This is a genomic window from Microcoleus sp. w1-18aA5 (assembly GCF_036701705.1).
Taxonomy (GTDB): domain Bacteria; phylum Cyanobacteriota; class Cyanobacteriia; order Cyanobacteriales; family Microcoleaceae; genus Microcoleus.
Genome location: NZ_JAUPTE010000001.1, coordinates 115343 through 173013, shown reverse-complemented (window position 1 = coordinate 173013; position 57671 = coordinate 115343). Strand labels below are relative to the sequence as shown.

Genomic DNA, 57671 nt, shown 5'->3' with positions numbered 1-57671 from the left:
ATTCATGACTCAACGCGCCGAACAACTGTTGAACCAGTATTTTTTATCCCGCGCCCCGCACTCATTGCCAGAACTATTACAACATTGGTTCAACCAACAGATATCGCGACTTACATTCAACGGCGATATTCCATCTAGCTGTTTACCATTGTACATTCAGCAAGCCGGAAAACAGTTGAGCGTCCGTCTGGTTCCCGATCCCATTGGAGAGCAATATCTCTTGTTGTTAGAGGAACAAGAACTGCAAGGATTATCTATTTGTGGTCTGACATTGTTAGGACTTACCCAACGGGAGGCAGAGGTTCTCTTCTGGATTGCCAAAGATAAAAGTAATGCCCAAATTGCTAAAATTCTTGGTTGCCGTGAAGGAACAGTCCGAAAACATCTGGAGCATCTTTACGGGAAACTAAGCGTACAAACCCGGACGGCTGCTGTGATGGTTGCTCTGGAAAAATTGGGGTTGTTCAGCGGGGAATTTGTTGCAATATCTTCATAATCCTATACGCGGATCGTCGTATTGTTGCCCAACTTTATGTAGAAGAATATGAGATCAAACGCTACACGGAGCCTGTAACCTGTGCCAAACAAAAATCCACTACGGAGGTAAAAATGGAAACCAATAATGTAGACGCAACGGTCGATTTTGTCGATTTCGGTGTTCAGAAACAGGATGGGGCTGCTCGCGAAGGTCAATCAGATGCTAAACCGGGCATCGAAAATGAAACAGTGCTTCACACGCTACGCGCATCATCAATCTTCTCTGTGGAAAACAAAGAAGTTTTACCTCAAAAAAGCCAAGAAGATGCAACAGTCGATTTTGTTGATGTCGGTGCCCTGAAACAAGATTCGACAGCTCGCGAAGGGCAATCAGATGCTAAACCGGGCATCGAAAACCAAACATTGCTTCACACCCTACGTGCATCATCAATGTTCTCTGTGGAAAACAAAGAAGTTTTACCTGAATTTACCCGTTCCAACACAGGGAAATAGAACCGTATTCATTGGCAATTACTCATTGTAAGAGGTGGAATATGCTCACAATTTGCAACAAATATACATCTGGTGTTTGGGTAGCTATTATGTACTATCGTCCCAACTGCCCAGATGGTGGGGATTGGGCAAAAAAAGGTTGGTGGCGGCTCAATCCTGGCGAATGCAAAGTGGTATATGGGGGTAGTTTGCGTAGTCTGAATCGCTACTACTGCTACTATGCCGAGGCCGATAACGGAGCAAATTGGTCAGGGCCTTACGTAAGGCCTGTCCCTCCACAAGCATTTGACTGGTGTGAGTGGACAAGCAGCACGCAGGCAACTAATGTAGGCTTCCGGTTGCTTGATATTAACAGTTACGACAATTTTACGCTGAATTTGACAGCATAATTCTCAGTGGCGTTGTCAAGTTAAATTTTTATTCTAAATTTAACTTGACCAATCTATCCAAGTAGACCTCTCCAATAATCATTGTGGAACAGGCATCCTACCTGTTCAAGACTGCCTTTTATGGAGAAGTCTAATAGGAATCGTAACAGTTACGTAACTTGTTGCAATATCTTCATAATCATATACGCGGATCGTCGTATTGCTTGCCAAATTAATTTGGATAATTATGAGATAGAAAGCAGTTATTCAGCTTCGGCATATAGTGAGAAACTACTTGCCATTAACGTTAAATAACAAGGAAACAAACTATGTCTTCTAGCACAGAAATTTTTGTATCGAATTCTCAGCTAGAGCTTCCCACAATTCAGGAAAGCCAAGAGGCTAACCTTGAAGAGGTGCGTCAACTGGGCGCGCCTCAAGATGGAGCTTCGCCCGCAATATTGTTTGGTAATGGCTACGCTTATCGCCATGACTGGGGATTCAAGAAAGGACAGCACATCTTGCCTCTTAATTGGGGGTTAATCACACCCAACTCTCTCGTCTTCGTTGCGATCGGCGAAGGTGTTTCTCCAAATACCACGGCTGGAAAGAAGATCGGTGAGGCTCGATATACTCTCCATAACGTTTCCCCACAAAATGGTGTAGTCAAGATTTGGGTCAACATCGAGTGGGAACACAGCCTGATTCGGCTCTATGCTGACTATTTCGTATTCAACCCTTAGAAGCATGGATTAAATACAGGGCTGTTTCTTGACAAGTCACAGCCTGGGAATTCCATAAATCTCTTTGCCAACTCAACGCATTATCTAACACTAAATTAGAGGTATTTTATGTCTGAACAACCTAGTTTTCCCATCCCAGAAACTGCCCAAGCCGATGAAACAACAGGGCGTTACATTATTACTTTCCGCGAAGATGCAGTGATAGAAGGATTAGACCTCCTGAGCGACCAAACTGGCATCAGAGGCCTGGCAAATGCTGCCGATTTCCCCGACTCTGCTCTAGACTTGAGCCAAATTGCAGCAGCAGGGGGAGCGGTGTTTCCTACTCTCGGCGTGGCCGTTGTTTCCTTAGACGAAGGGGCTTTCAGCAGCATTATGACCTCAGCGGGAGAGGATTCGGCTATTCTGGCGATCGAGCCGGAGAGCACCTTCTACGTGATTGGCGATGGGTTGTCGGCAGACTACCTGCGGGGCTATCGCGATGCGGTGGATAACCTGTACGACAAAGCCACTAATACAGAGGTAGCAGACATCCAGAAACAAGAATGTTTTGCTGATGATACCGAGTTTACTTGGGGTCTGAAGGCAACGAAGGCGATGAAGTCTCTGTTGACTGGTAATGGAATCAAAGTTGCGGTGCTGGATACGGGGATGGATCTATTACATCCCGACTTCGCAGGTCGATCGATCGTATCGCAATCTTTCGTACCAGGGGAGGACGTACAAGATGGCAACAGTCATGGTACCCACTGCATCGGGACAGCCTGCGGGTTCAAGGATCTTAACGGCCGCAGGTACGGGATCGCTCACAAATCGACCATTTATGTCGGTAAAGTGTTGAGCAATGCCGGTAGTGGCGCTGGTGCCTGGATTCTGGCTGGGATGGAATGGGCGATCGTTAATGGGTGTCAAGTGATCTCGATGTCTTTAGGAAACACCACTCGAACACCGTCTACTGCTTACGAAACTGTCGGCCGCCGAGCACTGCAAAATGGGTGTCTGATCGTGGCAGCCGCAGGCAATAACGGACGAACCGGAGGAACCGTCGGACAACCAGCCAATAGCCCGTCGATTATGGCTGTTGCAGCGATCGATAACTGCGTCCAAGTGGCTGACTTCTCGGCTACCTCTGAGCTAATTCAAGGAACTAAAGTTGATATCGCCGCTCCAGGAGTGAAAGTATACTCATCAGTGCCTATGAATAAAGGGCGTTATGCTGCTTACAATGGCACTAGCATGGCTACACCTCACGTAGCGGGCATCGCGGCCCTGTATGCCGAATCGACTGGTAAACGAGGTGCTGAACTTTGGCAATTGCTGACTGCCTATGCTATGGCGCTACCGTTGCCAAATACTCGTGTCGGAAGTGGCTTAGTAGAAGCTCCGTAATGAAGAATATCCAAATCTCCGCAGGCTTAAAGTGCTGCGGGGATTTAACAGAAGACAATTTACAATACCGCAATGGATTTGCTCCAAAGGATGCTAAATATGTCTGACGAACAAGTACAGCGCATCATAGTGACTGTTGACGACCAAAACATATCGGTAATTCAATCGGTTGTCACTGCCTTAGAATCGGCGGGAATGAAAGTGGAGCAGGTGCTAACTGTTACTGGCATCATTACTGGAGAAGTTTCTCAATCGAAGCTAGAAGGACTAAAGAGCGTACCGGGCGTGGCTAGTGTCGAAATCGATCGAGAAATGCAGGCAATTTAAACTAATCAATCATTTAGGGGTTAGTAGATCGAGTTTTGCTAACCCCAAATAGCGAATGCCTTCCGGTGTCACATCAAAGCGACAGGGCAAAATCTCTACACCTTCACTAATCGCCTGTCTGAACAATTCTCCGTAAAGGCGATCGGCACTATCCCCCGGAGCAAAATCCGTACAATCCCCGCGATTAATAAAATACAGCATTACAGCCCTCGAACCCTGCCGCACCACTTCTATCAATTCTCTCAAATGCTTTTGTCCCCTCTCCGTCACTGTATCGGGAAATAAAGCTAACTCCTCTTTTACCCAAGTTGTATTTTTCACTTCCAGAAAAATCGGTTTTTCCTCACCAGTTAGCCAAAAATCCACTCTACTTTTTTTATCAGTGCCGTAAACAACCTCCGGTTGAATTAAACTGTAATTGCCCAACTCTGGAAACAATTTCAATTCCAAAGCTAATTTAACTACTCGATTTGGCAGCCCAGTATTAACTCCCACCCAAGTTGGCACAGTGTCGCAAACTTTAATTAATTCCCAAGTATAAGCTAACTTGCGTTTGGGATTGTCGCTGGGAGATACTAGCACTGGATTGCCCGGAATGTAAACACCAGTCATCGGGCCAGTATTCGGACAGTGCGCGGTGATTATTTCTCCCGAATCTAGTTCAATTTCTGCAAAAAATCGCTTGTAACGTTTAATGAGAATTCCGGGTAAAAGAGGAGGATATTTGTAAATTAAGCCAGTCATTCGATTTTAGATTTTAGATTTTAGATTTTAGATTTTAGATTTTAGATTCTCGATTGAAGATTGTAGATTATACCTATAACCGAATACCTGGGTTCGCACTTTTTAAATAAGTCTGGGAGCTAACACAATCGATCATACGTTATCAACTATTATGTTATTTATCTGCTTTTCTCAACTCATTTGTTTCATCATTTTTAGAGAGTAGATTGTATATTGTAGATTTTAGATTGACGCATCATAGCACGAAACGGCGGTTTGTAGTTAGGACGCATAGTCCCGATCGATTATTGAATTGCCGCAAGTCAGTAATATCGATAAAATTGGTATCAGCGCAATTCCCCCTAGAAGTTTTATGAGTTCATGATATGATTCTCCCGATTCGCGATTAAAATAAGTGAATCCTTTTAGCACTAGCGTTTGTAACCATTTGTGTCCCAATTACAGAAGCCCTCTCGTTCCCTCGCAGGGATTGCCGGCATTGTCGCAGTCGCCACTCTAATTAGCAAAGTCTTTGGATTGGTGCGCCAAATTGCGATCGCCGCAGCCTTTGGAGTCGGTGTCGCCGTCGATGCCTACAACTACGCCTACGTCATCCCTGGTTTCTTATTTATTTTGCTGGGAGGGATTAATGGGCCATTTCACAGCGCCATAGTCAGTGTTTTAGCTCGCCGGGATAAAAAAGAAGCAGCACCCTTAGTCGAGACTATCACCACCTTAGTCGGGGGCATATTGCTGTTGGTAACAGTCGCTTTAATTATTTTTGCAGATCCGGCGATCGATTTGGTGGCACCGGGATTAAATAGGACAGCAGAAGGTTTACAAATCAAAGCAATTGCCGTCCAGCAATTTCGGATTATGGCGCCGATGGCGTTACTTTCAGGCTTAATCGGCATTGGTTTCGGCACTCTCAACGCTGCCGATATGTACTGGTTGCCTTCGATTAGTCCTTTATTTTCTAGCGTTGCACTTGTCAGCGGTTTAGGGATTCTCGCACTGCAACTCGGAAACAAAATTATTCAGCCAGAATACGCACTAATTGGCGGCTTAGTGTTAGCTTGGGGAACTTTAGCGGGCGCAGTTTTGCAGTGGTTAGTGCAACTAGCGGCGCAGTGGCGCGCCGGCTTGGGAACATTGCGCTTGCGGTTTAATTTTAAACGACCGGGAGTGCAAGAAGTAATTAAGGTGATGGTTCCTGCGACCTTATCATCAGGAATGCTACAAATTAATGTTTATACTGACCTATTTTTCGCATCCTACATCCCTCAAGCTGCCTCTGCTTTGGGTTACAGTGGCTTGTTAGTTATGACGCCTTTAGGCATTATTTCTAATGTAATTTTAGTGCCATTTCTACCCATATTTTCTCGCCTCACCGATCCGAGAGATTGGCCGGAATTAAAAGATCGAATTCGTCAATCTTTAATTTTGACGGCCCTGACGATGCTGCCCCTGAGCGCTTTAATGGTAACACTTGCCGGGCCGATCGTCCGCGTGGTTTACGAACGCTATGCTTTTGATCGGTCAGCCTCGGAGTTTGTCACGCCGATATTGATGGCTTACAGTATTGGAATGTTTGTGTACTTAGGACGCGACGTTGTGGTACGGGTATTTTACGCTTTGGGAGACGGAGAAACGCCTTTTCGCATCAGTATTATCAATATCTTTTTAAACGCTCTTTTGGATTATTTGTTGGTAGGAGCCTTTGGCGCGCCCGGATTAGTTTTGGCGACGGTGGGAGTGAATCTTATTTCGATGATTATGCTTTTGTACTTTTTAGATAAAAAGCTGGGTGGTCTGCCTTGGGGGCAGTGGAGTTTACCTTTTCTGGGGTTAACTTCTGGCAGTTGTCTAACTGCTTTCGTTACCTTGGCTACTCTGCAAGGCTGTCAAAGAGTTTTGGGTACTGAAGGTTTGGTAATTCAATTAGTGCAGTTGAGTGTGGCAAGTTTTGTAGGGTTAGGGGTTTTTGCCCTGTTTGTCAGTCAAATGAAGTTGCCGGAAGTTGATATGTTTGTCGATCGCATTCGGGGACGTTTTCGCAAATAAAATTGTCGGGGCGGGTTAAGGGCGAAATACCAGACACAACGCCCACAATCTCCTTACAAAACCCGCCCTTTTCTTTACATCTTCCGCTGAAATTCCTCAAGAACATCCATCAATTGAACTTGACACTGCATCGGAATTAAATCTGCCAGTGGCACTTCCCGCTTGCCGCCGCCCAACTTGACTGGAATTCCTTGCAAAACTTGTCCAACTTTGTCAGCATCTAAATCGCCATCTTCCAGCATCGAATAAAGTTGTTGGGCAACAACGGTATGCAGGTGAGCATCATTGAGATACAAATGCCACTTGGCAATATCAATGTAGACATTTTCGCCGATTTCGGCTGCTAAGGATTCGATCGCCTGTGTAGTATTAGCCATATCAAAAAAGCCGAAAGTTATTTGTTATCAATCGAAAGACTTAACAAATCGTCGCCAACTGCCTTCAGCCAGAATCTTTGGTGAGGGGCGAATAATCGGCGATCGCAAAATGGTAAATCGCGTGGGCCAAAACTACTAGAGCCCATCCACCCGTTACCGAAATTGCCCAAGGCCAATCAGCCTTTTGCAAATTGTGAACAAACCACAAACCAGAATTGGTAGCAGAAAAAAGACCGACGTGGATAGCAAAATTCATCCGGTCATCTAAGCGACGGTACTCTGGATCATTGCGATCGGGTTTGCGGGGCCAACGAGGAGGCATAGTTTTTCACTTGATATTAGTAGTTCAGTGCCTATTTTAATCATAAGTGCAGCTTTTTGAATGCTGCATCCCTCTTTCGGCAGGAAACTTATGCCTCTACATTTTCATAGTCTCCAGACTTGCCGCCACTTTTACTCACCAGGCGAATCGACTCAATGGCGATCGACTTTTCCAATCCTTTCGCCATATCATACAAAGTCAGCGCTGCCACCGAAACCGCCGTCAGCGCCTCCATTTCCACCCCAGTTTCCGCCTTAATTTTCACCGTCGCCCGAATTTGATACCCCGGCAACCCAGCATCCGGCATCACCTGCACCTCCACGCTACTCAGCGGCAGAGGGTGACACAGAGGAATCAAATGTGCAGTCTGTTTCGCCGCCATAATTCCAGCCAGCCTTGCAGTACCCAACACATCGCCTTTCGGCGCATTCCCCGCTTCAATCGCCGCAAACGTCTCCGGTAACATCCGCACCCTGGCAGCCGCCACAGCTTGCCGCACAGTCGCCACCTTCGCTGAAACGTCCACCATTTGGGCTTCCCCGCTGTTGTCGAGGTGAGTTAGCTGTGTGCGATCGGGCAATTTAGAAAAAGTTTGCGAAAGGTCTTGCATTATTTTGGTAATGGTGTTAATGTTAGATTCTGTGAGAAAAGAACTTAATCAACTTTAGATTAAATCTTAACTCAACAGGGGCTTGTAGCTTAGTTGGATAGAGTGCATGGCTACGAACCATGAGGTCGGGGGTTCGAATCCCTCCAAGCCCACTACTAAAAGTTATGAATTTTGAGTTTTGAGTTTTGAATTAAGAAATTAATCCAACTCACCACTTAAAACTCATAACTTTTTTAATTTGGTACGTTTACTGATTCAAAGCATAAATATCTTTGCCTCGACCGATCGCAAACTTCATCGAATTAGACAAGCCCTTGCTAGACTGAGTAATAAAAACCAGCAAAGCCAAGCCAGCAAGGCCAGCAGCAAAACCAAACATATTTCTGTAGCCAACTTGTTCAGCAACAAAGCCTAAAGTCGGGCCAGCAATCGCAATTCCTAAATCAAATCCGCCAATACACAACGAAAATAAGCGACCCCTTTCATGAGGTTCGCACCTGTCCGACATCAGCGTTACCATCATCGGTAAAACAGTACCGCCGGCGCAACCTTCAACCAAAGCTGCTATTAAAAAAGCACTGCTGTTGTTAGCAAAATACAACAATAACATCGATACGGCATAACAGATTAAGCCGCCAGAAATAAACAAGCCGCGACCGTATTTGTCCGAAGCCCGTCCCGTGATTAACCGTATACCGAAACTGGCGATAGCCGCGGTAGAATAAAATAATCCAGGATTCAAATTAGCCTTGGTTTCTTGGATAAACAAAGGCATAAAAGTGCTCAAAGTTCCAAATACTAAACCAACTACCAATAACACTAAAGCCGGAATCCGCACTCTCGGATTCCAGAGCATTTTCCAGTATTTTTGGCTATTTTTGTCCTCAGATAGCGAGTCCGATTTTGTTAAATCTGCAAAATTAGGTTCCGCAATTTTGCAGGTAAAAAATACAGCCATTGCAGCGAAAGCCGCGGACATCGCAAACAAAGGAGTATAACCAACCCAAGCTTGCACAAATCCGCCAATAGCCGGCCCAACTGCTAAACCAATAGGATTCACCAAGCTCATGTTACCGATTAATTCGCCCCGCTTTCCTGGCGGCGATAAATCTGTTACCAAAGCGCTATAAGCTGTAGTAAAAGCGGCGATACTAATGCCGTGAAAAACGCGAATAAGTAACAGTAAGGGGATAGATTGAGCTAACAGGTAGCCCAAAGGGGCGATCGCAGCGACTGACGCACCTAGAAGCAAAACTTGTTTTCGCCCCCTGCTGTCGGCTATTTTACCCAACGGTGGCCTCGATAGCAAAAGTCCGATCGCAAATGCACCCATCACAAAGCCAATTTGCTGTTTTGTGCCTCCCACAAATTGAACGTACAGCGGCAAAGTTGGCAGCAGCGAAGCCAAACTTGACCAGAATAGCAGCCCTGCGGTGAATAAAGTCAGCAAGCTGCGTCTGGGTTGGGGATCGATGTCCCTAAAAATATTCAAGATGCTAATTCCCTTTAAATCTTCTGAGTGCGCTCAAGCTGAGGTCGAGTGTATATATATCATTGTGTTACAATTCCTTAATATTTGCAACAAAAAAACTTGATATTCTACTCACCGTCAACAGTCAGCATTCTTACCAATCAACCTCAGCCCTTTCCCCCACCACCCGTTCATAAACCCACTCGGTTTCTATTGCCAACTTCGGCCAACTAAACCGGCGTTCCAAATCCTGATAAGCATTGTCAACCAACCACTGTGCGTAACCCGGATTTTTCAATACCTCCAAAATTCCCCATGCCAAAGAATCCCGATTGTTTGCCTCAGTAACAACGCCAGTTTTAGTGTGCAACACCACCTCTGGAAGTCCGCCCGCATCCGAAACGACCACAGGCACTCTTGCAGCAAAGCTTTCTAACGCTACAATCCCAAAAGGTTCGTAAAGACTGGGAAAAACCGCGCAGTCAGCCACCGTCTGGAATTTGTCCAGATGTTCCTCAAACATGAACCCAGTAAAATAACACTTATTCCAAATTCCTAAATGCCAAGCTAAATGTTTGAGATGGTCTGTATTGCCGCCGCCAACAATTACTATTTTCGCTTTACCCCCCATTTCCCAAATTATTTTAGGTGCAGCATTTAGAAATACACCTATGCCTTTTTCATAGCTAATTCTTCCTACATAATAGACAATTTTCTCATCATCAGCAGCAAACTGGCGACGGAAACCCATCGCGTCAAATTCGTGCCAGCGGGGCTTTTTATCTGGTCTAATTCCGTTGTAAATTACCTCTATTTTATTCCACGGAGTCGATAGTACCCGTTCGGCTTCCCGCCGCATATAATCACTGCAAACAATTACTCGCCAAGCGTTGTAAGCGAGGTCGTTTTCCTTGGTGTGAATGTAGCGCTGCCCTTCATTGTGGATGCCGTTGAAGCGCCCGTATTCGGTGGCGTGGATGGTGGCAATTAGCGGTACTTTAAAGGTATGCTTCAGGGCGATCGCCGCATCTCCCACTAACCAATCGTGAGCGTGGATGATATCAAAGGGGCCTTCCTCAAGCATCAGTTTTCCGCCTTGGTGGCCCATGCTTTGGTTGAGGTTCGCCACCCAGTGAAAAAAGTCCTTGGCGTGCCCCACAACCACCCGATGCACACGTATTCCTTCTACCACTTCGTACATCGGCGCATGGCCGAACTCTACTGTAATTAAGTGAATGTCGTGCCCCAGCTTCACCAATTCTGGATATAGTTCCGATACGTGGCGGGCGATACCGCCTACGATTCTGGGAGGGAACTCCCATGCCAAAACCAAAATTTTCATCTTTCTCCCTCCAAATAATTTATATAACTTAATGTTTAGGATTAACAGATTTATTGTATAATTATCACCCTTAAATTTAAGTTAAGCGTAAGTTGATGCCCAATGCCTGACTTTTGGCAGCAACAAAGACAGAAAATCATGCCTAAATCTGGTTTTTGCATGAAATTGCTCGATCGCCATTACCTGAAAAAAACAGGTTTCCTCAAGATTTGAGCCACTGAGGGAAGCAATGGCGATCGCGTCTACCCGCTTAGCGTTTCTTCAAAATCGGCTCCAATTCGCGCCGAAAACGGGTCCAAGCAGCAGCAGATGCAGAATTAGAAACAGCACCCTGACGCATCAAAATCGCGCCGTCTTCAAAGCCAACAATTCCGTACTCTCCTGATTTGGACATTCGATCGATCGCTGGTACGATCTCCCGCAACTGTCCCCGTTCCCCGCGAAACGCAGCCTGATACTGCTGCAACTGCCACAAATCGGCAATTACATATTGCATCTTCACTGCCTTCCCCGCATCATTGCGGAGTTCAAACATCGGAAACCTGAGAATTTCCCGCCTGCTTGACAAAATCGGCACAATAGTATTCGTCGCTGCCACGCTAGCATCAGCAGGAATTTGAGCCAACAGCGGCCGCACTTGCAAAACGTGCTGCCATTGTCTGACAAGAGGAACCTGCACCCAAGGATCGATCGCATCGGGCAAAATCAAAGAAAAAGTCCGATTTGGGTTAGAAGTGAAGGTAAAAAATAGCGACAAACAGATGCAAAACCCCCAAAAGCGGCGAAAATTTGAAGAAGAAGGCAGAGGAAATAAAGCAGAAGGAAAACGCAAAAACATTCTTTCCTCTTTCACCATTCTATCTTCTTCCTTTTGACGCTGGGCCCACCACAGAATCGCCCCATAAAAAAGCCCTGGAACCACAGTCATCGCATAGCGAATATTAATCGCCAGCACCGACTCTCCTTTCGCTAAAAATAGCTTCAGCAGCGGAAATCCAGCTATCATCCAAGACGCAGGCGCGAAAGCAGGAACCAAAGCTAATGGCAACCACTGGCCAAGCAGGTATCTAATCTTACCAAAAAACGGCGTAAATAACTGAGCCACCAACCGCCAGGGATTGCTCACCATTCCCCAAATAATTTCTAGAGTAGAAGCTTCATCTCCATCGGCATATTGACCGAAGCGCTCCATCATAAACCGCTGGGATATATCAGCAGAAAACAAAGGCATAATCAGATTGGTCAGGACGATCATATAACCAAAACTGAGTATGCAGACTGCTAAACCAGTCCTCGGGTAGCGCCGGCTCAAAATCAGGTAAACTCCGACGCCAAATAAAACAACTCCCCCATCTTCTCGCACGGCCAAAATTAAAGTTGCCAGAATCCCAAACAGCGGCCACCAGCGCTTCTCCATCGCCAGCAGCAAGCCAAAGACATACAGCGGCATTTGACAAATATCGTGAAAATTGCCCAAAGTCGGGCCGATGACGGCGTTAGCGCAGTAATAGCTCACAACAATGGTCGCCGACAGCCTCGGTTCCAGATAGTGTCTGGCGAGAGCATAGAGCACTCCTCCAGCCGCTGTAATTAAAGTCACCTGCAACACCGTCAAAGTGACGGGCGAGGGAAACAGCGAGTAAATTGGCAGCCACAGCATTAGCGCCGGGGTGAAATGCTGCCCCAACCGGTAGTAAGATACTTCCGGGAGCTGATTTTGGTGAACGACATTAGTGGACAAAGCCGAAGAGAGGGAACTCTCAAACAAGTGACCCCGAGTGCCGTTCCAAAAAAGTTGATTGAAAATGCCTTGGTCGTAAGTAGCGTAAAAGCTGTAGTAGCGGTGCAGCGTCAGCAACAGGCACAGCACAAAAAAGGCGGCCGCCACTTGAACCACCACCCGCAGCGACTCATTTTTCTTCCATCTCAAAAATATCATCTGCCCGCCGTAATGAAATTATCGGACAATAGCATAAATCTAAAGTAAGTATTAAATTAAAGTAGAAGTGAAATAACTCGGCTAGGCAATGCTCAATTATTTTCACCCGATCGAAAAGCTCAACAGCGTCCATCCAACACCAGGCACCAGCGGCACTGACTGTTCTCTCGAACAGGCGGCCAATTCCGCACCGCTTTTACAGCTTTTGCTGTTCGTAGACAAGCGTCCCTCTTCCCGGGAACAGACCAGACACATCCGCAAGTCCCTAAAGGATTTGAAGGCAGAGTGCGACTTTGAGCTTCAAATCATCGACGTAGGAGAACAGCCCGATTTAGCCGAACACTTTAAACTTGTAGCCACTCCCTCGCTGCTCAAAATTCATCCTGATCCGCGACAAACTCTCGCCGGCAGCAATTTAATCGCCCAACTCGAACACTGGTGGCCCCGGTGGAAGCGTTCTGTAGAAGAATACGCTGCTCAGCAGCAGTCGGCCGCAACTCTTGCGGAAACTCTGAATAACCCAAAACCCATCTATTCCGTTGCTTGCGCGGCCGAACTTGTGCAGCTTTCCGATGAAGTTTTTCGCCTCAAACAGGAAAAAGAACACCTGCAAGAGCAGTTGCAGTTGAAAGACCGGATTATTGCGATGCTAGCTCACGACTTGCGTAATCCCTTGACGGCAGCATCTTTGGCTTTGGAGACTTTGGAGTCAAGTCAGAAGGTGAAGGAGGGGGAAAAGTCGCGTTTGACGCCGAGTCTGGCGGCTCATTTGATGAAACAAGCCCGCCGCCAAATCCGAATTGTCGATCGTATGATTACAGATATCCTGCAAGCAGCCCGGGGTACAAACGCTCAACTCCACATTGAACCAAAAAGAATCGAACTGGGGGCGATTTGTCAAGATGTAATCTTGCAGTTTCAAGACAAATTTCAGGCGAAAAGTCTGAACTTAGAAACAGACATTCCCGCAGATTTGCCCTTGGTTTATGCCGATCCCGATCGCATCAAACAAGTCATAGTCAACCTGCTTGACAACGCCAGCAAGTACACCCCAGACCAAGGAACTGTTAATCTTTCAATTCTCCACCGCACCGCTTACAAAGTTCAAGTCAGCATTTGCAACAGCGGGCCGGGAATTCCTGAAGAAGATTGCGCCAGCATTTTTGAAGACAGCTTTCGCTTGCAGCGAGATAAATCAACAGACGGTTACGGCATTGGGCTGTCTCTGTGTCAAGGCATCATCCGCGCCCACTACGGTCAAATTTGGGTAGACTCTGTACCCGATAGAGGCAGTTGTTTTCACTTTACTCTGCCCGTCCAAAAATAAAACTTAGCTGTCAGTTGTCAGTTGTCAGTTGTCAGTAGCAACCGAATTTGATATTACAGCAACCGCGCCCGACGGTTAGGACGTTTTTAATTCCTAAAACCCTTGCGGAAGATTGCTTATTGCTTCTTATTTCTGGTATACAGCTCAACTTTTCCGCAGTGCAGCAATAATCTGTTCGTTTGCTTTGGGAAAAGTAAATTGGTCAATTTCATCGAGTGTCACCCAGCGAATTTCCTCGCATTCGATCGTTTGCGGTTCCCCACTGACGTAGCGGCAGTGGTGCACGTAGAGCCTAACTGTAAATTTAGTGTAGTCGTGGTCAATTGTAATCAGGCGATCGCCAACTTCTACGACAATCCCCAACTCCTCCATAATTTCCCGTTCTATGCAAGCTTCGATTGTTTCCCCAGGCTCTATTTTTCCGCCCGGAAACTCCCAGAAACCCCCGTGCAGTCCATGTTGTCGGCGCTTGTCAATCAAAATTTGTTGGCGATCGTTCCAGATTGCAGCAACGCCGATAACTTTGTGGGCAACAGGAGAAACAGACATATTAATTAGGAATGGGGAATGGGGAATTGGGAATTGGGAATGTAAGAATAATATCAATAATTATTCAATTATTTAATCTAAAATCTAAAATCTAAAATCAACCTTCTAAAATCTAAAATCTAAAATCAACCCTCTAAAATCTAAAATCTAAAATCAACCCTCTAAAATCTAAAATCTAAAATCTAAAATATTAAGCCCCCATCTTGCGAGGGGGGGCTTGACACTTGGATCACTTAAATGTTAATAATCTACTAATCGTCCGAGCCATGTCTCTCACTGGCTTGTATGGACTTTTCAAAAGTCATTCGCTGTTCGGCATTTTTGAGAAAATAACCGCTAATCATAGCTGAGGCGAGCAATCTACCCAAATGTTCGCGACTGGTAGTCACTGTCACCCCGAAGTGTTCCGAAGGCAAATTCCCCAATAGTCCAACAATATTTCGCTCCATTACTTGAAACACTTCGTGAGAAGTCGGCTTAGACAACTGAGAAACTGTGTCGGGAGCCATTGACTGCACGTATTGCCATAATAAGTTGGCATTTTCTCCGTCTTCTTCAAAGAATTCTGGGGATTTATTAGATGAGTTGCTCACGAGTACCTCCGTTTCAGATACAGCTTGTTATGTTAGACGCGGGCGGTTAAATTAAATAACCCTTATCTGATCGCTGCTGATCTTTATTACTAAGTAATTACTAATGTAGCAGGACAGTCATAGCAACCAAGTGGGCACAACCGAATTAAAAGCGGCGGTTTTTACGATTTTAGATTGGGGATTGCCAGGGGGGGAACCCGATCGCCAATCCCCAATCTACCTAGCTGGCTAGATAATCGTTGATATCTTGCTTGCGCTTGCGGAGTTTGGTCAAAGCTTCCCGTTCTATTTGCCGCACTCGTTCCCGACTGATGTTGAGACGATCGCCTATTTTGGCCAAAGTTAAGGTTTGCCCGTCTTCTAAACCGAACCGCAAGGCGAGCACTTCTCGCTGTTGCTGAGTCAGTTCCGCCATTAGCTGGTCTAAGTCAGTCCGCAGGGAAGATTGCAGGGCAAAATCTTCTGGCGTAGTACCCGTATCTTCCAACAAATCGCCCAACTCTGTATCTTGATTGTCTCCCACGCGCAAGTCCAGGGAAAGTGGCAGGCGCGCGCGATCGAGATATTCGCGAATCTGTTTGGGAGTCAACTCTAACTCGGATGCCAATTCAGCAGCCGTGGCCGCGCGACCAAGCTGTTGAGCAAGTTGGCGCTGAGCTTTTTTAATTTTGTTGAGCTTTTCGGTGATGTGGATCGGTAAGCGGATGGTGCGGCCTTTTTCGGCGATCGCCCGGGTAATTGCCTGACGAATCCACCAATAAGCATAAGTAGAAAATCTGTAGCCCTTAGTCGGGTCAAATTTTTCTACTCCCCGCTGCATCCCGATCGTGCCTTCCTGAATTAGATCCAGTAAATCTACGTTGCGCTTGATATATTTTTTGGCAACAGACACTACCAGGCGGAGATTCGCTTCCACCATTTGGCGCTTTGCCCTTTCCCCGTTTTCGATCGTCCGCTGCAACTGTGCCTCAGACAGCCCAACTGCCTGTGCCCATTCAGCCGCCGTCGGGTCGCGGCCTAACTCTTCGGCTAAAATATTTTTCTCCTGATGCAGTGCGGTTGAGCGCTGTACCTGTTTCCCATAGAGTATTTCTTGCTCATGGGTCAACAAGGGAACGCGGCCGATTTCCCGCAAGTAAGCGCGAACAGAATCTGTATCTGAGGACTTAAGAGTTTTCATGAGCTTTTCCCGCTGAGGATCTGTGCCTCTAAAGGTTTGCGGTAGTCGCAAACCCCTAGCTTTAGCTGGGAAGGAAAGCGGGCGGGGACTTGCGCTTTCCTTCCATTTAAAGAGGCTTAATTTTATGGTAGCTAGCTACTACTCCCAGTCAGCACCGTCTCAGGTTAGGTTTTGGTTGGGGCGTGCACAATACTACGTTATGTTAAGAATCTTAACATTTGTGAGAGCAATTGGCTACACTTCTTCATATTTATTTCATACCAGGCTGGACTGTTGATACGAGAGTACCCGCTTTCCTGGCTTTACAGTTTGCATCAATATAAACAAAAGCCGCCACATCTCAGGGGGGAGATTGGTAGAGGGGCAGGGCTGTTTCATTATCTTGTAGGGGCAGCCCCCGTGGCTGCCCTGAATATGAAGTTACAGATATTGATGAACCCGCCCCAACAGATAATGACTCATAACTAATGACTAATAACTAATGACCGAAAGCATCCAGGATACCCGCCACGTGATTCATCCGTCCAGAAATAAAAAACCTGTATCCGATAAACTTGCCCCCGAATTTATCCGTGGGATCAATGCTTCAATTCTTTAATCTAAAATCTAAAATCTAAAATCGATTGACTTCTTTGCCGTTGAGCTTCGTACATGATGAGGGCTGCGGCGATCGACACATTTAAAGATTCTACGCCACGACTCAGGGGAATTTGGATTTGTCGATCGGCCAAACTCCTCAATTCTTCCGACAAACCAGAGCCTTCGTTGCCCAAAACTATCAGAGTCGGCACTCGCAAATCTACTTCCCAATAACTTAAACTGGCCCCGGCGACAGTTGCTAAAATTTGCATTCCTCGATTTTTATACGCGGAGACTTCGGCGGTTAAATCTGGACTGACGGCCATTGGCAGCTTAAACCAAGCTCCTGCCGAGGCGCGCAGCACTTTGGGATGGTCTAAATCGGCGCACTCAGGGCTCAGCAGCAAACCGTCGGCATTAGCAGCCGCAGCCGTGCGGACGATCGCCCCCAAGTTGCCGGGATCTTGGATTGTTTCTAGGGCTATTCCTAAAGTTGACAATTTTGCGGGATCTGTTGCAGTGCGGGGTGCGGTGGCGACAATGCCGTCGGGTTGGACTGTAGTGGCGATCGACTCTAACACTTTTGCACTTACTAATTCTGTGCGATCGGCTAAATTACCAACTTGCTCCCAAAGTTTCCCGTGATCCTCCAGCCATTCGGGAGTGCAGCAAACCGTTGCTAGCGGGTATTTTGCCGCGCAAGCTTCTTCGAGCAAGTGCGTCCCTTCGAGTAAAAATAATTGTTGTTCCCTGCGTCCCTTCGAGCTGTGGAGCTTGCGGATTTCTTTAACTAGGGGGTTTTGAATACTTGTCAGCATTGTTTAATTCAGCAGAGCGAATGGGGTTATTGCCTGTATCGGGTTAACCCCAAACTTCCTTCTGCCTTTGGAATGCGGAACCCGGGACTTGAACCCGGAAGGCTTGCACCACATGAACCTGAATCATGCGCGTCTACCAATTCCGCCAGTTCCGCATCGGTCACGAGTTACTACATTGCCATATGTTCCCCAGTTTGTCAAGTGTTTTAAGGAATTTATTTTTTTTCTGGGCTGCGAGTAATATTTTGCACAAATTACTGTTCGGGTTGAGAAATGCTTTAGTTTCGAGGATTTACTGTTAGCCAAACATTGCAAAACGGTGTGTAGTTGAGTACGGTGCATCAGATCGTGTCCGGTTATTAATAATCCACAAGCTTTGATCTGACGCACCCTACAGGATTTGCTGAAAAAATGGGAATCTAATCAGCCAAATCTGCGAAAACCTCGCGCACGGCCAGATGCACCAAGCGGTGATTCTGCACGTTCAATCCCTTCGCCAAACTCGGATTCATTTCCAAAGCTTTAATCCCGTGATTTGCCAACTGCAAAACATAAGGCAAAGTGCTGTTATTCAAAGCTTGAGTCGCAGTCCAAGGCACGGCACCGGGCATATTGGGCACGCCGTAATGCACAACTCCTTCCTCAACATAAGTAGGATTTGTGTGTGAAGTTGCCCGCAAAGTTTCCACGCAGCCGCCTTGGTCAACGGCTACGTCAACAATCACAGAACCGGGGTGCATCTTCGCAACAAATTCGCGAGAAACCAGCACCGGAGCTCTTTTACCTAAGACCAAAACCGCACCGATTAACAAATCGGCATCGGGAACAACTGCTTCAATTTGCAAAGGACTGCTATAGAGGTATTCTACTCTGGAACCGAACAGAGTTTCCAAGTAGGCTAGGCGATCGACATTTACGTCTAAAATCTGCACTCTCGCGCCCATTCCTACAGCAATTCGCGCTGCTTCTGTGCCGACAATGCCGCCGCCCAAAATCACAACTTTACCCGGTCTTACGCCCGGTACGCCACCCAAAAGTACGCCCCGGCCACCTTGCTGTCGTTCCAGAAACCGAGCTCCGAACTGCACGGACAAACGCCCTGCAATAATGCTCATCGGTGTCAGCAGTGGCAATTTTCTGTCGGGGAGTTCGACGGTTTCGTAGGCGATGGCCTGGACTCCGCTGCTGATTAAATGCTCGGTTAATGTGCGATCTGCAGCCAAGTGCAAATATGTAAACAGCAACTGCTCTTTTTGAATCAGCGGATACTCAGCAGGCAGCGGTTCTTTAACTTTAACAATTAGTTCGCGCTTCCAGACATCGGAAGCCTTTAAGACAATCTTAGCCCCTGCTTGAACGTAGTCCTCGTCTGCGAAACCGGCCCCAGCACCAGCATTTGTTTCCACAAAAACTGTGTGGCCTTTGTCCGAACAAGCCCGGACACTTGTGGGGCTAAGCCCGACTCGAAACTCTAAATCCTTGATTTCCTTGGGGACGCCTATTTCCATCTATAACCTCTAATCTCAGGCATACGTAGATCGAATCTAACCTAAAAACCATCCCCAGCGGGACAATACCATTGTAGATTTTAGATTTGGCAATCCGGCAATCCGGCTAGGAGAATATTTGTTGAGTTTTTATTCAGTGCGATCGCAATTTCTTCAATTTAGACTTGAATTACATAATTTTTTGATTGATAGATCGACCGCAGATGTAGGGCTGATTAACACAGAGTAACGCAGATAATTTCAAGAAGAGTCAATATATTTGATCTGTCACTTATAATTTAACAGGCATAACTCGTCCCCCTATCTAAACAAATGCCACGCATACCTACCTTAACATTCGATCGCGGAACGCTGCTGCTACACCCGCCGCCCAAAGGCAGAGACTGGGTGGACTTTGCGACATGGGACGATCGCGTGGAAAAATACCGCATTCGAGCCATTCACTACCGCCCGCTGGTAGAATGCCTCCAAGCCGACTGCATTCACTTCACGGACGAAGCTAGGGCATACGAACTACTCGAACTCGTACCCAGCGTGGAAATGCAGCCTTACCCACATCAAGAACAGGCCCTCGCAGCTTGGCAGGAAGCAGGAAGCCAAGGAGTAGTAGTCCTCCCCACCGCTTCCGGCAAGACTTATCTGGCACAATTAGCCATGCAAGTCACTGGTCGCAGTACATTAATTGTAGTACCAACTCTGGATTTAATGCACCAGTGGTATGCTAATTTAAAGGCAGCTTTTCCCGACATCGAAATCGGGTTGTTGGGCGGAGGTTCGCGGGACAAAACGCCAATTTTAGTGGCAACCTACGACAGTGCAAGTATTCATGCAGAAACCTTGGGCAATAAATACGGTTTGCTGGTTTTTGACGAATGCCATCATTTGCCAACGGACTTTTATCGAGTAATTTCCGAATATGCGATCGCACCTTTTAGACTCGGACTGACAGCCACACCCGATCGCACAGATGGCCGCCACAGTGATTTGCATTTCCTGATCGGCCCGACAGTATTTAGCAAAAGACCCGAAGATTTGGCGGGCGATGCTTTAGCTGACCATAAAATAGTTCAAATTATGGTAAAACTGTCAAAAGAAGAAACCGATCGCTACGCCGAATTAATCAACATTCGCAACGACTTCTTAAAACAGTCTAACATCAAAATATCCAGCCTCGAAGGTTGGAAACAGTTTATCATGGCAAGCGCGCGATCGCCCCTGGGACGGCGCGCCATGCTAGCCCACCGCCAAGCCAAAGAAATCGCCCTTTGTACCGAAGGAAAACTGCGAATTTTAGCCAACATACTAGCAGAACACTCTCCCCAGCGCACCCTAATTTTCACCGGAGACAACGCCACAGTTTACCGAATTTCCCAAGAATTTCTCATCCCCACAATTACCCACCAAACCCCTGTCAAAGAACGCCACGAAATCCTCGATCGCTTTCGCAGCGGCGAATACAAAACCCTCGTCGCCTCCCACGTCCTCAACGAAGGAGTGGACGTTCCCGACGCCAGAATTGCTATCATATTGTCAGGCACCGGCAGCGAACGCGAATACATTCAGCGATTGGGTCGAGTTCTCCGCAAAAGCAGCGATGTAAATAAGTTAGCAATTCTCTACGAAGTCGTCACCGAAGACACCAGCGAAGAAAGAACATCCCAACGCCGCCGAGGAGGAATGCAGCCTCACAAACCCCAACCACAAACACAAATAGAACCGCCAAAGCCAGAATATCAGAAACTAGAAATTGTCAAACCGACACCCATTTACGGAGTCAACCGAGAGACAACCAAAAAAGCAGCAGAATCACCCGCAAAATGGGGAGAAGACAATGATGAAATTCCCTGGTAGCAAGCCTAAACTATTCCTGAACACTCTCTTTCTTTCTCTGTCTTCCCTTCGCGTTCTTCGCGTCTTCGCGGTTCGTTAAAAATATATTAACAAATGCTACCCACTGATTTATTAAGTCACCGCCAAAACGGAGAATCAATTATTCCTCTCCGCCTCAAGATAGATGCTAAAAACTTAGAAGCAGCTAAGGAAATGATCGACTGCTTTCAAGAGTCGATCGGCAAAACCCAAGGCGAACTCGACGGGCGCTTGCTAGAATTAGAAGGCGACAGCCCGGATTATCGGCTGAAACGGGGATTAGCGCACCTGCTGAAAGGCGGTTTCTGCACCTTGGAAGTCATCAGTCCCCTAGAACCCTCAGAGTTGAGACAGCGGGTTTTTGCATTGTCCGCCCGATCGACTCCCAGCCCTCAATCCACCCAATTAACCCTGGAAAAAGTAGCAAGTGAACTCAGCCAAGAGTTAAACAGAGAAGTTTTGCCTCACGAAATCACTACAGGTTTATACGCCGATTTAAACGAAAACAAAATCCTCACTGAGTTTAATGCACCAACACCCGAAAACTTGCTTCACAAATACAATCTTTCTCAAGTTCAAGGCATATTTTACCGAGCAAGTCAAGTCCAATTAACCGCCCACCGCAACGATCCAGGAGAATACAAACTCTTATTTCGCTATCTGAAACTATTTCAATTAATGACTTACATCGAAGGCGATGCAGACCACGGTTTTACACTGACAATAGACGGCCCTACAAGCTTATTTAAACCCAGCACCCGCTACGGCTTAGCCCTGGCGAAAATGCTGCCGGCACTGCTGCACGTCACCAAATGGAGTATGCACTCGACACTGCACACAAAAGATCCTTTTAGTGGCGTTTTGAAAACAGGTAAGTTTACCCTCAATTCCGACTGCGGTTTAGTCAGTCACTATCCCCCTGGCAAGCCTTATGATAGTATGTTAGAAGCCGCATTTGCTGAAAGATGGAATTCCACAAAAACCGAGTGGCAACTAGAGCGAGAAGTTGATTTAATTCCGATTCCAGGTAGTGTGATGATTCCCGACTTTCGGTTAGTGCATCCCGACGGGCGAGTGTTTTTATTAGAAATAGTTGGCTATTGGCGGCCGGAGTATTTGCAAAAGAAATTTGCACAAGTACAGAAGTCTGAATGCGATCACTTGATTTTAGCTATTTCCGAACGGCTGAATTTAGAAAAAGCCGGGGTGAATGTAAATGATGTGCCAGCAAAAGTAGTCTGGTTTAAAGATAAATTGTTGCCCAAATCAGTCCTGGAAGTCCTCGAATAGTAGCCAATCCGCGCATCAGTTGGAAACTTCTTTCTTTCTCTCTCTCTGCGCCCTCTGCGCCCTCTGCGGTTCAAAAAAATCCTCATCAAAAAACATCGCACATTCCCAGCTATACTAAAATGAGAATATCCCCAAATCCTTGCCACCGCTTACTCTCACCCTAAAACCGATCGAAAAATGGCAGACACAAGTATTGTCGAAAGAATCAAAAAGCTTTTAGCCCTCGCCACCTCATCCAATGAAAACGAATCGACTGCAGCAGCCGAAAAAGCTTCCCTTTTACTGGCCCAGTACAATCTCAGCCTCGCCGATTTAGGGCCAAATCACCAAGAAGAGATTGACGAAAACTCCGTTGAAACAACATCCAAATTTGTTACTTGGAAAATGATGCTGCTTTCGGGAATTGCCGACGCTAACGGTTGCAATGCCATGCGAAACACTTATAATGGCAGTATGTTTTTGGTGGGAACTTCTACAAACCTGATTGTTTGCAAACATCTGTACGAGTATTTGAGTTCGGCGATTGAAAAAAGGGCTAAATACCGCAAAGGAAACGGCAGGGGGTTGGCGTATCTGAATGCTTTTCGGGTTGGATGCGCGACAAGGTTGAGACAAAGATTGTTGGAACAAAAACAGGAGATGGAAGAGTCGGGGATTCCGGGTTCGGGGGATGTGGCGGCGACTCCAGCGATTGTAGTGCGATCGATGTTTGAGAAAAATCAACAGGCGATCGCTGATTATCTAGAGGGCCGAGGGGTTAAAATTAGAACGAGAACAGATTCTCAAGTCAGCAGCGCGGCGGGTTTTAATTCGGGGTATGAAGTGGGCGACAAAATTAGTTTGCACAAGCAAGTGCAGCCGCAAGGGGATATGAAACAACTGAATGAATGTCTTTGAGTTCTTGATAGTAATTGATGGATAATCAAAACAGGGATAAAATTAAAGCAAATTACAACTTAGGTCAGTTTGTGCACTGAAAAGTTGAGTAGGATGTACCTTTCTGAGAATTTATCATCGCAATTAAATATTCCTGACTCTGAAGTCAACCCAAATTCTTCCATAGTTTGGGAATCATCTTGAATCTGAGCTTCTGTTGTTTCAGGAATTTGAACTGGGTTACTGTCTTGGGTTTTTAAACATCAACTTTTTGGTAAATATAATCAACAGTCTGTTCAACGGTTGTAATTGTCTCGGCAGCTTCATCGGGAATTTCAATGTCGAATTCCTCCTCGATTGCCATAATTAGCTCTACTGCATCGAGAGAATCGGCTCCTAAATCATTGGCAAAATTAGCGTTTATGGTGACTTCACTTGCATCAACTGCTAGCTGCTTGACAATAACCGCTTTGAGTTTTTCATAGATTTGCTGCTTAAGCTTACCACTTGGGGAAGATTCAGCAAAAACGTTAGGAGTAGTGGTATCAGTGGTAGTTTCATCAGGATCTAATTCTGATTCGTCTTCCGATTCATCCCGGACTCGGAAGTAGTAAAAAAGATTAGCAACAGCCAAATCTGAGGCTTTTTCCAAGTTCGATGATACTAAACTTTTATGACCCGCTATTTCCCCTTGCTTAATAATATAATTTTCATACTCTGGACGCTGCTGCGGATCGAGCATTAATTGCAGTTGAGTGCGAAGCGCATAAAAATGAGACTTCGGCCGCAAATTTTCATAAAACAACTGTTCATCCGGTATCGCTAAAGCTGTTGTGGCTGAATTTTTATCCCCCATAACAGCTAAGTCTGATTTACTCAAATCAGCACTCTGCAACTCCTTTAACTCACTTGGCGACAAATCTTTAATCCATTCAATCTGATGAAGCCAAATGTCTAAGGCAGCTAAATCGTGATTGTGAATTCGGGTGATTTCAGGAAATAGAAAATCAAGCTCTTCGTCAGAGTCACAGCCTTGTAAAATACCGAGGCCATCTTGACGGATTTGTTTTTGAAGCTGAGAAAGCCGATCGCCCGCAGCACCAAATTCATTCTGCACCTGATACGTGCCAATAATACTTTGCTCGATCGCCCAACTGCACTCTAATCGGCGCAACTGTCCCGCCGCACAAGTTTCTTCTAATAAATGCGGATTTTTGTAGTCTGCTAAAGCCTGAAACAACATCCCCCGCGCTGCATCAATTTCAGCATTGCGGCGGTTGATATCTTGCAGTTGCAAAGCCGATCGCATTCGTTGAATTGCTTGCGTAAATAACCCGTAAGCCCGCACTAAAACTAGCCGATGATTCTCAAATGTCATCTTTTCGACAACTTCCGAAATTTGTTGCTTAATTTCCGCGCCTTGGTATTTTAAAAGTTGTTCTAAATTGATGAAACCGTTTTCTACTTTGACTTCCAGCCTTTCTACAGCTTTTTTGAGTTTCAATGTCTGGTGCAAATTGACTGCTGACAAGGCTACCCCAGCCACAGTTCCCACACCAATGACGGCTGTTGTCGCTTGCAGCACGCCCAAACTCGCTTGGACGGCTTGAAAGCCCATGTGCATTTGCTGCATCTGCAAGCCTTGCATCGCAAACTGCAACGGCGACACTAACGGCGATAGCGGGCTGTTGTTGAGGGCCGCGCCCACGGCATGGGCTACGAACTGTCCCGTCGCTTCATCTCTGGCCATGCCGATCGGCACTCCAGCGGATGTAAACACTTGTGCGTACTTGCCAGCCTCGATCGCAGCCTGTACCGCTGCGGGAAATACAAAGTTCATCATTACTTTTTACCCCGGTAGCATACCAAAGAATAACTTATCTCTTATGATAGATTAAATAAAAAAAATTATAAATAGACGCCGAAAATGGACACTTCACTAATTAGTTCACAAACGGTTGAGCTTATTTCCCGACTGACAGGGCAAAACCTCCGAAAAGAGGATATTACTCCGCCTGTGCTTTTCCTGGCGGGGCTGATAACGGTGTTGCTGGGAGTCATTCATGCCGACGGTACGGTAAGTGCTGAGGAAACGCAGCGATTGCGGACAACTTTTACGGAACTTATTCCCGCTAACAACAATTTGCGCCCATTGGTAATGCCGATGGTTAAGAGCGTGCGGGAACAGCAAGTTTACAAGAAATTGACCGCGTTGCTGGCGCTGACAGCGTGTTTTTCTGAGGAGGAAAAACTGCTGCTGATTAGTTTTGGGTATCAAATGTCGGCGGCAGATGGGACAATAGATAAACGCGAAAAAGAGTATTTGACGATTGTCGCCAACAAACTCGGAATCGCTGGGCGATTTTTGACTGTTTTGGAAGCCAGTTTTAGCAGTCAAGCAATAAGCGATACAGCAGCTTTAACAGAACTCCACTCGTTACTAGATCCAGCGCAATTTCAATCTCTCGATTCTATGTTTGTCCGTGCTGCCAGTCACATTATCGGACACTTACCAGCAAAACCGAAATACAAAACAAATCAAAAACTGTCAGTTTCGTCCTATCAGGAGTTGAAAAAATTTCAACTGTACCGACAACAACTGGATGCTGTTTGTGGAAAACTTTATTTAACTCTGCAAGATGGAAGCGAGCGCAATGTGCTATCTCCTACTTTAGCAGAAGAAGTAACGAAAGTATCTCAGAGATTGCAATCTCCATGTTTTCGCGTTGCTGTTGTCGGCGAGTTTAGTAAAGGCAAATCAACTTTACTCAATGCCTTACTCGGCGAGGAAATCCAACCAGTGCGGGATATTCCCTGTAGCGGTAATGTGACTATTTTGAAATATGGTTCGCAGCGCCGGGTTATTTGTCGCTACAAAAATGGACTGGAGGAAGAAATTTCACCTGCACAATATCAAGAGAAAGCTTCGATTTCGGAAGAAGCGGCTTATGGTTCTTATGCCGAGGAAATTGCCAAGTCGGAAATTGCCGAAATTGTTTTTGAGCATCCCGAATTAGAGTTGTGCCGCAATGGGGTAGAAATTATTGATTCTCCTGGGTTGAACGAACAAGCAGAACGCACATTAATCACCCAACAGGTACTCAAAACAACTGATGCCGTTATTTTCTTAACTCATGCTCAAAATGCTTTAACCGAGAAAGAGCGAGAACTGCTTTTGTACTTGAAAAAAGAACTAAATTATGGTAATAAGGAAGGCGCGGGTAATATTTTTATGGTAGTTAATTTTTTCGATTTGCTGCGGCGGGAAGAGAGTCGCCAGCAGGTACGAAAAAGGGTGGAAACAATTGTTAAAAGTCAAAATTTAATTGCTGGTGAAAACCGGATTCATTTTATTTCTGCTCAATCTGCATTGGAGGCGATTTTAGAAGGAAATGAAAATGATGATTATCTAAAATATTTTCAGGGTTTTACTGATTCGATTGAGAAATTTCTGACAGTTGAACGGGGGGCGATCGCACTTCGGCAGTCCGCCGCCGGAATTAAGCAAATTATTGACACTGGTTGTGAGGAATTGAATCAATGGGAGGAAATGTTAGAGGGAAAATTGACAGTTGATCAAGGAGATAAGCAGAAAATATTTGAACAAATGGCGGAAGTAAGCGGTCGCGAGGTTAAAATTAGATTTTTAGCTAATGAATTGATGGAGCAGTCTTTAGAAGAAGCTATTGAATCTTGGCATAAATGGGCGGAAGGATTGGGACAACGTTTGGGATCAAAAAGTCATCGCTGGACTTCCGGACATAACCATATTTGGAGTCAAAACAAATTGATTAAAGATTATTCTAATCAATTTGTCCTAGACATGACCAAAGAAATAGAAGATTGGGCAAGTCAAAAAGTCAAAGCAATTTTACAACAAAATGTGGCTGTTTTAAATAACCAAATCAATGAAGATATTTATGCAATTCGGCTGGAGTTTCAAAATTTCGATAAGCAACTGAGTAGTAACCTTGTCAGTCAATTTAATAATTTGGCGATCGCAGGTGATCTGGGCGGAATTGGGATCGGTGGAAGCGGTATCGCTTCATCGATCTCAGATATTGGAGGTCCTGGAGGTTATCTTGGCGGTTTAGGCCTTGGTGGATTAGTAGCGGCGGGATTGCTGTTTGGAGGAGTTGGTATTATTCCAATTATTTTGGGTGCCTTAGCTGCTGGTGGAGGTGGTGCATTTGGATTGGGAATGCTAGATGTTGATGGAATTCATAACCAGATTAAGGAAAAAGTTTGTGAATTAGGCTTTGAGAAATTTGGTGAATCGGCAGAGTCTATTTTTGAGAAGGTACAAGAAAGAGTTATTGCAGTATTTAACGATCGCGCTGATGCGAATAGCGATGCGATGTCAAAAGCTATCTCGCTGTGGGAGAATTTGTTAGAACAGCAGGAAAAGCGCGATCACCAAAATCAAGCAGAATGCGAAGCCGAAAAGGTTTGGCTGGCTGACAAACGTCGGGAACTTGAACAAGTACAGAGTCAAATTGAAACAATCTTAAATCAAAGTGCCCGCTAATTCAATGAGTAACAGGTAAGCGCAAAAAAACCATAGTACCTTGTAAATACTATGGTTTTGTCGCATTGCGTGACAGTCAATAGTCCCACCGCCCCGAGTTAAAGTTTTCCCGCTGTCACGCACCCTACGACTGATATCTTGCACAGAGTACGATCGCCCTCAATCAATCAATCAATCAATTCCGCCTCTTCAAAAATATGTCTAGTTGTCAACTCCAAACCAGGCAGCAACTCATCTACAATCGGTGTATTATCCGTATAAACTTGACTCGAACCATCGGGTAAAAAGCTTTTTATTAAAATAGCCTCTGGATCAATCACCCAAACTCGCGGAACGCCCGCCGCCAAATAATCTTTCGCCTTCTCTTCAAATTCCTTTATACTTTGATCAGGCGATATAATCTCAATCACCAGTTCAGGAATTGCGGGACAAGCTTCATTTCGCCGCCAACTTTTCGGCAGACGTTCATAAGAAATGTACGTTAAATCGGGAACAGGTACCCAATCTTTATCCTGATGTTTTAACAAAATTGCCCATTCTGGAAGCACTCGCCCCAGTCCTTTACACCATACACGAATCAGGCGACACAAAGCTCCCTGTAAACTCGAATGAAAAAATTTTGGAGACACTTTAGGAACTGCTTCACCATCTACAAACTCACAATATATATCTCCGTGGGGCAAAGCTAGAAATTCTGCTAAAGTGAGTTTGGTTCCGATGCCTACCATGACTCCCAGCCATCTCGCTAATTAACTCAAATATCAATTATACAAAATTTTCCAACATTCCTAGAAGTACGATCGCCCCTGGGCCTCTATTCCAAAAACCGAATAACAAAATCCCCGACTTCTTAAAAAAGTCGGGGATTTAAAAGTGATCGCATTTTAGGTTAGGCGTTTCGCCTGTTTCTATGCCAAAACTGGCACGGGCTGCGGCCAACGTCCCATGACTTTACCTATCACCGCCAATTCTTCCATCAACTTGTCGAACTGATCCGGTGTTAAAGATTGCGGCCCGTCAGACAAAGCTTTTTTCGGATTCGGGTGCACTTCTATCATCAGCGAATCTGTACCAGAGGCGATCGAAGCAAAGGCCATCGAGGGTACAAACTGCGCCCAACCGGTGCCGTGACTGGGGTCAACCATAATCGGTAAGTGAGTCAAAGTCCGCAATACTGGTACTGCCGACAAATCGAGGGTATTGCGTGTATATTGCCTGTCATACCCGCGAATTCCGCGCTCGCACAAAATCACGTTCGGATTGCCAGAAGCCATGATATACTCAGCAGCCATCAACCATTCTTCAATGGTGGCGGAAATGCCGCGCTTCAGCAAAACAGGTTTGTCTTGAGCTCCGACTTTCTTCAACAGTGAGAAATTCTGCATATTTCTCGCCCCGACTTGGATCACATCGGCTACTTCTACGATCGCACTTAAGTCCGCCGCATCCATAACTTCGGTGATAATTCCCAAACCACTAGCTTCCCGCGCCGCAGCTAGCAATCCCAAAGCACTCTCGCCGTGGCCTTGGAAAGCGTAGGGGGAAGTTCTCGGTTTGTACGCGCCACCACGGAGAAAATGAGCTCCAGCAGCTTTGACGCGCATTGCTGTTTCGACAATCATTTCTTCGTTTTCGACCGAGCAAGGGCCTGCTACGATCGCGATCGGGTGATGCAAGCCGATCATTACAGTTCCTAAAGGAGTAGCAACCGCTACTTCGCTGGCTTCTCCTTGGCGATATTCGAGAGAAGCGCGTTTGTAGGGTTTTTCCACGCGCAGCACTTCCTCAATCCAGGTGCTCATTTCGCGCAGTTGCATCGGTTCGAGCTCAACGGTGTCGCCCACCAAACCCATGACGGTTTTGTAACGGCCGACGATTTTTTCTGGTATCAAACCCCAGCTAGTGCGGAGCTCTTCGTCGATGCGATCGATCTCGGCTTCTGGAGTGCCGGCTTTCATTACAATAATCATATTTTTTTTGCCTTTTCTGTTGGGCTAGAAACGGATCATGACTCTGATGCACTGAGAAAAATAGATGCAATGGCGATCGAGAATCTATTTATATCAGTATTTTTAGCATTGTTGTGGGGTGGGTTCTTATTCCCTCCCCAAGGACAAACTCGCTAATCGTTAACAGCTTAGTTTTTTAGCTAATGACTAATGACTAATAACTCATGACTAATGGCTAATGACTAACTTTTTGGCTTGGCGGCGCGCCACGCTTCTCGCATCCGTCCAAAATTGGTATTAAATTCTTCCCACCCCAGAGTGCTTCCTGAAACTTCTTCATCCCAGGAAGCTGAGAGGACTCCGTAGCTTAATCCCAGAACGCCTAGACCAAAACAGCCCATGCTTACCAGCAATACTGCTGTGTTGGGCAGATCAAACAAGCCCTTGCTGACTACCAAATAGCTGACAAAAAATGTGGAAATTCCCAGGATTGTCGGTATGCCACAGAATACCGCTATGCGGGATATCATGCGTTGGCTGACTACTTCTGGGATGGATTGCGCCTGTTTTCCGGTTTTGTTAGCTTTCGGCTGCTTGTCGGCAGAATCCGACTCTAAGGCTAGGCTTGCTTGGGGTTCTGGGGGCTTTTTAGGCGTTTTTTTACGATTTGTTGCCGGTTCAAAGGGCAAGCGCTTGCGGGGTGGTTCGGAGGACATATTTTATCTCTGACCTGAAATCTCGAACATTTTTCAATAAGTCTTGGTGTTTGTCCAAGATTAAAGAATATTGTCGCAAATTTTGGCTTGGGTGTTTAGCCGCGAATGCCTAGACGGGCAATCAATGCTTTGTAGCGATCGACATTTTGCTTTTGGATGTATGCCAGCAGGCGCTTGCGGCGGCTGATCATCATCATCAAACCGCGCCGGGAGGCGAAGTCTTTTTGGTTGATTTTCAGGTGGGCGCTGAGTTTGGTGATGCGATCGGTCAGCATGGCGACTTGGAGATCTGCTGAACCGGTATCGGTTTCATGGGTTTGGAAGTCGCCCATGATTTCTTGTTTGCGCTGTTGTGTAAGAGCCATGAATTGATTTTAGTTTTTTTTGTACGATTGTCACAATCTCCAATGTTATCACAGGGGAAGCATAATAACGATAAAATTTTTGCCAGGGATGGGTTTGTTGGGTCGGTCGAATTTTGGTTTTTCTTCCCGGTTTCTCGATAGGGTAGGGGATTATCGGCTCAAATAGGCGATCGCCTCACGTATCCAATCATCCGCATCACCTTTTGCCGACAAAGTGCTGTCTTGACTGAGGGTTTGCAGCGCTTGCAACACTTCAGCCGCAGTGTATCCCATCGCCAGCAGGATCATCTCGACTTCTTCTTGAATAGCTGGGGGGACTCCGGCGGCGACTGAAGTTGTCAAACCTGCTTGCTGTCGCCATTCCGAGAGTTTGCTTTTGAGTTCCAGGGCGAGACGTTCTGCGGTTTTTGTACCCACGCCCGGGGTTTTGGCGAGGATGCGGGTGTTACCGCCGACGATCGCCTGGACTAAATCTTGCAATCCTAAAGTATCGAGAAGTGCGATCGCCAGTTGAGCACCCACACCGCTAACACTCGTCAACTGCCGAAACAAATCGCGTTCTGCCGCGCTGCCAAAACCGTACAATACGATTTGGTCTTCCTTAACTTGCTGGTGGGTAAAAATTTGGGCGACTTCGCCGGATGCTGGCAATTGACCGGTCACGCGGGGCAAAATTTGGATTTCATAGCCAATTTGATTGACTTCGAGAGTCAAGATGACGCGGTTGCTGCCTTTGGCGATATCGGCGACTGTGCCTTTGAGATAGCTAATCATAAAGTTAATAATAATACACCGCTATTCGTTTTCATCAAAGTCGGCGATGATGTTGCGGATTTCGTTGAGACTGATATCTGTTCGATCTGATTTTGAGTAAATGGTTAACAAAAGTACGCTGACGGGCGATTCGACTTGATAAATCATGCGATATCCTGCACTTTTTCCTTTTTGGATGTTGCTGTTTTTCACCCGCACTTTTAAGATGATATAATCTTCGCCCATTCCGGGAATGCGATCGCCAATAAAATTTCCAGCCTGTATTTGTTCAATTACGGGCTGGACATCATTGCGGATACTGCGATATCTTTTCGATAGGGCATACAAATTTTCTTCAAAGTCATCCGCAAATCTGATCGTGATTGCTTCGGCTTCATTCGGCATCGATTCTCTCCCACAGTTCCGAGATTGGTCTGGTTTGTCCCGCTTTGGCTTGCTGCAACGCTCTTCTGAGACTAGCTTTTACTTCTTCAACTGGAGTATCGTCGGGGTCGTCTTCAGCTTCATCTGTAGGTTCCTGAAAAAGGACGATGATTCGCACGCGGCCGGGAGTTTCTGCGGTTAAAGGTCGATCGAGCAATAATTGACCTTTTTCGTCGATCGTTCCTGTGACTTCAAAGGCTTTCATTTGTTTCTCCTGGATTTTTTTAAATTAATACTATTATATAACCCTGTCCCAGCGATGTTGTTATTCTCAAGCCAAAATAAGCTGCTGTTTAACCAAAGACAAATCAGTCTTACCAAAATTCACAACCAAAGCCACATTGAAATTTTCCAACGATTTGACAAACCACATAATTTCATTAGAAGCTTTACCTTCATAGTGATTAAACAAAATAGAAAATCGGTTTTCCAACTCTGGTTTAACTTTGCCCGAAAGTAGAACGAGTTTGAGCAGTAAACCCATTGTCCTGCTGGCGCCGAGGTTGTACACCAAGTCGTAAAAAACGTAGTGGCTGAGATGTTGGGAATTTTCCACTACTAAGAAGTTGAACAACTGGTGGCAAGTCCGAACTAACAATAGATTATTAAATTTCACCGAGTCATTCTCTCGCAATGTATTTTTAATTTGCTTGTACAAACGGTCATTAAATTGACGCCCGCCGTATTCTGGTTCTACCGACGATATTAAATATTCATATAAATCCACTTTAAATGAGGCGTAAGATGGAGTTTTTCTGGAATCTCTCAGGAAAAATTGAGCCGCTTCTTTGTAGCTGCGATCGCCTGCTACTTTTCCAGCAAATTCCCTGACCGCTAAGTGCAGTTCTGCATCATTCAAAAGTGTGGGATTAGCCGCTCGCTGCACAATTCCTATTTCTGTATTTCTCGGCTCAACCATATAATTTAAATATTGAGACAAATGTGTTTCAAATTGTCGCTGTCTTTGAAATGCCAGTTTTTTTATGGTTTGTTGGTCTTCCTCAATGCTGCCCTTGCTCAGCAGAGAATACCCGTACAAATAAGGATACCGACAGATTAATTCGCCCAAAGGCGAATCTGTATCTTGTTGCTGCGGTTCCGCCTCTCTATCTAGGGCTTTTACTAAGCGCTCTAGGGTCTGAAATTCTTCACTTTTAGTAAAGAAAGCTATTTGTTCTTGCAAGCGCTTGACTATGTAAAATTCTGTCCCGAATCGGGGAGAAGCCTGCTTAAATAAAGCTACCAACTTGGCGATCGCGAACTGGTTGTGTGATTGCAATTGCCAGCGGTTGATCGGGATGTAGCAGCAGCGGTGGAGGATATATTTAAAGTGCTGATCCAATCGCTTGACGGAGACTATACTGTACAAAGTTGCTTCAATCTCTCGATCGGGATAGCCCATGCCGTCGATAAATAGCTTTCGGAACCGCTCGATCACCTGTGCGGGGGATTCTGTTTCCACGCAGGAGACGATGTGATCGTACAATCTCTGTTCGTTGCTGCCTGTTGGAACACTATCTGAGGGCGGGGTGAGGATGCGACTGTCTGCATCTGTGTCTACGCTGCTGTCTACAACTTGTGCGACAACCACTGTCGGTTTGTCCTCAAAAGTTCGATCGGGATTCAAGAACCAATAGTGTTCTTGGCTTAATTGTTTGTCCGCAGCCCAATCCAAAGCTGACTGCAAACTTTCCCCTGTCAATAACAGCGATTCATCTTCGCGGTCTGAACCCAGCCATGCTGCTAGCGCCAAGCGGTACGGAGCCAATTTTCCCAGCTCTTTTTCTACCCAAAATCGATTAAAAACTGACTGATAAATTAGGTTGGCAACTATTAATTTACCCTGAGATTTAACCACCAGTCCTGACAGTTGCAATTCGATTTTTTCGGGAGAGTATTCTGCTGGTATTCCCTGCGATTCCCCCGGTTTTGTTGCCTTGACCGGTTGCAAAGCTTGCTGGTACAGCGTTAACAGATGCGTGAGGTCGCAGTGGCTATGGAAAATGCGATCGCGTATTGCTGTCAAATGTTGGGGTTCGTCTTCTTCTTCCCAATTTTTAATAATTCTGTGTTTGACCAGTTTTTCAACTTGCTTAGCTTCGGAATTTCTGCCAATAAAAGGCCCGTATTCAAGTACCAAGTGGCAAAGTTTTTGAGTTAGAAACGGTTGACCGCCCGTCCAAACTAATATTTCTTGGAGCACTTTTTGGGGGCGAAAAGCTTTCAGTGCTAATCCTTTTGCTAGCGGCAAACTTTCGTGCAGTTGGAATCGACTTAAATGAATCTGCCGTCCAATATTAAATGGGTTACATCTGGGATCTCGGATCAATTCTGAGGGGGCTGCTACTCCCATAACAGCAAAAGTCAGGCGATCGTATTCCGGTTGCTCTGCCCGCTTGGAGTAACAAGCCCGGATCAAAGCAAAAAAATCGCTGGTACTGAAATTTAGGCTGCTGATGCTGTCAATGTCATCGATGAAAATTACCAGATTTTGCTGAAGTGACTTGAGCAAAACTTTTTCGATAAATATCTCCAATCGCTGCACCGGCGATAGCAGTTCGCGATCGTTCCACCACTTGATGGCATCAAACCTGTTTGTGATGTGTAAACTGCTGGCCATGCGGTACATGATGCCGCCATACCACTTTTGGGGGGAGATATCTGGGCTGCTGATGCTTCTCAAGTTGATGGCGGCAAAAACTGTACCTTCGGCTTGCAACCTTTTGGCCGTTTGCACTAGCAGGCTGGACTTTCCCATTTGTGGCGAACTCAACACGTAGCAGAAGTCTCCGGCTTTGAGTCCTTCGTAGAGCTCGCTGTCTGCCGATCGCCTGACATAGGTGGGCGCAGCGGCAGGCAAATATCCTCCGACTTGATATTGGTACGTTGAGTTGACTTCTGCTGTCATCTGGGAATTCATCAAGATTTTACACCCCTATGCTGTGCGATCGAAAGGTTACAAATTGCAATTATGGCCCGCTTATAGCATTTTATATTTTAGATTTTAGATTGGGGAATGACTTATTCAATCAGGGTTTGGAGTTTGTCTGTTGCATTTGCATGGTTTTTTTTGAATCTGCCTTACTATGGTGGAAAATTTTTCTTCCTCTTTCTCTATTGTCTACTAGCTCAGCTTTCTTCTCGTCAATCTTTACCGTATCTTTGCAAGCGTTCACCCCAAATCTTACGATCTGCCCAATCGTAGCGCGCCACTTGATTTTTTACACTCGTTCACATAATTGATAAATTTTCAGTCGATCGGATTGAGAACGCTCAAACGCCGTTTTTTTCACATTTTTTTACAATAATACTTTAAAATTCACCCGGTGGTATGATGTGGGCAGGGAAACTCCTAACCACAGCGCCGTCAACCTTCTGCCTTTAGCTCCCCCTGCCGGATGCCGCAGAAAAACGCGATCGCAATGGCTGCCAATAAAAAACCCCAGCGTTTTGCTGAGGACTGCTTGAGTGGGAGATATCGTTAATCTGCGTTTTTTTAGTTGACTTAGATTGCATGGAATTCCATGCTGCTGACTTTCCCCGGGCTTTCGCGCTGGGGGATTCCTAAGAACAAACTTTTCAGGATGCATCCACAAAAAGTTTAATTCTTAAAGGCTTTGTCAGTACCAGGCTAACCACTCGCTCAACTATAAAAGTTAAGTCGGTGGCTAATTGTAGAAGATGCGCCCTGATGGCTTAACTACCCGATGGATTAGCACCCTGATGGCATAACTCCCTGATGGATCGACGCCCTGATGGCTTTCGCTCCACTACCCAAAAAATTCGGGTTGATGGATGATCGTGGACATTAGTAACACGTCACTTCCGGCGGTTCCGATCACAAGCGGGTGTGCCTGTCTGAATTGATTATGGCAGGCAGATTTATCAGAAGACAAGTGGGCTATTGCATCAACCCATTTCTGACAGATCGGGTTAGCCAAAAAGTGTCAATCTACGGAAATCAGGGTCATCGAACATGAAAAACAGCATCTTAGTATTAGGGGTAATTGCCTCGGCTGGCTTCGGCTTTCTCCAGGCAGGCAGCACCAGCGCTTTAGCGATCGCCCCACAACATTCATCAGCCAGCAGTTTGACGGCTTGGGAGAGTCGTCCCGACTTTAACTACACTGGAACGAATGAGGATGGGGAGCAAGAAGAGGTAAAAACGCGTAAAGGCAGGAAATAATTGGCGCTATTGTGTGGTTCGCTCTGATGCGGTTGTGGTTGTAGTTGTGGTGCTTGTTGTCCGAACCGCCTCTGATCGAGGCGGTTAAAACTCGATCCCAAGATCAGTCTACCTAATCCCAGGGGTGGGGATCAGTTTCAGAGAACGGTGGATGGGAAAATAAATAGGTAAGGCGAGTCTGTCGGTGGAGTTTCCCCGCCTATCAACTTCCTTACCTTCTGATGTTCGGGATTTGGATCTGGCACAATCGTATTTCATCTCGTAAAAACCCAATGGAAAATACTCTCGAAACTACCCGCAGACAGCGCGTATTGACAAGAACCCAGGAACGGCGTCAGGCAACACCCAAAGAAAAACAGTTAATTCATCTGCTAGCCAATATGGCTTGCAGTTTGATTAAATACGACTACAAACACGCAGCGGGCAAGGGCACCCTCCCGCCTTCGGAAAGCAAGCGTTTAGCGGAATGGCACTACCTGCGAGTTCAGCAAATTCGCCGGATCGAACGCTCATTGGAGCCTGTAGCGACCCTTAAGCGCGTGTACTACAAGAGCATCCTCAGTCCGAGAGATCTGAAGTCTTTGAAACTTCTGTGGCTGGAGGAGGACAAAAACCGTGTCAAACGGGTCGATCCTGAGTTGGACGACATCCTTAGCGAAGCTTTGGATCGGGGAGATACTTTAAAACAGCTATTTCACTCGATCGAAGTCAAAGAACGCACCTTTTCTGAAACTCCTCGCCCCGGCGCCGTCCCGCTGTGGGTCAAAGAGTGGGAAGACTCGGAATATGACATAAACTTTTTTCCGCCTTCGTTCTCTGCATGGGTTTCAATCGTGGATGACTAGGTTCGAGAAAAACTCTTTGACATGGCATCGATTGTAAATTTCAGATGGTAGACTTATTTGCTATTGCTGCCATTGGCGAAAAGTGTACGGGCGATCGATCGGCTAAACTAGGCAGCGTGGCGCGCAGGCATCCGAGTACAGAGAAGTGAATCCGAGTCAGTACCATTGTACAATGGGGGAAAACCAGGGCTTCAGCTAATAGCTGATAGCTGATAGCTGATAGCTGATAGTTTCTCATGACTGACTCGATTTCTACTTCTCCTCTAGACTCGGCGGCCGATACAGCCGAACTCCGCTCTCAGTTGAGGTCTGGTTCGGAAAAAGCTCAACTGCAACTGCTGCAACAACAAATAGCAGATTCCGGTTGGGATGTATTGATGGAATTTTTATTAGAGCGCAAGTCAGAGGCACCGACTGCGGTAATGGGTAAGGCTTACCAAATTCTTTACAGTGCTAATTCTCCGAGAGCGACGGAGTTTTTGCAAGCGAATTTTCCGACTGGGGTTGTGCCGCTGCGATCGGACTCTAACATTGATTACACTCCGCTGCAACAATTATTGGCGTTACAGGAATTTCAAGAAGCCGATCGCTTGACTTTAGACAAGCTTTGTGAATTAGCGGGTGATACAGCTTCCGTGAGAAAGTGGCTGTATTTTACGCAAGTTGAGAGTTTGCCGGTGGCGGATTTGCAAACAATTAATACGCTGTGGAAAGTTCATTCTGAAGGCAAATTTGGCTTTTCAGTGCAGCGGGAAATTTGGATCGGTTCGGGGAAGAATTGGGATAAGTTGTGGCCGCTAATTGGCTGGAAGAAAGGGAATAATTGGACGCGGTATCCGCAAGAGTTTATTTGGGATTTGAGCGCGCCGAGGGGTCATTTGCCGCTGTCGAATCAGTTGCGGGGAGTGCAGCCTTTTGCAGCTTTGATGGCTCATCCTGCCTGGTTGAAGTGAATGGTTTTGGGGCTTTTGGAGAATGCGGGCCGGGTGGATGTTCGGCCCGACATTTGTTGGTGAGGGGGTGTGGGATGTGACGGTAACAACCGCGTCAAAACATAGATAGGGCTTGCTGAATAAGTTAGAGGATGTTTTAAAAGTGGGGGGCTATTGTAAGAAAGCTCACAAAGCTTAAGCTGAGATTTGTAGATAACAGCACTTTGTGAGCAAATGACGTGCAGCATATCCTAACAACTTGACGTGGGAACAGTGGGAACTAATAGCAGACCTGTTTCCAGAAGCTTGCGCCCGGTGTCCTTGCACAGTATCGATTTATGCCGTGATAAATGCAATCCTCTATGTAGGGCTTGCTGAATAAGGAATGATTAATTTTTAAATAGTGGTTCTTGATAAAGCGGCACAGTAAAAGTAACAGTAGCTCCGAGTCCTTCCCCCATACTGTAAAAGTTTACTGTACCCCCCATTGCTTCTACCAGTTTTTGAGAAATAGCCAACCCCAAACCGGTGCCTCCGTATTGTCTGGTACGATCGCCATCCACCTGAAAAAACGACTCAAATAATTTATCCTGCTTGTCGAGAGAAACGCCAATGCCAGTATCAGCGACTCGGATTTTCACCATTCCGGGGAACTGCTGGTTGTGAACAGTCACCTTTTTCTTAATAACCTCGGCACTGATGCGAATTCCCCCTTCTCCGGTAAATTTAATCGCATTGCCCGTGAGGTTCAAGATTACCTGAAGCAGGCGTTGGTAGTTGCCGTACACAATAATCTCGTCCTCCACAGGGGGTTTTTGGATTTGAAATTGCAATCGCTTTTGCTCGACTTGAACCCGTGTAAAATTCTCAACTTGTTGCAACAGTTCACCGAGTTTGACGGGAGCGAGGTCTAACTCCATTTTGCCAGCTTCGATTTTAGCGACATCCAAAATATCGTTAATCACATTGAACAAATGTACTGCTGAGCGGTAAGCTTCTTCGATAAATTGGTGCGCTTCTTCCGGGTCATCTGCCATGCCATCCATAAGCAGTTTTAGGAAGCCAAGGATGCCGTTGAGGGGGGTGCGGAGTTCGTGAGAAGTATTAGCAAGAAATTGACTTTTAAGTTGGGAAAGAGCTACGGCTTCGGCGCGGGCCTGTTCTAATTCTTGGTAAAGTGTAGCGTGGGCGATCGCACTGCCGACTTGAGCGACTAACTCGCGGGCGAATTCGAGTTCGACGGGACTCCATTTCGGGGAACTGCCGCACCGGTGCAAACATATAAGTGCATTGGGTTGGTCTTCATAGGAGGTAGCTGCTACGAGCACGGAATGGCGGTGGAAGGGATCGGCGGCAGGGGAGGCGTAATCGACTGCTACTGGTTTTAAGGTGGCTAAAGTTTGAATCCATCCGGGCTGTTCGGCTGCGCGCAATTCTAATCCCAGCATAGAAGAGTAAGCTTCTTGGCGGTATTCAGCTACTACTTTAAAAGTTTTCGATTGGAGATTTTCGATTTGTGCTGGAGAAAGCGAGGGCGAGGAATCGCTAGCTATTGACTGTTGTAATTCGGCGGCTGCGGCGGTCGATTTTTGCTGATTTTCTGAGGCAAGGAAGGGGGAGGTTTCGAGATTTTCGCTGTCTTTTTTGTAGGAACAGATGATACAGCGACTCGCGTTTAAAACTTGACCCAAGCTGTTAACAGTTTGCTGCCAAATGGTGGCTAAATCGAGGGTTTTGTGCAGGTTTTGAGCTATTTGGGAGATGACTTTACGATCGATTTCCGAGTACGGAGGGAGCGATCGACCGGGGATACGGCTCGCTGGAAGCGACATTTGTTGGCGGGCGTCCAAGGGGGATGGCAAAGCTCGATAGAGCATGAATTCTGGGGAGTCGGGCCGTCTGTCTGTGGGTTTGTCAGACAGCAGCCTTCCCATAACTAAGACTTTTGTAGCTTTGCCGTTTGAGTCGATCGCCGGAGTGAGTGTCAAATCGAAGAGAAAATATTGTCCGGCGTGGCAAAAGGGATAGCTGAACCGTTGCGGTACGAGGGTTTCGAGCGTCCGCCGCAGGATATCGAGATAAGGCGCTGGGGCGATGGGTTGCAGGGTTTCGCTGAGGGGGCGATCGACAAGTTGTTCTGCTGTGAGGTTGTACTGCTCGGCTTTTTGCCAGTAAAAAGATAGATATCGACCAGAGGCGTCTTGGGTAAATACTAATTCTGCTCCTAACTCTTGAAAAAAAACTGTAGAGGCGAGGCTCGATCGCCGGAAATCTGTGTTAGAGTCCATCAGAGTAGGGGATGAAAGTAGTTCTGCTTTTGGATTCTTGAGTTTTTAATAAAGAACTCAAGAGTCCCCATTGTTTTTGGCTTCTACTGTTAATTTGTGAGTTATTAATCACTTAAAAAGTTGTTGGCTTCTTAATTAAAACATTAATTGATCAAAACTCACAATTTGCAATAATTTTAGGCTTCTACTATTGACTTTTGAGTGATTAATGAGTTCATAAAATATTAATTCGTTAATTCTGAACTCAACTCAAAACTCAAAACTATTCGTTTTCAGCCGTTTTGGGTAATTTAAAGATAAAAATTAAGATTGAGAAATTAGGAATCTGCACCGATTAACTATCAAGTGTGAAAATTACGCCAAAATATGAGGCTGCCAACAACTCTAGTCCGGGAATGGCTCACGCATTTTTTCACTCACCTGGAATAGTTCCGAGGTTGTGATTTAGCCGAGTTCACTCGCCCACCACCTGTAGCTTTAGCCACGAAATCTGCAGGAGATCGCCCGCGCGCTCTAAATTTCACAGCCTGCAGATTTGCGCGCGCCGTCTGGGGCGAGAGTACCTCAGTCGTTCCATTCACCACGCGGCGGGACTGGGGGGTTGCGGCGTAAACTCAGAGCCAGCTCGTCTTCGCGGCGCTCGCCTCTGAGCCACTGCTTGATTGCTGTTTCAATGACTTTGCTGGGGTCATTCGTCAAGTGCTTAATTTGGTCTAGCAGTTCAGAATCTATATGGATAGATAGTTCCACTTTTTCTGACGAACTGTGGGAGGGTATACTTGACTGGCTCATAGTTAAAAAATCCTAGTTTTAATTCTTAGGTTTCAATTCTTTTGATGACAAGCGACTGGACTAGATATTTGCAGTCCCTGATTTGCACCCCACCTTTCCTCAACCGCTTAACAGCTTTCTGTACAATGAGACAGAGAAAAGTTTTTTCCTTTTAGGTATCCGGGCTCGGTCGGACACTTGATGGGTAATAACTGATACTCTTGAGGTTTGCCTCAGTTGTGGTTTCATCTCAATCCCCAGTAAGAGGTTGAAGTAAGCACTCTACTCTTGCTTGTGTAATCATACAACAAAAAGTATCCTTTGCCGATTAGCTCTTCGATAAAAAACATGACTAACGTCCCTGTATCTCGCATTCGTAATTTTTCGATTATTGCTCACATCGACCACGGAAAATCGACCTTGGCCGATCGCCTGTTGCAGGCGACTGGGACTGTGCAGGCACGGGAGATGAAGGAGCAGTTTTTAGACAATATGGATCTCGAACGCGAACGCGGCATTACGATCAAGCTGCAAGCGGCTCGGATGAATTATACTGCCAAGGACGGTCAGGAGTACGTGCTGAATCTGATCGACACTCCCGGACACGTGGACTTTTCTTACGAGGTGTCGCGATCGCTCGCTGCTTGCGAAGGGGCGCTGCTGGTGGTAGACGCATCTCAAGGCGTGGAAGCACAAACCCTGGCAAATGTCTACCTTGCCTTGGGAAACAATCTGGAAATTATTCCTGTTTTAAATAAAATTGACCTGCCGGGGGCAGAACCGGAACGGGTAAAAGGGGAAATTGAAGAAATTATCGGTCTGGACTGTAGCGGGGCGATTGAGGCTTCGGCTAAGGAAGGAATTGGTATAGATGAGATTTTGGAGTCGATCGTCGAATTAGTGCCGCCGCCGCAGGATACTGTTGACAAACCGCTCAGGGCGCTAATTTTTGACAGTTATTACGACCCTTATCGCGGGGTAATTGTGTATTTCCGGGTGATGGACGGAAGTGTCAAAAAGGGCGATCGAGTTTTGTTGATGGTTTCGGGTAAGGAATATGTCATCGATGAATTGGGCATCCTTTCACCGACTCAAGTTCAAGTAGACGAACTGCACGCGGGGGAAGTTGGTTATCTGGGCGCGGCAATTAAAGCCGTAGCGGATGCTCGCGTCGGCGATACGATTACTTTGGTCAAAAAGCCCGCACCGGAGCCTTGGCCGGGTTATACAGAAGCAAAACCGATGGTTTTTTGCGGCCTGTTCCCGATCGATGCTGACCAATTTCCAGATTTGCGCGAAGCTTTAGAAAAACTCGAACTCAACGATGCAGCGCTTTCTTACGAACCAGAAACTTCGAGTGCGATGGGATTTGGTTTCCGCTGCGGTTTCTTGGGATTGCTGCACATGGAAATTGTGCAAGAAAGACTGGAGAGAGAATACAATTTGGATTTGATTGTTACGGCTCCTTCTGTGGTTTATCAAATCACAACAATTAAAGGGGAAGTGTTAACAATTGACAATCCCAGCCACTTGCCAGATCCTCAGTATCGCGAGAAAATTGAGGAACCTTATGTGCGGGTAGAAATGCTGTCGCCGGAAACTTATGTGGGCGCGCTGATGGAACTGTCTCAAAGTCGGCGGGGCATTTTTATGGATATGAAGTATCTGAGTCAAGGCCGAACTACGCTGGTTTACGAGTTGCCTTTGGCGGAGGTGGTGACGGACTTTTTCGATCAGATGAAATCGCGATCGCGCGGTTATGCGAGCATGGAGTATCACATAATTGGCTACCGCGAAAATCCGTTAGTGAAAATGGACATTTTAATTAATGGCGATCCGGTTGATGCTTTGGCGATGATCGTACACCGGGATAAGGCTTATAATGTGGGCCGCGGATTGACGGAAAAACTCAAGGAGTTGATTCCTCGCCACCAATTTAAGGTGCCGATTCAAGCGACAATTGGCGCTAAGGTGATTGCTTCGGAGCACATTCCGGCTTTGCGGAAGGATGTGTTGGCGAAGTGTTACGGCGGTGATATTTCGCGGAAGAAGAAGTTGCTGCAAAAGCAGGCGAAGGGTAAGAAGCGGATGAAGTCTGTTGGTACTGTGGATGTGCCGCAGGAGGCTTTTATGGCTGTGCTGAAGCTCGATCGAGATTCGTAATCTGTGTGGCTTTTTGTCAGGAACAGGCAAGATGCCTGTTCCACAAAGAGTCTGTTTTTTTGTCGGTTCTAGGAACAGGCTTTCCGGTCTGTTCCACAAATGGGGTTCTAGGAACAGGCTTTCCGACCTATTCTACCTTTTGCAGATTAAGGGCGCTCGCTCTTGACCAAAGAAATTGGTTGAGCTAAACTAAAACTTAGTTTAAATTGCGTATAGTAGATGCACATAATCAGCTACAAACGGGTGCGTGAATACAGCGAAACTCATGCTGATTGCGGGGAAGCTTTGGATAACTGGTTTAAAATTGCTAGCAAGGCTAAATGGTCTAACTTAATTGAGGTACAATCTGTTTTTCCTAAAGCCGAAGCAGTTGGGGGGTTTACAGTTTTTAATATCAAAGGTAATAATTATCGATTAATCGTTAGTATTGATTATGAAAGCCTATTAATTTATATCAAATATATTCTCACCCATGCTGAGTATGATAAGGAAAAATGGAAAAATGACCCTTACTTTTAATTCCGATAAATACAAAGAGTTATTGTCTCTGTATCAGCCTAAAATAATTAGAAATGAAGCGGATAATGAGAAGGCTCTGGCTATGGTGGAAGAGTTAATGCACCGGGGCGGTCGCACTCCAGAAGAAGATGAGTTATATGAATTGCTGATTGCATTGATTGAAAAGTTTGAGCAAGAATTCTATGCACCAGGAACCACAGCAACGCCTCGTTCAATATTCCTGTTTTTGATGGAACAAAGAGAGTTACAAGCTGCGGATTTGGTGGGAGTTATGGGTTCTGAAGAAAAAGTGTATGAAGTGGTTAATGGGGAGCGAGATATTGGTGAAGAGCTGGCGTTGATTTTGGGTACTTTTTTTCATGTAGAGCCGAGTTTGTTTTGTAATTAAGGGAAGTAAGATTAAGGGTGATTCCCTACGGGATCGCTACGCTCGCGCGCACTTTGAGAGATTAAGGGCGATCGTACTGTGGCATAATACAGTTTAGTTTTCAGAACCCGAATTTCTCAAATAGAATTAGGAACAATATGACAGCGCAGCCAGACTGCTCAAGAATGCGCCGATAAAGTTCTAAGACTTCTGTTAAAGTTAGATACCGCATTAAGCGAGCTTTTGGTAAAGTTCAGCATTCTTTTTGAGGACGTATTCCATAGCATTTTGGAACGATGTTTCTGGTGGTGCGAGCAAGTTTTCAGCACCCCCAAGCAGTAATGCTTCTAGGGAAATGCCGAGGCGGTTGGCGGTTTCTTGAAGCTTGTGCAGGCGATCGTCTGGAATTGTGATGGTAATGGTTTGCATTCTATTTGTGGCTGTGACGATACTCTGAGTGTAGCACGTCAACTGTCTGAGCAGGAGTTAGGGTTTTTAAAAGAGCGATCGCACTTTTGGAGATGAAGGGCGATCGCCTTTTTGCAAATCAACTATCAGAGATTACTCATTATCATCATCATCATTATCTTGAACTACCTTACTACTTAAAAGTCCGAAAATCGCACCCACACCCATATTCCAAGTGCTATTGCAAGTCTCAAAAATGCGAGCTTGTTGGGGAGATGGCTGATCTTCCGTACTAATCCAGAAAGAGACTCCTCCAGAAAGTAAGGTAAAAAAGATAACAGTGGCGAAAACGTACTGGAAAGGAGAGGGAGATTGAGGAGGGATTTACTAACCAAGTACGCGGCCAATTGCGGGGTTTGGCGGAGGGAAATAACGCACCTTTGCGTCTAGTTGTCGCCGCCTGCACCTCTCTCGATACCCTGTTTCCTGACAGTCAAGACAAAAATATGACATCTCCTTTTAAAGGGATTTGTATTGAGGAAAATCTGAAGCAATGGGATGAAGAAATCAGCCGCGAATTTATTGTTAGTCGCCTCCAGGCTTCCTGGTTAACACCTGTTGCCCAGCCCGTGAATTTTACTGAGGAAGAAATTGCGGAGTTAATTGCTGAAAGTGGCGGCTATCCTCAGAAATTGATGCAGTTGTGCTATCACACTTATGCTGGTTATATCAACTAGGACTTACACATGGGGGCCCAGAAACCGGGTTTTTTAAGAAAATATTTCATTAGAGAATCGCAGATTAGGTAAAAAACCCGGTTTCTCACCACCCGTGCGTAAGTCCTGTTTATTCCTCCCCACCTATTTATGAGTCAAAACGATCGCCCTGTTCCTCGGTTAGATTTAGCTCCCAAACTGAAGCGCCCTCTTTCTTTGTGGAATCCTTTAGATTACCTGCGATTATTATATTGGGTGTTTTACTTTCCTCAAGCTTTGCGGTGGTATGAGTCTACCTTTGGTGGTGAATCTAATTTAGAAGATGCCAAAACATGGCGAGAGAAATGGGATTGGTTGCGTCAAAATCCTGTCAAGCGTCTGTTGATTCTACAAGCCTTTGTGTTAATCATTGTGATCCCCGTAGGCTTAAGTCGATTTTTGGAGGAAATAGGCTTTTCTATCCATTGGTCGAGCGTGGCGTTTGGCGTGTTGTTGGGCGTGGGGTTCGGCGTGGGGTTCGGCGTGGTGTTCGGCGTGGTGTCGGGCGTGGCGTCGGGCGTGGCGTTTGGCGTGGCGTTGGGCGTGGCGTTGGGCGTGGTGTTGGGCGTGGTGTTGGGCGTGGCGTCCGGCGTGGCGTGGGGCGTGGCGTTCGGCGTGGCGTGGGGCGTGGCGTTCGGCGTGGTGTCGGGCGTGGCGTTCGGCGTGGTGTCGGGCGTGGCGTCGGGCGTGGCGTTCGGCGTGGCGTCCGGCGTGGCGTCCGGCGTGGCGTGGGGCGTGGCGATCGCACGTCCTGAAAATTGGCTTTTCGCTGTACCGTTTACCCTACTCCAGCGTCAACAGCAAAATAGACAATTTCCCCACACTACACCACTTCCCCTTCCCTACCTGTCTTCTCAAATAGCTAATTGGCTGAGGCGGGATTGGGAAACAGGATTGCACAACATTAACCAACTACTACTATTTACCCTTCAGTTTATCCCTGTTGTTAAAGCTGTAAATCGTGTACTGGCAGAGACACCAAAAGACCAACTCATCTATCGCGTCGCTCAATTATCAGAAGATCCTTATGATTGGAAGTTGGTGCGTTTTGCCTCAGCTTCTCTAAGTGCAGGAATGAAGTCAAAAGCAGTAGAAGGTTTTGTAATCATCGCACCTTATGCACAACAAATTCAAGCTCGTTTTCAAACAGAAATTCGTTTAAATACTCCTGCCCGTGCCTCTGCCGCTGGTTTCTGGTATCTCCATAATCAACAACCAGACAAAGCTACAAAGGCTTTCGCTGTAGTGCGAGATCTGCTTTATGGAGACGAGATGTTTACCTTAGCGCAGATTCTCACAGATTTTCACCAAACAGCAGAACTAGCCGAGATTGCTTCCCTGAAGCTGCCTGCTTCCCCAAATCCACCTCTGCTGCGTGAGACTTCTTGGGAAGCAATTGCCTCTCTACGGCGGGTAATTGCCGATGTTCAACTCGTCCAGAATAGCCTATCTCGTTCTGCCCGTTCCCTTGCCCTCAACCGAGCATTAGGTGAGCTTGAAACTCTCCTCGATAGTCCAGATATTATACCACAATGTGAAGGAAATTTAATTATTCAAACTGCCCAAAAATGGCAAGAAATATTACTGCAAGTGACCGGGAAAATCGGAGATATTTCGATTACTCAACCTGTCCGTATTCCCTATGTAATTGGCGATCCAGTCCAAGGCAAGCTATTTGTCGGCCGCGAAGACATCATCAGACAGCTAGAGGAGTTGTGGGTAAAAGGGTATCAACTTCAATCTGTGGCTCTCTACGGTCATCGGCGGATGGGAAAAACTTCGATTTTGTTGAATGCTAGCAACTGCTTAGGCTCAAAAGTACAGGTGGCTTATGTGAATTTGCAGCGGGTAGGAGAGTGCCCTCAAGGAGCCGGCGAATTGCTAATATTCATCACCGATGCCATTGCCAAAATAGTCAAGATTGCACGTCCTGCCGATCGCGAATTACTCGATTTACCCTATCTCACTTTTGGACGCTACATCGAACAAGTAATAGCAAATGTAGAAAGTGGATTAATCATTGCTTTAGACGAGTTTGAAAAAATTGAAGAATTGATAGACGCTGGGAAGATCAATCAAGATTTTATCGGTTTTTTGCGAGGGATGGTGCAAATGAGTTCTAAAGTAGCCTTTGCTTTTGCGGGATTGCACACCTTGGATGAAATGACCCAGGATTATTTCAATCCTTTTTTTGCTAGCATTATCCCCATCCGAGTAGGTTTCCTGAGTCTAGGTGCAACTCGCCAAGTTTTAGCCAATCCCGATGATGATTTTCTCCTCGACTACAAACCTGAAGCCCTCGATCGCATTTATGAACAAACTCATGGCCAACCCTACCTCACACAATTGGTAGGATTTCTGTTAGTCCGCCTCTACAACGACCAAGTATTTGAAATCGGACGCCCCCGCGATCCAATGTTTACACTAGAAGACGTAGCAACTGTGATCAATGACCCGGAATTCTTCAGCAGAGGTCGCTACTATTTTACAGGAGTTTGGGGTCAAGCAACGCAAGGCGCATCGGGACAACAGGAGATTTTAAAAGCCTTAGCACCTCACTTAGAAGGAATGAATCTCGACAGGCTGAGTCAAGAAACAGGGATGGATGAGACAAGTTTACAGGAAGCACTAAAAACTCTCGAACGCCACGATGTGGTTCAAGAAAGTGATGGTTGCTACTGTATTACTGTTGAACTATTCCGCCGCTGGGTTGAGATGTCATGGGGAGGGAAGGGATAGTTAGTTATCCCTTTGAGTATTCGGCCGTTGAAACCAATCCTACACAAACTCTCGTCCCAGCCGAGGGGGGCTAAGAGACAAGCTGTAAAATTAATATTACTATAATGCCAAATATTTACATTATTGGCGGCCCTAACGGTTCAAGTAAAACTACAGTTTTCCTGAAATTATTACCTCATGTTTTAGATCGACATAATTTCTCTCATATTGCTTTTCAGATAAATCGACCCTCGTTTTTTCAAATAAGCCCGTGAAGCGCAGCTATCCCCTAGGGCATCACCCAACCTCAGACCGAAGTCATCAAATAACCAATAACTACTAACAAATAACAGAACTAATGTCAAGAGTGTTTTTTCGGAAATATTAAAGCTTAAATAAAAATTGCTACGGACATTTGCGAATTATAGCACTTTGTTCAAATACTTTGAACAAAGTGCTAAGTTAATTAAAGATTTGATGAAAGAGACGCATAAGTCTTTACATTGTCGATCGCAATTTTGTTATTCTATTAGAAAGTTTCATTCTAGCGACTGAATTTTTGTACCCCAGTCCTACCCCTAAACAGAACGGCAGTTTCCACAATGAGAATTTTAGTCACAGGCGGTGCGGGTTTCCTCGGTTCCCACCTAATCGATCGCTTAATGGCCCAAGGACATGAGGTAGTCTGCCTGGATAATTTTTACACCGGGACTAAACGCAATATCCTCAAATGGCTGGACAACCCGTATTTTGAGCTGATCCGCCACGACATCACGGAACCGATTCGGTTAGAGGTAGATCAGATTTACCATCTGGCCTGTCCCGCTTCCCCGATACACTATCAGTACAACCCTGTCAAGACAATTAAAACAAACGTCATCGGCACGATGAATATGTTGGGATTGGCAAAACGGGTAAAAGCAAGATTTTTTCTCGCTTCCACTTCCGAAGTGTACGGAGATCCTGATGTCCACCCGCAAACAGAAGATTATCGCGGCAACGTTAATTGTATAGGAATTCGCAGTTGTTATGACGAAGGGAAGCGAGTAGCTGAAACCTTATCTTTTGATTACCACCGTCAAAATGGAGTAGACATTCGAGTTGTGCGAATCTTCAATACCTACGGCCCCCGGATGTTGGAAAATGACGGCAGAGTAGTGAGCAATTTTATTGCTCAAGCTTTGCGTAATCAACCGCTGACAGTATACGGCGACGGTTCCCAAACACGGAGTTTCTGCTACGTTTCTGATTTGGTAGAAGGATTTATTCGTTTGATGAATAGCGACCAAATCGGGCCGATGAATTTGGGGAATCCCGGCGAATACACTATATTGGAACTGGCACAAAAAATTCAAAACACGATTAATCCAGGGGCAGAAATTATCTTTAAACCGCTGCCGGAAGATGATCCAAAACAGCGACAACCGGATATTACTCGTGCTAAAAATTGGTTGGGGTGGGAGCCAACTGTGCCGCTGGATCAAGGTTTAGAGTTGACTATAAAGGATTTTCGCGATCGCATCGAGGGAAACCAAAAGTAGAGACTGGGAGAGTGAGGGATGGAAAAAAAATTCCTAATTCCCAATTCCCAATTCCCAATTCCCAATTCCTAATTCCCAATTCCCAATTCCTAATTCCCCATTCCCAATTCCCAATTCCTACCTGATTTATTTACTAGCTTTGAGGAGATTTCTATGCAGGTTTGCGTCATCGGTACAGGATATGTTGGCTTAGTCACCGGCACTTGTTTGGCCCACATCGGCCACCACGTGATTTGCGTAGACAACAACGAAGAAAAAGTTAAATTAATGAAGTCTGGACAGTCGCCTATTTTTGAACCTGGACTGTCTGAATTAATGTCTTCTGCATCTGCGTCTGGCAATCTAGAATTTACTTCGGATTTAGCAGCAGGAGTGTCTCACGGGGATATTTTGTTTATTGCCGTGGGGACGCCTCCATTGCCTACTGGGGAAAGCGATACTCGCTACGTGGAAGCGGTTGCTCGTGGCATTGGAGCTCACCTCGACGGCGATTACAAAGTAATCGTAAACAAATCGACAGTGCCCATCGGTTCGGGGGATTGGGTGCGAAGAATTGTACTAGACGGTTTAGCAGAACGTCAAAAACCTCAAAGCGGTGAGGGCGCTACTGGTGAGGAAGTCGCAGCAAAAACAGGTGTTCAATTTGATGTGGTTAGCAACCCGGAGTTTTTGCGGGAGGGCTGTGCTGTTTTCGATACTTTTAATCCCGATCGCATTGTTCTTGGCAGCAACTCTCAGCGCGCTATGGATATGATGCTACAGTTATATCGGCCGATTGTCGATCGCAAGTTTGCAGAAAATCCGTCTTTGCCGGAGGTCCCTGTGGTGATGACGGATATCAGTTCAGCGGAGATGATTAAGTACGCAGCTAATGCTTTTTTAGCTACGAAGATTAGCTTTATTAATGAAGTTGCTAATATTTGCGATCGCGTCGGTGCAGATGTTAGTCAAGTTGCCCGAGGTATCGGCTTAGATTCACGGATTGGCAACAAGTTTCTCCAAGCTGGCATTGGTTGGGGCGGTTCTTGTTTCCCCAAAGATGTCTCGGCTTTAGTTCACACGGCTGAGGATTACGGTTACGAGGCGCATTTGCTGAAAGCGGCAGTGGAAGTTAACGAACGCCAGCGGTTGATTGCTATTGAAAAGTTGCAACAAGTTTTGAAGATTCTCAAAGGTAAAACCGTCGGACTTTTGGGTTTAACTTTCAAGCCGGATACTGACGATTTGCGAGATGCTCCGGCGCTGAATTTAATCGAGAGTCTGAACCGATTGGGAGCGAAAGTTAAAGCTTACGATCCGATTGTTTCTCAAACGGGGATGCGTCACGGTTTGTCGGGAGTTTTGGTAGAAACTGACCCGGAAAGGTTGGCAGACGGTTGCGATGCTTTGGTGTTAGTGACTGACTGGGAACAGTTTCGTAATTTAGATTACGAGAAAATGGCAAAGTTGATGAATCATCCGGTGATGATTGATGGTCGCAATTTCTTAGACAAGAAGGTTTTAGAAGCGGCTGGTTTCCAATATGTGGGGATTGGAAGGTAAAGAATGAGCGTGAAGTTGCGATCGCGATTATATCTTGAGGATAGCGATCGCAACTTATCCGTTAGGTAAGAATTCAGGCTGAGAGGGTGACAACCAAGGGAAAACCCAGACGGGGCAATTGTTTGAGATAATGGAGAAGTCGTAAAAAAGCGAGTGGCCTTGGGAGCCACCCCACAAAAAATACTAAAGACATTATACCAAAAGTTATTACGAATCCACTTGAGCGAGAGTCAAGCACTCACCTTAGAACTCTTAGTTCTAATGCTTCAAAGCCATCGACAAGTCAGATTATCAAGATTGGCTAACATCTTTCCACAACCGATTCAATACAATAGTCGCGTCCGAAGTCTCCAGCGATTTCTTAAGCTCCCCCAGCTCTCGGCCAAGTTGCTGTGGTTTCCTATAATCAAAGTGGCTTTAAAGTCTGAATTTAGAGAGCAAAGATTTAATAGAGCGCAACGGAGAAACCGTTCAAAATTAACATTCTCAACTAAAAAATATGTAGCCGTTGCTCTCGAAAGAACTCAATGGCGAGACCGGAATCTAATCATAGTCACTATAATTTGGGGCAATCATGCTTTGGAATGAAAAATCAATAACTTGATGAATTATTAGATATAATCAAGAACAAGGCTAGATCGCTGAGTTTACCAAAACACCAGAGCAACTTGCAACAGTTTTTTTATTACCGTACACTATTTTACCTTTAAACCCATGTTTTATTCGAGTTCAATTGCGTCTAAAATGAAGAAGTTTTATAACTCTTTATCAGAGAAGGATAAAAGAAGGTATGTAGGGATTGAGGCTCAAAAATTGGGGTTGAATTAGCTATATAATACGACTTTGGGGATGTAGTCGAAATACCGTGGTTCATGGAATTGAAAATTTAAAAAAAATGGAGCAACAGATAGAGACAGTCAATAATTCAAGAATTAGAAATTCTGACGGTGGTAGAAAAAATATTTTTTCTAGCCAAATCGGAATTGATGCCGCATTTTTATAAGTTTTAAAATTTGCGAGAGCCGGAGACCCAATGAATGAGTTAATTTAAGGGACTAATTTAACACATAAAGAAATAGCTTAGGGACTTAAGTCGGTCGGATTTATTATCAGTATTCCCTAGTAAATAAACTCTTAAAAAAGCATGAATATGTCAAGCAACAAGCACAAAAAAGCAAACAATAGGAACTAATAAAAATCGTAATGCTCAATTTTACAATATTGCCATGCTCGACACACAGTATAGATGAAGCAGGCAATCCCATTATTAGTTTTGATACCAAAAAGAAAGAAGTTTTAGGTAATTTGTATCGTTCCGGTACTCTTTATACAACCGAACCTGTCATTACTTTAGACCATGTTTTTTGGAGTTTAGGTTGCGGGAAAGTGATTCCACATGGAATTTACGATGGCCAAAAAAAACGAGGTTATGTAACATTCGGTAACAGTAAGGAGACCAGTGAATTTGGTTGTGAATCCATCAAACACTGGTGGAACAATTATGGAAAAGCTACCTATCCTAATCCCAATTCGATTTGAGCTAAGTGTGATGGTGGTGGCAGAAATAATGCTAATCATTATATCTTTAAACAAAATTTACAAAGTTAGTAGATAAAACCGGAATTGAGCTTGAAATTGCTCATTATCATCCCTATATATCTAAATATAATCCCATTAAACATCGACTCTTCCCTCATATTACCAGAGCTGGTCAAGGAGTATTTTTTACAAGTCTCGATTTAGTCAAGAGTCTCATGGAAAAAACTCACACTAACTAACGATGGTCTATCTGTAGTTGTAAATGTGGCAGATAAAATATATAAAATTGGTCGAAAGGTGACTGATGATTTCAAAAAAAACATGAAAATTGTTTTTGATGAATATTTACCCAAATGGAATTATCGAGCTGTACCTCAACTCACTCACTCATCAATCAAGTTATTAATTTTTCATTTCTTAGCAAAACATGAACGCAACCTGAAAAAAAAAGCAGCAAAAACTAGCCAGAAAGGAGAAAAGAAGCAAGTATAGAAATAAAGCCAGGAAACTGGTTGCTAGGGTTCACGAACAAATTAACAATGTTCGTCAAGACTACTTACATAAGCTACCCTTGAAAGCTTGTTGACGATAACCAAGTCATCGTAGTCGAAAGTCTCAACACAAAGGGCATGGTTCGTAACCACAAACTAGAAGAGAGCAATTTCTGATGTATGTTGGAGGATGGTTGTCAATTTCTTGCAGTACAAACTAGACCGTGAAGGTAAAGTGTTGGTAAAGATTGACCGATGCTTCTCTAGCTCGAAACTCTGTTCAAACTGCCACTATCAGGTGAGTGAAATGCCATTAGATGTTAGGGCATGGACTTGTCCTAGTTGTGGTATCCATCACGATAGAGATGGCAACGCTTCAGCAAATATTAGAGCAGAATGACTCAGAATGCTATCAGTCTTGGAAAGCAGGACTGCTGAGTAGAGGAGGGGATTTGAGCCCGAGACTGGGACGCAAGTCCAAGTTGACGCAATCCCCGTTGAAGTCAGAAGCTCACGCTGTACCTTTATGTCAGCGCTGGGTAGTTCACGAAAACAGGACGCTCTCCGTTCTATGTGAAAATCATAAAGATGTTGTAAAGACACCGCAAATACTTAGTAATGTTTGACGGTCTGTGGCAATATTTAAGTAGAATTACGTAATCAATAAGTCGGACAGCGGCAGGCTGGCAAATTCAGTAACTCCCTGCTCTGTTGCCGGAGTGGTAAACTTTTGCCAGTCTAGTAGAAAAAGGGTTGCTATGAATCAGCAAATATCAGCTCAATCGCAAAAGCTTTTACTCCAAATTGGCAGAAATATTCGTCGCACCTTGGATCTCAATACCATCTGGCAGCAAACAGTTAACAGTCTGGGAGAAACACTAGGCGTCAGCCGCTGTATACTTTGTCCCTATGAAAGTTCTAGCCTGCAAGTCAAAGTAGCTGCTGAATACTGCCAAGAACCATTTTTACCCATGCTGGGAATGGAAATCTCGCTCACAGCAGCACCTCATTTCCTTCAAGCTCTAGCCACCCTCGAACCGGTGGTAGTAGAGTCCTTTGCAGCCAATGACTCTTTTGGGCCGCAGTCGCTGCTAGTGGTGGCTACCGCTTACCAAGAGCAACCTAACGGCATAATTAGCTTGCATCAGTGCAAAGGTCGATCGTCGGGAAAGGGTAAGACCGATCGACCTTGGACTCAATCCCAGATCGAATTCGCACAAGAACTTGCCGAGCAAGTAGGAAGTGCGATCGCCCTTGCTACCCTCTACCAAGAGCGCACCAAGCGAGTACAAGGACTATCCCAGCTCAAAAAGCAATTTTTGTTGAAAGCGTCCCACGAGCTCCGCACTCCCCTAAATCACATCATCGGCTATCTACAACTAACCATAGACGACCAAGCTGACGATCCCATAGAGGAGAGAGATTTTATCCAAGAAGCTCACCGTTCGGCTATCCATCTTTCTCAGGTAATTTCCAATATCTTAGATTACATTGAGTTAAGTGAAGCTTGCCAAACTCACGCAGAGTTAGCCACTTTCAGGAGTCAGGAAAAATCGGGGCATCAGTAAACTTTCTAGTGGCGTATTTAACAAGTCTAATATTTACGTTTCCACAAGTTTTACACAGGAAAAACCTGACAATTTATCGATAGATTCCCTCAATAAATTCGATAGGTGGTTCATCAATTATTTTTAGGGAATTATAGTTTTACAAAGTACAGCATAGCAACTACTACACGTAGTAAGCTGTCGAGCATTTAAATTACATATTGTCTGTTCCCCGTTTCCATTTTCCTGTTCCCTTTCACCAAATCCTCACACCCTATTTAAATGCACAACAGCTTAGCGCGGTGTATTTATCATATTATGTCCGCTCGAACGACTCACATCAAATAGGTTATTTTACCGGAAAGGATATTGCAAGCATAAGATTACACTTTTGCACTTTTAATGCTTTTAACTTGTGCTTGATAGAATTACCCGCCGCCCTTTTTTTTCGGAGTTTTTGGAGGGCTGACATAGCGCGCCCAAAAAGGTTCCTCCATATCTTTCATCGCTGCTAGTTTTTGGCGCTCTTCCTCTATGCGCTTGCGTTCTGAAAGACTAGAAAATATGTTGATACTGCCGACAGTCTGGCCGCCCGCATCTCGCACCCGTGCGGCCCAAAGCCAAACATCGATCGAACTACCGTCTTTTTTCAACAAAGATATTTCCAAACCGTTTTGCGGTTTGCCATTAGACGCAGACTTTAGCAGCGCGTAAAAATCTTGCTTTTGGCCTTCAGGAATATTCGGTAAAGGTTTCCCTAAAACCTCAGCCGCAGTCCAGCCAAAAAGTTGTTCGGCGGCGCGGTTCCAAACAACGGTATTGCCGTCATTGCTGGTACAGTTAATCGCCAGCGGCGCCGATGCTATCTGGGCTTGTAAAACTTGGTTAACGAGTTGCAGTTTCAATTCTACTTGCTTGCGATCGGTAATTTCCTGACAAGCGCCCCACAAACGGACAACCCGTTCAGCAGTTTTGTCCCACACCACTTGCCAGTAGTCCTGCACCCAGCGCACCTCGCCTTTTTGATTAATAATGCGATACTCATTAGCTCCAGTGCGGCTGAAAGTACAGCCTTCTAATTGTTTAATTAACATTTCCCTGTCGTCGGGATGAACGAGTTCTGAGTTCCACCAACCAAACGATTCTAATTCTTCAGGAACGATCCCAGTGCAGCGCTCAAAAGCTTCTGTCACCCACTCGCAGGCGAACTTGCCGTCGGGCAGTCCCTTAAAAGAATAGGCAAAATCCGAAGTGATTTGCGACATAACTCTGTAGTGGAGTTCCGACTCTCGGACTGCGATTTCGGCTTGCTTTCGTTCCCCTATTTCTCGCGAATTAATTATAATTCCCTGTACACTAGAATCGTAAAGCAAACTGTTGCCTATCGACTCCATGTAGATCCAAGAACCGTCAGCGTGGCGTTTCCGATATTCGATTGTCCCCCCAATTCCTGGAGATTCTAACAACTTACCAAAATACGTCTGCCAAGCCAGCAAATCGTCTGGATGGATTAACTCACCGTGAAATTTGCCAATTCTTTCTTCTGGGTTGTAACCCAAAAGCCGCTGTAGGGCTCCGCTGTGGTATCGAACTCGCCCGTCGGAGCCGACAATGGTAATTAGATCGGGAGAATTACGCAGCATAGCTTGCAGTTTGGCTTCACTTTTAGTTAATGCTTGAGTGTCCCTGCGATGCTGGCTGATTTGTTTTTCCAACTGCTCCCGTAGCTGTCTGATTTGCCCTACTTGCTGGGCTACAGTGCGTTCCAAAAGGCGATTATTTTTTTCAATTTCAACGAGCTTTGCGGCGTTATTTGTGGCGCTTTCAAACAAGCGGCTGCCTGCCATTTCCTGTAGAGAATTTGATAAATCTTCCAAAACTTTTGTGAAAATTGCCTGTTGCGGGTGTGGCAATTCCCTAGCTTGTTCCTGCAATGTTTCTAAGTGTTTGTAAACAGTTTCTAGCATTTTATTAAGGGGGGAATCTAATAGTTGCCTGCGGGTGCAACCCCTAAAAAGCGGACACAAGTTTTTTCAACATAACCCATAACTAAGACTGGTGTCTGGCGATCGACCCATCGCGCTCTCAATAACCAGGCATTTTGGGACTTTATCTTCAAATCATAGCAACCGATAGAGAAAGTAAATTCTTGTTGCGCCCTAATTGCCACCCCAGCCGCTCCCCCAACAAGTGTTCGCCAGGAGTGCGGGTAACTCCCCTACCCAGTGAATGTGGGGCTTCTCGCGGTTAAGCTAAACTAGATTGGTGTCAAGAGAAAGAGGGATTTATGACAGAGCAAGCCAACGCTCGCGATTTGTTTCGCGCTGCTTACGAACACCGCTATACCTGGGATGCCAATTTTCCCGGTTACAGTGCCGATATTGAACTCAAACAGGGCGACGAAGTATATACGGGTCATGTTTCCATCAAACCCGACATGAGCGTGGAAGTCAGCGGCATTGAAGATGAGGAAGTGCAGCAAAGCGTCTACACCCAAATGCGCGATATTGTCACCCACCGCAAACGATCGACATTTGAAAAATCTCACGGCAAAAATAGCTTCACCCTGGGCGAGAAAGACAGCACCGACGCTGTGGACATCTTGGTGCAAGGCGACTCAATGGGATCGAATTATAAAATCCGAGGTCTCTCAATTTGTCAAGTCAGCCGGGTGATGGGTCGCATGGCTTTCGTAATTGACACGCACAAAAGCTTAGAGACACCCGAAGGTTCTTTGGCCAGCCACTACGATGCCGTTTTCCGCAACCCTCAAACCGACGAAATTATCAAAGAACTCGAATTTGAAGATACCTTTGAGAAGATAGGCGACTATTATGTCATGACCAAGCAAGTAGTTCGAGCCAAAGAAAAAGGTCAACTGACAACAACCGAGTTCAACTACTCCAATGTCAAACTGCTAGAACCAGCAATAGTGTAGCGGCTTCAAAAACCCGATTTCTTAAATAAAACGGGTTTTTTTTAGTTAACGTATCAGAATCAACTTGATTTGGCGACAAGTAACGCTACGATCGAACAAGAGAGCTAATTGG

At 45.6% G+C, this 57671-nt stretch carries 54 protein-coding genes, 2 tRNA genes and 3 pseudogenes (1 of these 59 cut by a window edge); 32 read left to right on the top strand and 27 right to left on the bottom strand.

The annotated features are described in order from the left end of the window. The 6 genes from Q5691_RS00805 to Q5691_RS00780 form a co-directional block, all read left to right on the top strand. Positions 1-496 carry the 3' portion of a helix-turn-helix transcriptional regulator gene (locus Q5691_RS00805; RefSeq protein ID WP_333230705.1) on the top strand. It extends 236 nt beyond the left edge of the window, so 496 of the gene's 732 nt are visible here — the last part of the coding sequence; its start codon lies off the left edge, out of view; its stop codon occupies positions 494-496. A gap of 113 nt (positions 497-609) precedes the next feature. After that, positions 610-990 (top strand): hypothetical protein, encoded by a 381-nt coding sequence (locus Q5691_RS00800; RefSeq protein WP_333210208.1) that lies wholly within the window; start codon positions 610-612, stop codon positions 988-990. Between the two features lie 41 nt (positions 991-1031). After that, a complete protein-coding gene (locus Q5691_RS00795) occupies positions 1032-1379 on the top strand; it encodes a DUF1036 domain-containing protein (protein ID WP_333210206.1) in 348 nt (115 codons plus the stop codon). A gap of 308 nt (positions 1380-1687) precedes the next feature. Continuing rightward, positions 1688-2101 carry a hypothetical protein gene (locus Q5691_RS00790; RefSeq protein ID WP_333214883.1) on the top strand — a complete coding sequence of 138 codons (414 nt, stop codon included), beginning with the start codon at positions 1688-1690 and terminating at the stop codon, positions 2099-2101. Between the two features lie 108 nt (positions 2102-2209). Further along, positions 2210-3490, top strand: coding sequence for a S8 family serine peptidase (locus Q5691_RS00785; protein ID WP_333343728.1), 1281 nt, complete (start codon positions 2210-2212; stop codon positions 3488-3490). Between the two features lie 99 nt (positions 3491-3589). Then, positions 3590-3817 carry a hypothetical protein gene (locus Q5691_RS00780; protein ID WP_333214879.1) on the top strand — a complete coding sequence of 76 codons (228 nt, stop codon included), beginning with the start codon at positions 3590-3592 and terminating at the stop codon, positions 3815-3817. A 9-nt stretch (positions 3818-3826) separates the two neighbouring features. On the opposite strand, the gene sfsA is transcribed toward Q5691_RS00780, so the two are convergent. Next, positions 3827-4561: a DNA/RNA nuclease SfsA gene (gene sfsA, locus Q5691_RS00775; protein WP_333037584.1), complete on the bottom strand. Its 735-nt coding sequence runs from the start codon at positions 4559-4561 to the stop codon at positions 3827-3829. A 429-nt stretch (positions 4562-4990) separates the two neighbouring features. Here sfsA and murJ point away from each other — a divergent pair, with 429 nt between their 5' ends. Then, the gene (gene murJ, locus Q5691_RS00770) at positions 4991-6604 is read left to right on the top strand and encodes a murein biosynthesis integral membrane protein MurJ (RefSeq protein WP_333309296.1); all 1614 of its coding nucleotides are present in this window, start codon (positions 4991-4993) and stop codon (positions 6602-6604) included. 74 nt (positions 6605-6678) lie between these two features. On the opposite strand, the gene Q5691_RS00765 is transcribed toward murJ, so the two are convergent. From Q5691_RS00765 to moaC, 3 genes are all read right to left on the bottom strand, one after another. Continuing rightward, positions 6679-6981 (bottom strand): DUF3181 family protein, encoded by a 303-nt coding sequence (locus Q5691_RS00765; protein WP_333057367.1) that lies wholly within the window; start codon positions 6979-6981, stop codon positions 6679-6681. A 64-nt stretch (positions 6982-7045) separates the two neighbouring features. Next, positions 7046-7303 (bottom strand): 2TM domain-containing protein, encoded by a 258-nt coding sequence (locus tag Q5691_RS00760; RefSeq protein ID WP_006633890.1) that lies wholly within the window; start codon positions 7301-7303, stop codon positions 7046-7048. An 88-nt stretch (positions 7304-7391) separates the two neighbouring features. Then, a complete protein-coding gene (gene moaC, locus Q5691_RS00755) occupies positions 7392-7913 on the bottom strand; it encodes a cyclic pyranopterin monophosphate synthase MoaC (RefSeq protein ID WP_333343727.1) in 522 nt (173 codons plus the stop codon). A gap of 78 nt (positions 7914-7991) precedes the next feature. Between moaC and Q5691_RS00750 the strand changes: the two genes are divergently transcribed. Continuing rightward, positions 7992-8065: transfer RNA gene (locus Q5691_RS00750), tRNA-Arg, on the top strand. Positions 8066-8160: 95 nt separating this feature from the next. On the opposite strand, the gene Q5691_RS00745 is transcribed toward Q5691_RS00750, so the two are convergent. The 3 genes from Q5691_RS00745 to Q5691_RS00735 all read right to left on the bottom strand — a co-directional run bounded on the left by Q5691_RS00745 (position 8161) and on the right by Q5691_RS00735 (position 12665). Further along, positions 8161-9405 carry an MFS transporter gene (locus tag Q5691_RS00745; protein ID WP_333309292.1) on the bottom strand — a complete coding sequence of 415 codons (1245 nt, stop codon included), beginning with the start codon at positions 9403-9405 and terminating at the stop codon, positions 8161-8163. A 133-nt stretch (positions 9406-9538) separates the two neighbouring features. After that, complete coding sequence (locus tag Q5691_RS00740; protein WP_333214872.1) at positions 9539-10726, bottom strand: glycosyltransferase family 4 protein; 1188 nt, start codon at positions 10724-10726, stop codon at positions 9539-9541. A 250-nt stretch (positions 10727-10976) separates the two neighbouring features. Continuing rightward, complete coding sequence (locus Q5691_RS00735) at positions 10977-12665, bottom strand: DUF2079 domain-containing protein (RefSeq protein WP_333214870.1); 1689 nt, start codon at positions 12663-12665, stop codon at positions 10977-10979. Between the two features lie 88 nt (positions 12666-12753). Here Q5691_RS00735 and Q5691_RS00730 point away from each other — a divergent pair, with 88 nt between their 5' ends. After that, a complete protein-coding gene (locus tag Q5691_RS00730) occupies positions 12754-13992 on the top strand; it encodes a histidine kinase (RefSeq protein WP_333214868.1) in 1239 nt (412 codons plus the stop codon). A 144-nt stretch (positions 13993-14136) separates the two neighbouring features. On the opposite strand, the gene mutT is transcribed toward Q5691_RS00730, so the two are convergent. The 6 genes from mutT to ald form a co-directional block, all read right to left on the bottom strand. Beyond that, positions 14137-14541, bottom strand: coding sequence for an 8-oxo-dGTP diphosphatase MutT (gene mutT / locus Q5691_RS00725; protein WP_333214867.1), 405 nt, complete (start codon positions 14539-14541; stop codon positions 14137-14139). Positions 14542-14792: 251 nt separating this feature from the next. Beyond that, positions 14793-15134, bottom strand: a complete 342-nt coding sequence (locus Q5691_RS00720) for a DUF760 domain-containing protein (protein ID WP_172187001.1) — start codon at positions 15132-15134, stop codon at positions 14793-14795. 220 nt (positions 15135-15354) lie between these two features. Then, entirely contained in the window at positions 15355-16314 is a 960-nt protein-coding gene (locus tag Q5691_RS00715) for an RNA polymerase sigma factor, RpoD/SigA family (protein ID WP_333214865.1), read from the bottom strand. 599 nt (positions 16315-16913) lie between these two features. After that, positions 16914-17711, bottom strand: coding sequence for an RNA methyltransferase (locus Q5691_RS00710; protein WP_333343726.1), 798 nt, complete (start codon positions 17709-17711; stop codon positions 16914-16916). A gap of 73 nt (positions 17712-17784) precedes the next feature. Beyond that, positions 17785-17866: transfer RNA gene (locus Q5691_RS00705), tRNA-Leu, on the bottom strand. Between the two features lie 264 nt (positions 17867-18130). Then, positions 18131-19219 carry an alanine dehydrogenase gene (gene ald / locus Q5691_RS00700; RefSeq protein WP_333343725.1) on the bottom strand — a complete coding sequence of 363 codons (1089 nt, stop codon included), beginning with the start codon at positions 19217-19219 and terminating at the stop codon, positions 18131-18133. A 312-nt stretch (positions 19220-19531) separates the two neighbouring features. On the opposite strand from ald, the gene Q5691_RS00695 reads away from it, so the two are divergent. The 3 genes from Q5691_RS00695 (at position 19532) to Q5691_RS00685 (ending at position 23275) form a co-directional block, all read left to right on the top strand. Then, complete coding sequence (locus tag Q5691_RS00695; protein ID WP_333343724.1) at positions 19532-21070, top strand: DEAD/DEAH box helicase family protein; 1539 nt, start codon at positions 19532-19534, stop codon at positions 21068-21070. Between the two features lie 93 nt (positions 21071-21163). Then, entirely contained in the window at positions 21164-22378 is a 1215-nt protein-coding gene (locus Q5691_RS00690) for a DUF790 family protein (RefSeq protein WP_333230719.1), read from the top strand. A 177-nt stretch (positions 22379-22555) separates the two neighbouring features. After that, positions 22556-23275 carry a DUF2786 domain-containing protein gene (locus Q5691_RS00685; RefSeq protein WP_333258900.1) on the top strand — a complete coding sequence of 240 codons (720 nt, stop codon included), beginning with the start codon at positions 22556-22558 and terminating at the stop codon, positions 23273-23275. A gap of 235 nt (positions 23276-23510) precedes the next feature. Here the strand turns inward: Q5691_RS00685 and acpP are convergent, their stop codons facing one another. Beyond that, positions 23511-23741 carry an acyl carrier protein gene (acpP, locus tag Q5691_RS00680; protein ID WP_333156689.1) on the bottom strand — a complete coding sequence of 77 codons (231 nt, stop codon included), beginning with the start codon at positions 23739-23741 and terminating at the stop codon, positions 23511-23513. Positions 23742-25181: 1440 nt separating this feature from the next. On the opposite strand from acpP, the gene Q5691_RS00675 reads away from it, so the two are divergent. Beyond that, a complete protein-coding gene (locus Q5691_RS00675) occupies positions 25182-27782 on the top strand; it encodes a dynamin family protein (protein WP_333296388.1) in 2601 nt (866 codons plus the stop codon). Positions 27783-27949: 167 nt separating this feature from the next. On the opposite strand, the gene Q5691_RS00670 is transcribed toward Q5691_RS00675, so the two are convergent. The 8 genes from Q5691_RS00670 to Q5691_RS00635 all read right to left on the bottom strand — a co-directional run bounded on the left by Q5691_RS00670 (position 27950) and on the right by Q5691_RS00635 (position 34917). Then, positions 27950-28510: a Uma2 family endonuclease gene (locus tag Q5691_RS00670; protein WP_333343723.1), complete on the bottom strand. Its 561-nt coding sequence runs from the start codon at positions 28508-28510 to the stop codon at positions 27950-27952. A 180-nt stretch (positions 28511-28690) separates the two neighbouring features. Then, positions 28691-29752, bottom strand: coding sequence for a 3-deoxy-7-phosphoheptulonate synthase (aroF, locus tag Q5691_RS00665; protein ID WP_333156678.1), 1062 nt, complete (start codon positions 29750-29752; stop codon positions 28691-28693). 221 nt (positions 29753-29973) lie between these two features. Next, positions 29974-30447 (bottom strand): PAM68 family protein, encoded by a 474-nt coding sequence (locus Q5691_RS00660; RefSeq protein ID WP_333214842.1) that lies wholly within the window; start codon positions 30445-30447, stop codon positions 29974-29976. Positions 30448-30542: 95 nt separating this feature from the next. Then, on the bottom strand, positions 30543-30812 hold the full coding sequence (gene rpsO / locus Q5691_RS00655) for a 30S ribosomal protein S15 (RefSeq protein WP_333205659.1): 270 nt from the start codon (positions 30810-30812) through the stop codon (positions 30543-30545). Positions 30813-30962: 150 nt separating this feature from the next. Then, a complete protein-coding gene (gene ruvA / locus Q5691_RS00650; RefSeq protein WP_190742029.1) occupies positions 30963-31586 on the bottom strand; it encodes a Holliday junction branch migration protein RuvA in 624 nt (207 codons plus the stop codon). 21 nt (positions 31587-31607) lie between these two features. After that, positions 31608-31970, bottom strand: a complete 363-nt coding sequence (locus tag Q5691_RS00645; RefSeq protein WP_333343722.1) for a type II toxin-antitoxin system RelE/ParE family toxin — start codon at positions 31968-31970, stop codon at positions 31608-31610. Continuing rightward, positions 31960-32214, bottom strand: coding sequence for a type II toxin-antitoxin system RelN family antitoxin (locus Q5691_RS00640; protein ID WP_333343721.1), 255 nt, complete (start codon positions 32212-32214; stop codon positions 31960-31962). Before Q5691_RS00640 ends, Q5691_RS00645 begins: the two co-directional genes overlap by 11 nt. Before the next feature lie 66 nt (positions 32215-32280). Then, the gene (locus tag Q5691_RS00635; protein ID WP_333343720.1) at positions 32281-34917 is read right to left on the bottom strand and encodes an AAA-like domain-containing protein; all 2637 of its coding nucleotides are present in this window, start codon (positions 34915-34917) and stop codon (positions 32281-32283) included. 1068 nt (positions 34918-35985) lie between these two features. Here Q5691_RS00635 and Q5691_RS00630 point away from each other — a divergent pair. Together Q5691_RS00630 and Q5691_RS00625 are read left to right on the top strand one after the other, a co-directional pair. After that, entirely contained in the window at positions 35986-36195 is a 210-nt protein-coding gene (locus Q5691_RS00630) for a hypothetical protein (RefSeq protein WP_333216230.1), read from the top strand. Between the two features lie 272 nt (positions 36196-36467). Then, positions 36468-37040 carry a hypothetical protein gene (locus Q5691_RS00625; RefSeq protein ID WP_333175374.1) on the top strand — a complete coding sequence of 191 codons (573 nt, stop codon included), beginning with the start codon at positions 36468-36470 and terminating at the stop codon, positions 37038-37040. Between the two features lie 40 nt (positions 37041-37080). On the opposite strand, the gene Q5691_RS00620 is transcribed toward Q5691_RS00625, so the two are convergent. Continuing rightward, the gene (locus Q5691_RS00620) at positions 37081-37278 is read right to left on the bottom strand and encodes a hypothetical protein (RefSeq protein WP_333083152.1); all 198 of its coding nucleotides are present in this window, start codon (positions 37276-37278) and stop codon (positions 37081-37083) included. Between Q5691_RS00620 and Q5691_RS00615 the strand changes: the two genes are divergently transcribed. Then, positions 37277-37993: a GUN4 N-terminal ARM-like repeat domain-containing protein gene (locus tag Q5691_RS00615; RefSeq protein ID WP_333216231.1), complete on the top strand. Its 717-nt coding sequence runs from the start codon at positions 37277-37279 to the stop codon at positions 37991-37993. The two genes, Q5691_RS00620 and Q5691_RS00615, sit on opposite strands and share 2 nt — an antisense overlap. A 368-nt stretch (positions 37994-38361) precedes the next feature. Here Q5691_RS00615 and Q5691_RS00610 read toward each other — a convergent pair whose 3' ends face one another. Beyond that, a complete protein-coding gene (locus Q5691_RS00610) occupies positions 38362-40260 on the bottom strand; it encodes an ATP-binding protein (protein WP_333343719.1) in 1899 nt (632 codons plus the stop codon). Between the two features lie 564 nt (positions 40261-40824). Further along, a complete protein-coding gene (locus tag Q5691_RS00605) occupies positions 40825-41052 on the bottom strand; it encodes a type II toxin-antitoxin system CcdA family antitoxin (protein WP_015176471.1) in 228 nt (75 codons plus the stop codon). A 327-nt stretch (positions 41053-41379) separates the two neighbouring features. Between Q5691_RS00605 and lepA the strand changes: the two genes are divergently transcribed. The 3 genes from lepA to Q5691_RS00590 all read left to right on the top strand — a co-directional run bounded on the left by lepA (position 41380) and on the right by Q5691_RS00590 (position 44101). Continuing rightward, positions 41380-43194, top strand: coding sequence for a translation elongation factor 4 (lepA, locus tag Q5691_RS00600; RefSeq protein ID WP_333188357.1), 1815 nt, complete (start codon positions 41380-41382; stop codon positions 43192-43194). 219 nt (positions 43195-43413) lie between these two features. Next, complete coding sequence (locus Q5691_RS00595; RefSeq protein WP_333216237.1) at positions 43414-43713, top strand: type II toxin-antitoxin system HigB family toxin; 300 nt, start codon at positions 43414-43416, stop codon at positions 43711-43713. Next, complete coding sequence (locus tag Q5691_RS00590) at positions 43697-44101, top strand: transcriptional regulator (RefSeq protein ID WP_333216239.1); 405 nt, start codon at positions 43697-43699, stop codon at positions 44099-44101. The genes Q5691_RS00595 and Q5691_RS00590 overlap by 17 nt, the downstream gene beginning before the upstream one ends. Positions 44102-44311: 210 nt before the next feature. Here Q5691_RS00590 and Q5691_RS00585 read toward each other — a convergent pair whose 3' ends face one another. Next, positions 44312-44509, bottom strand: coding sequence for a DNA-binding protein (locus Q5691_RS00585; RefSeq protein WP_333216241.1), 198 nt, complete (start codon positions 44507-44509; stop codon positions 44312-44314). A 419-nt stretch (positions 44510-44928) separates the two neighbouring features. On the opposite strand from Q5691_RS00585, the gene Q5691_RS00580 reads away from it, so the two are divergent. The 12 genes and pseudogenes from Q5691_RS00580 to Q5691_RS00525 all read left to right on the top strand — a co-directional run bounded on the left by Q5691_RS00580 (position 44929) and on the right by Q5691_RS00525 (position 54642). After that, entirely contained in the window at positions 44929-45225 is a 297-nt protein-coding gene (locus Q5691_RS00580) for a hypothetical protein (RefSeq protein WP_333216243.1), read from the top strand. A 129-nt stretch (positions 45226-45354) separates the two neighbouring features. Further along, on the top strand, positions 45355-47982 hold the full coding sequence (locus tag Q5691_RS00575) for a helix-turn-helix domain-containing protein (protein WP_333343718.1): 2628 nt from the start codon (positions 45355-45357) through the stop codon (positions 47980-47982). A gap of 581 nt (positions 47983-48563) precedes the next feature. Further along, a complete protein-coding gene (locus Q5691_RS00570; RefSeq protein ID WP_333038674.1) occupies positions 48564-49502 on the top strand; it encodes a UDP-glucuronic acid decarboxylase family protein in 939 nt (312 codons plus the stop codon). A gap of 153 nt (positions 49503-49655) precedes the next feature. Further along, positions 49656-51044 (top strand): UDP-glucose/GDP-mannose dehydrogenase family protein, encoded by a 1389-nt coding sequence (locus Q5691_RS00565; protein WP_333210861.1) that lies wholly within the window; start codon positions 49656-49658, stop codon positions 51042-51044. A gap of 180 nt (positions 51045-51224) precedes the next feature. Beyond that, a pseudogene (locus tag Q5691_RS00560) lies at positions 51225-51626 on the top strand (IS4 family transposase); the annotation flags it as partial. 283 nt (positions 51627-51909) lie between these two features. Then, positions 51910-52047 carry a hypothetical protein gene (locus Q5691_RS00555; protein WP_333309886.1) on the top strand — a complete coding sequence of 46 codons (138 nt, stop codon included), beginning with the start codon at positions 51910-51912 and terminating at the stop codon, positions 52045-52047. A 200-nt stretch (positions 52048-52247) separates the two neighbouring features. After that, a complete protein-coding gene (locus tag Q5691_RS00550) occupies positions 52248-52583 on the top strand; it encodes an ISAzo13-like element transposase-related protein (protein WP_333309888.1) in 336 nt (111 codons plus the stop codon). Between the two features lie 83 nt (positions 52584-52666). After that, on the top strand, positions 52667-52822 hold the full coding sequence (locus Q5691_RS00545; RefSeq protein ID WP_333343760.1) for an ISAzo13-like element transposase-related protein: 156 nt from the start codon (positions 52667-52669) through the stop codon (positions 52820-52822). 10 nt (positions 52823-52832) lie between these two features. Then, positions 52833-53075 (top strand): annotated as a pseudogene (locus tag Q5691_RS00540) (hypothetical protein); the annotation flags it as partial. Positions 53076-53085: 10 nt separating this feature from the next. After that, a pseudogene (locus tag Q5691_RS00535) lies at positions 53086-53169 on the top strand (hypothetical protein); the annotation flags it as partial. A gap of 95 nt (positions 53170-53264) precedes the next feature. Continuing rightward, positions 53265-53474, top strand: coding sequence for a zinc ribbon domain-containing protein (locus tag Q5691_RS00530; RefSeq protein WP_333210866.1), 210 nt, complete (start codon positions 53265-53267; stop codon positions 53472-53474). Between the two features lie 358 nt (positions 53475-53832). Further along, positions 53833-54642, top strand: a complete 810-nt coding sequence (locus tag Q5691_RS00525) for a GAF domain-containing protein (protein ID WP_333343717.1) — start codon at positions 53833-53835, stop codon at positions 54640-54642. A 407-nt stretch (positions 54643-55049) separates the two neighbouring features. Here Q5691_RS00525 and Q5691_RS00520 read toward each other — a convergent pair whose 3' ends face one another. Then, positions 55050-56588 (bottom strand): PAS domain S-box protein, encoded by a 1539-nt coding sequence (locus tag Q5691_RS00520; RefSeq protein ID WP_333343716.1) that lies wholly within the window; start codon positions 56586-56588, stop codon positions 55050-55052. A 320-nt stretch (positions 56589-56908) separates the two neighbouring features. Here Q5691_RS00520 and Q5691_RS00515 point away from each other — a divergent pair, with 320 nt between their 5' ends. After that, positions 56909-57559, top strand: coding sequence for a DUF3386 domain-containing protein (locus Q5691_RS00515; RefSeq protein ID WP_333210871.1), 651 nt, complete (start codon positions 56909-56911; stop codon positions 57557-57559). Positions 57560-57671: the final 112 nt, after the last annotated feature.

Excerpts from the sequence above, each read along its gene's own strand:
- Q5691_RS00625 (WP_333175374.1), top strand. The coding sequence starts at position 36,468 with ATGGAAAATACTCTCGAAACTACCCGCAGACAGCGCGTATTGACAAGA.
- Q5691_RS00605 (WP_015176471.1), bottom strand. The coding sequence starts at position 41,052 with ATGAGCCAGTCAAGTATACCCTCCCACAGTTCGTCAGAAAAAGTGGAA.
- Q5691_RS00715 (WP_333214865.1), bottom strand. The coding sequence starts at position 16,314 with ATGAAAACTCTTAAGTCCTCAGATACAGATTCTGTTCGCGCTTACTTG.
- Q5691_RS00575 (WP_333343718.1), top strand. The coding sequence starts at position 45,355 with ATGAGTCAAAACGATCGCCCTGTTCCTCGGTTAGATTTAGCTCCCAAA.
- Q5691_RS00530 (WP_333210866.1), top strand. The coding sequence starts at position 53,265 with ATGGTTGTCAATTTCTTGCAGTACAAACTAGACCGTGAAGGTAAAGTG.
- Q5691_RS00740 (WP_333214872.1), bottom strand. The coding sequence starts at position 10,726 with ATGAAAATTTTGGTTTTGGCATGGGAGTTCCCTCCCAGAATCGTAGGC.
- Q5691_RS00685 (WP_333258900.1), top strand. The coding sequence starts at position 22,556 with ATGGCAGACACAAGTATTGTCGAAAGAATCAAAAAGCTTTTAGCCCTC.
- Q5691_RS00660 (WP_333214842.1), bottom strand. The coding sequence starts at position 30,447 with ATGTCCTCCGAACCACCCCGCAAGCGCTTGCCCTTTGAACCGGCAACA.
- Q5691_RS00710 (WP_333343726.1), bottom strand. The coding sequence starts at position 17,711 with ATGCTGACAAGTATTCAAAACCCCCTAGTTAAAGAAATCCGCAAGCTC.
- Q5691_RS00525 (WP_333343717.1), top strand. The coding sequence starts at position 53,833 with ATGAATCAGCAAATATCAGCTCAATCGCAAAAGCTTTTACTCCAAATT.
- Q5691_RS00780 (WP_333214879.1), top strand. The coding sequence starts at position 3,590 with ATGTCTGACGAACAAGTACAGCGCATCATAGTGACTGTTGACGACCAA.
- Q5691_RS00785 (WP_333343728.1), top strand. The coding sequence starts at position 2,210 with ATGTCTGAACAACCTAGTTTTCCCATCCCAGAAACTGCCCAAGCCGAT.
- ruvA (WP_190742029.1), bottom strand. The coding sequence starts at position 31,586 with ATGATTAGCTATCTCAAAGGCACAGTCGCCGATATCGCCAAAGGCAGC.
- aroF (WP_333156678.1), bottom strand. The coding sequence starts at position 29,752 with ATGATTATTGTAATGAAAGCCGGCACTCCAGAAGCCGAGATCGATCGC.
- Q5691_RS00730 (WP_333214868.1), top strand. The coding sequence starts at position 12,754 with ATGCTCAATTATTTTCACCCGATCGAAAAGCTCAACAGCGTCCATCCA.
- moaC (WP_333343727.1), bottom strand. The coding sequence starts at position 7,913 with ATGCAAGACCTTTCGCAAACTTTTTCTAAATTGCCCGATCGCACACAG.
- Q5691_RS00670 (WP_333343723.1), bottom strand. The coding sequence starts at position 28,510 with ATGGTAGGCATCGGAACCAAACTCACTTTAGCAGAATTTCTAGCTTTG.
- Q5691_RS00645 (WP_333343722.1), bottom strand. The coding sequence starts at position 31,970 with ATGCCGAATGAAGCCGAAGCAATCACGATCAGATTTGCGGATGACTTT.
- Q5691_RS00690 (WP_333230719.1), top strand. The coding sequence starts at position 21,164 with ATGCTACCCACTGATTTATTAAGTCACCGCCAAAACGGAGAATCAATT.
- Q5691_RS00800 (WP_333210208.1), top strand. The coding sequence starts at position 610 with ATGGAAACCAATAATGTAGACGCAACGGTCGATTTTGTCGATTTCGGT.
- Q5691_RS00565 (WP_333210861.1), top strand. The coding sequence starts at position 49,656 with ATGCAGGTTTGCGTCATCGGTACAGGATATGTTGGCTTAGTCACCGGC.
- Q5691_RS00695 (WP_333343724.1), top strand. The coding sequence starts at position 19,532 with ATGCCACGCATACCTACCTTAACATTCGATCGCGGAACGCTGCTGCTA.
- Q5691_RS00585 (WP_333216241.1), bottom strand. The coding sequence starts at position 44,509 with ATGCAAACCATTACCATCACAATTCCAGACGATCGCCTGCACAAGCTT.
- Q5691_RS00615 (WP_333216231.1), top strand. The coding sequence starts at position 37,277 with ATGACTGACTCGATTTCTACTTCTCCTCTAGACTCGGCGGCCGATACA.
- Q5691_RS00570 (WP_333038674.1), top strand. The coding sequence starts at position 48,564 with ATGAGAATTTTAGTCACAGGCGGTGCGGGTTTCCTCGGTTCCCACCTA.
- Q5691_RS00735 (WP_333214870.1), bottom strand. The coding sequence starts at position 12,665 with ATGATATTTTTGAGATGGAAGAAAAATGAGTCGCTGCGGGTGGTGGTT.
- Q5691_RS00760 (WP_006633890.1), bottom strand. The coding sequence starts at position 7,303 with ATGCCTCCTCGTTGGCCCCGCAAACCCGATCGCAATGATCCAGAGTAC.
- mutT (WP_333214867.1), bottom strand. The coding sequence starts at position 14,541 with ATGTCTGTTTCTCCTGTTGCCCACAAAGTTATCGGCGTTGCTGCAATC.
- ald (WP_333343725.1), bottom strand. The coding sequence starts at position 19,219 with ATGGAAATAGGCGTCCCCAAGGAAATCAAGGATTTAGAGTTTCGAGTC.
- Q5691_RS00640 (WP_333343721.1), bottom strand. The coding sequence starts at position 32,214 with ATGAAAGCCTTTGAAGTCACAGGAACGATCGACGAAAAAGGTCAATTA.
- Q5691_RS00635 (WP_333343720.1), bottom strand. The coding sequence starts at position 34,917 with ATGACAGCAGAAGTCAACTCAACGTACCAATATCAAGTCGGAGGATAT.
- Q5691_RS00520 (WP_333343716.1), bottom strand. The coding sequence starts at position 56,588 with ATGCTAGAAACTGTTTACAAACACTTAGAAACATTGCAGGAACAAGCT.
- Q5691_RS00590 (WP_333216239.1), top strand. The coding sequence starts at position 43,697 with ATGACCCTTACTTTTAATTCCGATAAATACAAAGAGTTATTGTCTCTG.
- lepA (WP_333188357.1), top strand. The coding sequence starts at position 41,380 with ATGACTAACGTCCCTGTATCTCGCATTCGTAATTTTTCGATTATTGCT.
- Q5691_RS00795 (WP_333210206.1), top strand. The coding sequence starts at position 1,032 with ATGCTCACAATTTGCAACAAATATACATCTGGTGTTTGGGTAGCTATT.
- sfsA (WP_333037584.1), bottom strand. The coding sequence starts at position 4,561 with ATGACTGGCTTAATTTACAAATATCCTCCTCTTTTACCCGGAATTCTC.
- Q5691_RS00620 (WP_333083152.1), bottom strand. The coding sequence starts at position 37,278 with ATGAGAAACTATCAGCTATCAGCTATCAGCTATCAGCTATTAGCTGAA.
- Q5691_RS00790 (WP_333214883.1), top strand. The coding sequence starts at position 1,688 with ATGTCTTCTAGCACAGAAATTTTTGTATCGAATTCTCAGCTAGAGCTT.
- Q5691_RS00765 (WP_333057367.1), bottom strand. The coding sequence starts at position 6,981 with ATGGCTAATACTACACAGGCGATCGAATCCTTAGCAGCCGAAATCGGC.
- Q5691_RS00550 (WP_333309888.1), top strand. The coding sequence starts at position 52,248 with ATGCTCAATTTTACAATATTGCCATGCTCGACACACAGTATAGATGAA.
- rpsO (WP_333205659.1), bottom strand. The coding sequence starts at position 30,812 with ATGGCTCTTACACAACAGCGCAAACAAGAAATCATGGGCGACTTCCAA.
- Q5691_RS00595 (WP_333216237.1), top strand. The coding sequence starts at position 43,414 with ATGCACATAATCAGCTACAAACGGGTGCGTGAATACAGCGAAACTCAT.
- Q5691_RS00610 (WP_333343719.1), bottom strand. The coding sequence starts at position 40,260 with ATGGACTCTAACACAGATTTCCGGCGATCGAGCCTCGCCTCTACAGTT.
- Q5691_RS00675 (WP_333296388.1), top strand. The coding sequence starts at position 25,182 with ATGGACACTTCACTAATTAGTTCACAAACGGTTGAGCTTATTTCCCGA.
- Q5691_RS00630 (WP_333216230.1), top strand. The coding sequence starts at position 35,986 with ATGAAAAACAGCATCTTAGTATTAGGGGTAATTGCCTCGGCTGGCTTC.
- Q5691_RS00515 (WP_333210871.1), top strand. The coding sequence starts at position 56,909 with ATGACAGAGCAAGCCAACGCTCGCGATTTGTTTCGCGCTGCTTACGAA.